Origin of the sequence: Bartonella sp. CL25QHWL, assembly GCF_042195335.1 — a bacterium.
Taxonomy (GTDB): Bacteria; Pseudomonadota; Alphaproteobacteria; order Rhizobiales; family Rhizobiaceae; genus Bartonella.
This window is the reverse complement of sequence record NZ_JBHIOE010000003.1, coordinates 1-57,671: the sequence shown is the minus strand read 5'-3', so window position 1 is coordinate 57,671 and position 57,671 is coordinate 1. Positions and strand designations below refer to the sequence as shown.

General features: G+C 36.4%; 49 protein-coding genes, 5 tRNA genes and 3 pseudogenes (1 of these 57 running past the window's edge). 35 read left to right on the top strand and 22 right to left on the bottom strand.

The annotated features are described in order from the left end of the window. Together purB and rpe are read right to left on the bottom strand one after the other, a co-directional pair. Positions 1-1,222, bottom strand: the 5' portion of a protein-coding gene (gene purB / locus ACFILY_RS02690) for an adenylosuccinate lyase (RefSeq protein ID WP_375631281.1). The gene continues 86 nt to the left of window position 1, outside the view; 1,222 of the gene's 1,308 nt are visible here — the first part of the coding sequence; it begins with the start codon at positions 1,220-1,222; its stop codon lies beyond the left edge, outside the window. Then, positions 1,222-1,908 (bottom strand): ribulose-phosphate 3-epimerase, encoded by a 687-nt coding sequence (gene rpe, locus ACFILY_RS02685; protein ID WP_375637471.1) that lies wholly within the window; start codon positions 1,906-1,908, stop codon positions 1,222-1,224. Before rpe ends, purB begins: the two co-directional genes overlap by 1 nt. 145 nt (positions 1,909-2,053) lie before the next feature. Here rpe and ACFILY_RS02680 point away from each other — a divergent pair, with 145 nt between their 5' ends. Further along, positions 2,054-2,593, top strand: a complete 540-nt coding sequence (locus tag ACFILY_RS02680) for a flavin reductase (protein ID WP_273791175.1) — start codon at positions 2,054-2,056, stop codon at positions 2,591-2,593. Between the two features lie 317 nt (positions 2,594-2,910). Beyond that, a complete protein-coding gene (gene dksA / locus ACFILY_RS02675; RefSeq protein ID WP_015856486.1) occupies positions 2,911-3,327 on the top strand; it encodes an RNA polymerase-binding protein DksA in 417 nt (138 codons plus the stop codon). 51 nt (positions 3,328-3,378) lie between these two features. Here the strand turns inward: dksA and ACFILY_RS02670 are convergent, their stop codons facing one another. Beyond that, entirely contained in the window at positions 3,379-3,855 is a 477-nt protein-coding gene (locus ACFILY_RS02670; protein WP_375637472.1) for a hypothetical protein, read from the bottom strand. Positions 3,856-4,067: 212 nt separating this feature from the next. Between ACFILY_RS02670 and ACFILY_RS02665 the strand changes: the two genes are divergently transcribed. Then, positions 4,068-6,602 carry a response regulator gene (locus ACFILY_RS02665; protein WP_375637473.1) on the top strand — a complete coding sequence of 845 codons (2,535 nt, stop codon included), beginning with the start codon at positions 4,068-4,070 and terminating at the stop codon, positions 6,600-6,602. A gap of 281 nt (positions 6,603-6,883) precedes the next feature. Here ACFILY_RS02665 and purN read toward each other — a convergent pair whose 3' ends face one another. Both purN and purM read right to left on the bottom strand, forming a co-directional pair. After that, positions 6,884-7,495, bottom strand: a complete 612-nt coding sequence (gene purN / locus ACFILY_RS02660) for a phosphoribosylglycinamide formyltransferase (RefSeq protein ID WP_375613082.1) — start codon at positions 7,493-7,495, stop codon at positions 6,884-6,886. Further along, positions 7,492-8,601, bottom strand: coding sequence for a phosphoribosylformylglycinamidine cyclo-ligase (gene purM / locus ACFILY_RS02655; RefSeq protein ID WP_273791171.1), 1,110 nt, complete (start codon positions 8,599-8,601; stop codon positions 7,492-7,494). Before purM ends, purN begins: the two co-directional genes overlap by 4 nt. Positions 8,602-8,759: 158 nt before the next feature. Here purM and ACFILY_RS02650 point away from each other — a divergent pair, with 158 nt between their 5' ends. The 5 genes from ACFILY_RS02650 to ACFILY_RS02630 all read left to right on the top strand — a co-directional run bounded on the left by ACFILY_RS02650 (position 8,760) and on the right by ACFILY_RS02630 (position 11,955). Next, positions 8,760-9,971: an AI-2E family transporter gene (locus ACFILY_RS02650; protein ID WP_273791170.1), complete on the top strand. Its 1,212-nt coding sequence runs from the start codon at positions 8,760-8,762 to the stop codon at positions 9,969-9,971. Further along, entirely contained in the window at positions 9,968-10,657 is a 690-nt protein-coding gene (hdaA, locus tag ACFILY_RS02645) for a DnaA regulatory inactivator HdaA (protein ID WP_375631259.1), read from the top strand. The genes ACFILY_RS02650 and hdaA overlap by 4 nt, the downstream gene beginning before the upstream one ends. Positions 10,658-11,367: 710 nt before the next feature. Continuing rightward, positions 11,368-11,444 (top strand) — tRNA-Pro (locus tag ACFILY_RS02640). Between the two features lie 89 nt (positions 11,445-11,533). Next, the gene (locus ACFILY_RS02635; protein WP_273791168.1) at positions 11,534-11,839 is read left to right on the top strand and encodes an ETC complex I subunit; all 306 of its coding nucleotides are present in this window, start codon (positions 11,534-11,536) and stop codon (positions 11,837-11,839) included. 39 nt (positions 11,840-11,878) lie between these two features. Beyond that, positions 11,879-11,955: transfer RNA gene (locus ACFILY_RS02630), tRNA-Arg, on the top strand. Positions 11,956-13,813: 1,858 nt separating this feature from the next. Here ACFILY_RS02630 and ACFILY_RS02625 read toward each other — a convergent pair. The 3 genes from ACFILY_RS02625 to ACFILY_RS02615 all read right to left on the bottom strand — a co-directional run bounded on the left by ACFILY_RS02625 (position 13,814) and on the right by ACFILY_RS02615 (position 16,106). Further along, positions 13,814-13,888 (bottom strand) — tRNA-Val (locus ACFILY_RS02625). 96 nt (positions 13,889-13,984) lie between these two features. After that, positions 13,985-14,347, bottom strand: coding sequence for a cell cycle two-component system response regulator CpdR (cpdR, locus tag ACFILY_RS02620; protein ID WP_005773448.1), 363 nt, complete (start codon positions 14,345-14,347; stop codon positions 13,985-13,987). 841 nt (positions 14,348-15,188) lie between these two features. Beyond that, positions 15,189-16,106 (bottom strand): alpha/beta hydrolase, encoded by a 918-nt coding sequence (locus tag ACFILY_RS02615; RefSeq protein WP_375629406.1) that lies wholly within the window; start codon positions 16,104-16,106, stop codon positions 15,189-15,191. Positions 16,107-16,364: 258 nt separating this feature from the next. On the opposite strand from ACFILY_RS02615, the gene ACFILY_RS02610 reads away from it, so the two are divergent. Continuing rightward, positions 16,365-16,832, top strand: coding sequence for an Hsp20 family protein (locus ACFILY_RS02610; protein ID WP_273791398.1), 468 nt, complete (start codon positions 16,365-16,367; stop codon positions 16,830-16,832). 252 nt (positions 16,833-17,084) lie between these two features. On the opposite strand, the gene ACFILY_RS02605 is transcribed toward ACFILY_RS02610, so the two are convergent. Continuing rightward, positions 17,085-17,161, bottom strand: a tRNA-Pro gene (locus ACFILY_RS02605). A gap of 603 nt (positions 17,162-17,764) precedes the next feature. Between ACFILY_RS02605 and ACFILY_RS02600 the strand changes: the two genes are divergently transcribed. Beyond that, positions 17,765-18,130, top strand: a complete 366-nt coding sequence (locus tag ACFILY_RS02600; RefSeq protein WP_273791397.1) for an iron-sulfur cluster assembly accessory protein — start codon at positions 17,765-17,767, stop codon at positions 18,128-18,130. Positions 18,131-18,200: 70 nt separating this feature from the next. Here the strand turns inward: ACFILY_RS02600 and mazG are convergent, their stop codons facing one another. The 8 genes from mazG to ACFILY_RS02560 form a co-directional block, all read right to left on the bottom strand. After that, the gene (gene mazG / locus ACFILY_RS02595; RefSeq protein ID WP_375637474.1) at positions 18,201-19,016 is read right to left on the bottom strand and encodes a nucleoside triphosphate pyrophosphohydrolase; all 816 of its coding nucleotides are present in this window, start codon (positions 19,014-19,016) and stop codon (positions 18,201-18,203) included. 33 nt (positions 19,017-19,049) lie between these two features. Further along, positions 19,050-19,979, bottom strand: coding sequence for a lipid A biosynthesis lauroyl acyltransferase (locus tag ACFILY_RS02590; RefSeq protein ID WP_273791402.1), 930 nt, complete (start codon positions 19,977-19,979; stop codon positions 19,050-19,052). A gap of 6 nt (positions 19,980-19,985) precedes the next feature. Next, complete coding sequence (locus ACFILY_RS02585) at positions 19,986-21,014, bottom strand: zinc-binding dehydrogenase (protein ID WP_375637475.1); 1,029 nt, start codon at positions 21,012-21,014, stop codon at positions 19,986-19,988. A gap of 58 nt (positions 21,015-21,072) precedes the next feature. After that, the gene (locus ACFILY_RS02580; RefSeq protein ID WP_375637476.1) at positions 21,073-22,347 is read right to left on the bottom strand and encodes a beta-ketoacyl-ACP synthase; all 1,275 of its coding nucleotides are present in this window, start codon (positions 22,345-22,347) and stop codon (positions 21,073-21,075) included. Between the two features lie 15 nt (positions 22,348-22,362). Next, entirely contained in the window at positions 22,363-23,538 is a 1,176-nt protein-coding gene (locus tag ACFILY_RS02575; RefSeq protein ID WP_375637477.1) for a beta-ketoacyl-ACP synthase, read from the bottom strand. A gap of 10 nt (positions 23,539-23,548) precedes the next feature. After that, positions 23,549-23,833: an acyl carrier protein gene (locus ACFILY_RS02570; RefSeq protein WP_375620202.1), complete on the bottom strand. Its 285-nt coding sequence runs from the start codon at positions 23,831-23,833 to the stop codon at positions 23,549-23,551. A 189-nt stretch (positions 23,834-24,022) separates the two neighbouring features. Further along, positions 24,023-26,341 (bottom strand): NADP-dependent malic enzyme, encoded by a 2,319-nt coding sequence (locus ACFILY_RS02565; RefSeq protein ID WP_375637478.1) that lies wholly within the window; start codon positions 26,339-26,341, stop codon positions 24,023-24,025. A gap of 1,119 nt (positions 26,342-27,460) precedes the next feature. Further along, a complete protein-coding gene (locus tag ACFILY_RS02560) occupies positions 27,461-32,020 on the bottom strand; it encodes a hypothetical protein (RefSeq protein ID WP_273791391.1) in 4,560 nt (1,519 codons plus the stop codon). Positions 32,021-32,674: 654 nt separating this feature from the next. On the opposite strand from ACFILY_RS02560, the gene hfq reads away from it, so the two are divergent. From hfq to ACFILY_RS02540, 4 genes are all read left to right on the top strand, one after another. Further along, positions 32,675-32,914 carry an RNA chaperone Hfq gene (gene hfq, locus ACFILY_RS02555; protein WP_005773461.1) on the top strand — a complete coding sequence of 80 codons (240 nt, stop codon included), beginning with the start codon at positions 32,675-32,677 and terminating at the stop codon, positions 32,912-32,914. Positions 32,915-32,968: 54 nt separating this feature from the next. Beyond that, positions 32,969-34,306, top strand: a complete 1,338-nt coding sequence (gene hflX, locus ACFILY_RS02550) for a GTPase HflX (protein WP_375637479.1) — start codon at positions 32,969-32,971, stop codon at positions 34,304-34,306. Positions 34,307-34,455: 149 nt separating this feature from the next. Next, the gene (locus ACFILY_RS02545; protein WP_375637480.1) at positions 34,456-36,282 is read left to right on the top strand and encodes a hypothetical protein; all 1,827 of its coding nucleotides are present in this window, start codon (positions 34,456-34,458) and stop codon (positions 36,280-36,282) included. A gap of 147 nt (positions 36,283-36,429) precedes the next feature. Next, on the top strand, positions 36,430-37,506 hold the full coding sequence (locus tag ACFILY_RS02540) for a COX15/CtaA family protein (RefSeq protein ID WP_375637481.1): 1,077 nt from the start codon (positions 36,430-36,432) through the stop codon (positions 37,504-37,506). A gap of 20 nt (positions 37,507-37,526) precedes the next feature. On the opposite strand, the gene argC is transcribed toward ACFILY_RS02540, so the two are convergent. Further along, positions 37,527-38,459: an N-acetyl-gamma-glutamyl-phosphate reductase gene (gene argC / locus ACFILY_RS02535; protein ID WP_273791387.1), complete on the bottom strand. Its 933-nt coding sequence runs from the start codon at positions 38,457-38,459 to the stop codon at positions 37,527-37,529. A 324-nt stretch (positions 38,460-38,783) separates the two neighbouring features. Here argC and glyA point away from each other — a divergent pair, with 324 nt between their 5' ends. From glyA to nusB, 6 genes are all read left to right on the top strand, one after another. Further along, the gene (gene glyA, locus ACFILY_RS02530) at positions 38,784-40,097 is read left to right on the top strand and encodes a serine hydroxymethyltransferase (RefSeq protein WP_375631269.1); all 1,314 of its coding nucleotides are present in this window, start codon (positions 38,784-38,786) and stop codon (positions 40,095-40,097) included. 11 nt (positions 40,098-40,108) lie between these two features. Next, positions 40,109-40,591 carry a transcriptional regulator NrdR gene (gene nrdR / locus ACFILY_RS02525; RefSeq protein WP_273791385.1) on the top strand — a complete coding sequence of 161 codons (483 nt, stop codon included), beginning with the start codon at positions 40,109-40,111 and terminating at the stop codon, positions 40,589-40,591. Further along, entirely contained in the window at positions 40,584-41,711 is a 1,128-nt protein-coding gene (ribD, locus tag ACFILY_RS02520; RefSeq protein WP_375637482.1) for a bifunctional diaminohydroxyphosphoribosylaminopyrimidine deaminase/5-amino-6-(5-phosphoribosylamino)uracil reductase RibD, read from the top strand. The genes nrdR and ribD overlap by 8 nt, the downstream gene beginning before the upstream one ends. Beyond that, positions 41,693-42,310, top strand: coding sequence for a riboflavin synthase (locus ACFILY_RS02515; RefSeq protein WP_375637483.1), 618 nt, complete (start codon positions 41,693-41,695; stop codon positions 42,308-42,310). The genes ribD and ACFILY_RS02515 overlap by 19 nt, the downstream gene beginning before the upstream one ends. An 81-nt stretch (positions 42,311-42,391) precedes the next feature. After that, positions 42,392-42,847, top strand: a complete 456-nt coding sequence (locus tag ACFILY_RS02510; protein WP_375637484.1) for a 6,7-dimethyl-8-ribityllumazine synthase — start codon at positions 42,392-42,394, stop codon at positions 42,845-42,847. 2 nt (positions 42,848-42,849) lie between these two features. After that, the gene (nusB, locus tag ACFILY_RS02505; protein WP_273791381.1) at positions 42,850-43,320 is read left to right on the top strand and encodes a transcription antitermination factor NusB; all 471 of its coding nucleotides are present in this window, start codon (positions 42,850-42,852) and stop codon (positions 43,318-43,320) included. A gap of 76 nt (positions 43,321-43,396) precedes the next feature. On the opposite strand, the gene ACFILY_RS02500 is transcribed toward nusB, so the two are convergent. Further along, positions 43,397-43,876, bottom strand: coding sequence for an outer membrane protein assembly factor BamE (locus ACFILY_RS02500; RefSeq protein ID WP_273791401.1), 480 nt, complete (start codon positions 43,874-43,876; stop codon positions 43,397-43,399). A 221-nt stretch (positions 43,877-44,097) separates the two neighbouring features. On the opposite strand from ACFILY_RS02500, the gene ACFILY_RS02495 reads away from it, so the two are divergent. The 5 genes from ACFILY_RS02495 to ACFILY_RS02475 all read left to right on the top strand — a co-directional run bounded on the left by ACFILY_RS02495 (position 44,098) and on the right by ACFILY_RS02475 (position 47,987). Continuing rightward, on the top strand, positions 44,098-44,655 hold the full coding sequence (locus ACFILY_RS02495) for a DUF177 domain-containing protein (protein WP_273791380.1): 558 nt from the start codon (positions 44,098-44,100) through the stop codon (positions 44,653-44,655). A 145-nt stretch (positions 44,656-44,800) separates the two neighbouring features. Next, positions 44,801-45,871, top strand: coding sequence for a phosphate acyltransferase PlsX (gene plsX, locus ACFILY_RS02490; RefSeq protein ID WP_375631272.1), 1,071 nt, complete (start codon positions 44,801-44,803; stop codon positions 45,869-45,871). A 49-nt stretch (positions 45,872-45,920) separates the two neighbouring features. Further along, positions 45,921-46,895: a beta-ketoacyl-ACP synthase III gene (locus ACFILY_RS02485; protein ID WP_273791378.1), complete on the top strand. Its 975-nt coding sequence runs from the start codon at positions 45,921-45,923 to the stop codon at positions 46,893-46,895. Positions 46,896-46,972: 77 nt separating this feature from the next. Then, on the top strand, positions 46,973-47,287 hold the full coding sequence (locus ACFILY_RS02480; protein ID WP_375637485.1) for an integration host factor subunit alpha: 315 nt from the start codon (positions 46,973-46,975) through the stop codon (positions 47,285-47,287). A 196-nt stretch (positions 47,288-47,483) separates the two neighbouring features. Further along, positions 47,484-47,987 carry a MerR family transcriptional regulator gene (locus tag ACFILY_RS02475; protein WP_375637486.1) on the top strand — a complete coding sequence of 168 codons (504 nt, stop codon included), beginning with the start codon at positions 47,484-47,486 and terminating at the stop codon, positions 47,985-47,987. Between the two features lie 1,050 nt (positions 47,988-49,037). On the opposite strand, the gene thrS is transcribed toward ACFILY_RS02475, so the two are convergent. From thrS to ACFILY_RS02460, 3 genes are all read right to left on the bottom strand, one after another. Then, on the bottom strand, positions 49,038-51,014 hold the full coding sequence (gene thrS, locus ACFILY_RS02470) for a threonine--tRNA ligase (protein ID WP_375637487.1): 1,977 nt from the start codon (positions 51,012-51,014) through the stop codon (positions 49,038-49,040). Between the two features lie 111 nt (positions 51,015-51,125). Continuing rightward, positions 51,126-51,476 carry a membrane protein insertion efficiency factor YidD gene (gene yidD, locus ACFILY_RS02465; protein WP_273791374.1) on the bottom strand — a complete coding sequence of 117 codons (351 nt, stop codon included), beginning with the start codon at positions 51,474-51,476 and terminating at the stop codon, positions 51,126-51,128. Next, positions 51,477-51,905, bottom strand: coding sequence for an iron-sulfur cluster assembly scaffold protein (locus ACFILY_RS02460; RefSeq protein WP_273791373.1), 429 nt, complete (start codon positions 51,903-51,905; stop codon positions 51,477-51,479). It abuts the gene before it with no gap. Between the two features lie 125 nt (positions 51,906-52,030). Between ACFILY_RS02460 and folE the strand changes: the two genes are divergently transcribed. The 10 genes and pseudogenes from folE to ACFILY_RS02410 form a co-directional block, all read left to right on the top strand. Then, a complete protein-coding gene (gene folE, locus ACFILY_RS02455; RefSeq protein WP_273791372.1) occupies positions 52,031-52,642 on the top strand; it encodes a GTP cyclohydrolase I FolE in 612 nt (203 codons plus the stop codon). A gap of 137 nt (positions 52,643-52,779) precedes the next feature. Then, positions 52,780-52,864, top strand: a tRNA-Leu gene (locus ACFILY_RS02450). Between the two features lie 193 nt (positions 52,865-53,057). After that, positions 53,058-54,230 carry an alpha/beta hydrolase gene (locus tag ACFILY_RS02445; RefSeq protein ID WP_375637488.1) on the top strand — a complete coding sequence of 391 codons (1,173 nt, stop codon included), beginning with the start codon at positions 53,058-53,060 and terminating at the stop codon, positions 54,228-54,230. Positions 54,231-54,367: 137 nt separating this feature from the next. Further along, a complete protein-coding gene (locus tag ACFILY_RS02440) occupies positions 54,368-54,874 on the top strand; it encodes a hypothetical protein (RefSeq protein WP_273791370.1) in 507 nt (168 codons plus the stop codon). A 658-nt stretch (positions 54,875-55,532) separates the two neighbouring features. Then, positions 55,533-55,719 (top strand): annotated as a pseudogene (locus ACFILY_RS02435) (Arm DNA-binding domain-containing protein); the annotation flags it as partial. Next, positions 55,719-56,250, top strand: a pseudogene (locus tag ACFILY_RS02430) (hypothetical protein); the annotation flags it as partial. The pseudogenes ACFILY_RS02435 and ACFILY_RS02430, both read left to right, overlap by 1 nt. A gap of 32 nt (positions 56,251-56,282) precedes the next feature. Next, positions 56,283-56,708: a hypothetical protein gene (locus ACFILY_RS02425; protein WP_375673258.1), complete on the top strand. Its 426-nt coding sequence runs from the start codon at positions 56,283-56,285 to the stop codon at positions 56,706-56,708. Between the two features lie 13 nt (positions 56,709-56,721). After that, the gene (locus ACFILY_RS02420) at positions 56,722-57,183 is read left to right on the top strand and encodes a phage tail protein (protein ID WP_375664737.1); all 462 of its coding nucleotides are present in this window, start codon (positions 56,722-56,724) and stop codon (positions 57,181-57,183) included. Further along, complete coding sequence (locus ACFILY_RS02415) at positions 57,180-57,434, top strand: tail protein X (RefSeq protein WP_375637870.1); 255 nt, start codon at positions 57,180-57,182, stop codon at positions 57,432-57,434. Before ACFILY_RS02420 ends, ACFILY_RS02415 begins: the two co-directional genes overlap by 4 nt. After that, a pseudogene (locus ACFILY_RS02410) lies at positions 57,425-57,671 on the top strand (late control protein); the annotation flags it as partial. The gene ACFILY_RS02415 and the pseudogene ACFILY_RS02410, both read left to right, overlap by 10 nt.

Below are 57,671 nucleotides of genomic sequence, written 5' to 3'. Positions count from 1 at the left end.
CACTTAAAGCTTTGGTAACATCTTTGTCATTGAGGAGTTCTTCTAAAAAATCTTTTCCTTGTTCCCAAACTTTCATCGCATTTCGTTGTACAATTCGATAAGAATCTTCACGACTAATCCCTGCTTGTGTGAGGGCTAAAAGAACCCGTTGTGAGTGAACAAGACCGCGGAATTTATTGAGATTTTTTTGCATATTTTCTGGATAGACAATAAGATTTTCAATGACAGATGTGAGGCGAGAAAGAGCAAAATCAAGTGTAATAGTCGCATCTGGAGCAATATAACGCTCAACAGATGAATGGGAAATATCACGTTCATGCCAAAGAGCTACATTTTCCATGGCTGGGAGTGCAAATGCACGTACCATACGGGCTAATCCAGTTAAATTTTCTGTTAAAACTGGATTACGTTTATGAGGCATTGCCGATGAACCTTTTTGCCCAGGTGAGAAATGTTCCTCTGCTTCAAGAACTTCTGTTCGTTGTAAATGGCGTATTTCTATCGCTAGCCTTTCAATAGAGGAAGCAATAACACCAAGTGTTGCAAAAAACATAGCATGACGATCTCTTGGTATTACTTGGGTGGAAACTGGTTCAGCACGCATCCTCAAGGCTTTTGCTACATGTTCTTCAACGCGTGGATCGATATTTGCAAAAGTTCCTACGGCTCCTGAAATCGCGCAAGTAGAAATTTCTTCTCGTGCTGCAAGAAGACGTTTGCGACAACGGGAAAATTCAGCGTATGCAAGAGCAAACTTGATTCCAAATGTTGTCGGTTCAGCATGAATGCCATGACTCCGCCCAATAGTGATTGTCTCTTTATGCTCAAAAGCACGTCTTTTTAATGCTTCAAGAAGTTGATCTATATCCTTTAGCAAAATATCACTCGCACGCATCAATTGAATGTTCAGCGTTGTATCGAGAACATCAGATGATGTCATGCCTTGGTGGATAAAACGTGCCTCTGGTCCAATGAATTCAGCTAGGTGGGTTAGAAATGCGATAACATCATGTTTGGTAATTGCTTCAATTTCATCAATGCGATTGACATCAAATTTAGCTGCTGCCCCTTTTTCCCAAATGACTTTGGCGGCTTCTTTCGGAATAATCCCTAAGTGAGCAAGGGCATCACAGGCATGGGCTTCAATTTCAAACCAAATACGATATTTTGTTTCGGGAGACCAAATTGTTACCATTGCAGGGCGGGAATAACGTGCGATCATCATTTTTTTCCTTGTTGTGAGAGGATTGCGGCTTGGCGCAATGCATTAATACGTGTTCTGTAAAGCTCTTTATTTCCATCTTTATAAATTGCAGAGCCTGCGACAAATACATTTGCACCAGCTTTTGCTGCTATCCCAATTGTATCAACGGTGATACCACCATCAACTTCAAGATCAATAGGGCGGTTTGCAATCATGCTTTTAACGCGCTTAATTTTATCTTTTATTTCTGGAATAAAACTTTGTCCACCAAAACCGGGATTGACTGTCATGATGAGAATGAGATCTAATTGATCAAGCAAATATTCAAGTACATGTTCAGGGGTGCTTGGATTGAGTGCGATTCCTGCTTTTTTTCCCATTTTTTTGATTGTTTGTAATGAACGATGAAGATGTGGACTTGCTTCAGCATGAATGGTTATAATATCTGAACCCGCTTTTGCAAAAGCTTCCAAATAAGGGTCTACTGGTGCAATCATCAGGTGGACATCAAATATTGCTTTTGTTAATGGGCGTAGAGCTTTGATGATTTCAGGACCAAAGGTGATGTTAGGAACAAAGTGCCCATCCATAATATCAAGATGAAGCCAATCTGCACCAGCATCAACAACATCTAACATTTCTTGTCCAAGTTTAGAAAAATCAGAAGCCAAGAGAGAAGGCGAAATGAGATGAGAATGGGGCATTAAAATCTCCTTGATTGGCAGTTTTTATCATATCGCTGTGTATACACAAATATCTTTTGTGTTATGACGGAAAAGAAAAAATATGTATTATAGATCTTTTTATGGAAAGATCGCTTGAAATTTTAAAGCTTTATAAGTGAAAGATATGTCGAATCATAAAACATATTTGATGCCTGAACTTCAACATAAACATACTATCGCGGTTTCTTCCCAAGAATATCGAGATGCCATGAGTCTTTTTGCAGGAGCTGTGCATATTGTGACAACAAATGGTATTAAGGGAAGACGCGGGGTGACTGTTTCGGCGTGTTGTTCTTTATCTGATGATCCTCCAACCCTTCTTGTTTGTCTCATGCGCCATAATTTAAAGAATCAGGTGTTTATGGAGAATGGAAATTTTTGTGTTAATAGCTTGGCAGGAAAGCATCGTTCATTAGCGGATGTTTTTTCGAGGCGTTGCAATTCTACACAAAATGAGCGTTTTGATGTTGCTCAATGGGGAGCTTTGCAAACGGGGGCGCCTAGTCTTTCAGACGCTCTAGCATCGTTTGATTGTCGTTTGATTTGTTGGCATGAGCACGCAACCCATTGTGTTTTGATTGGTGAGGTTGTTGCAATTAACTGTAATCAAGAAAAAGATGCTTTGATGTATTTGAAACGTGAATATCACACTTTGCCTTTATAAAGATTTTATTTTTTTGCATTGATGAAATGATTTATTGTTGCTTCATTTAGACTTTAAACAATGAATGAGAGAGTAGGGGAGGGATGGCTCTGATATCTGATATTAGATTTCCTTCTTTTTAAAGTTTTTCAATAAGCGAGAAAAATGATTCTGGATGAGATTTGATCAAGAATCCAATCTACATAAAAAGCGATTAAACCTAAACAGTGCATTTAGACATATTCGTCAATTGTTATGAAAAGACATTTTACTCTTGTGTTGATGGGTATTGCACAATATATAGACCGCACATAGCATATGTGGAGGTTTTTTATTGCATGAGCGAAGAGATTGATGGTCAATATCGCCCTAGTGAAGATGAGCCTTTTATGAATGAGCGGCAAAAGGCGTATTTTCGTGCTAAACTGGTTTCTTGGAAGAATGATATATTAAAAGAAGCTCGTGAGACTTTGGAAAATTTGCAGGAAGAGAATGTTGGTCAACCCGATTTGACTGATCGGGCTTCTTGTGAAACTGATCGTACAATCGAATTACGTGCTCGTGATCGTCAGAGGAAACTTATTTCAAAAATAGATGCTGCTTTAGAGCGCATTGATAATGGGACATACGGTTTTTGTGAAGAAACCGGCGAGCCCATTAGTATAAAGCGTCTTGAGGCTCGGCCGATAGCCGTTTTGTCATTGGAAGCGCAAGAACGTCACGAACGACGTGAAAGAGTTTATCGCGATGATTAAAGTCATTGAAATGATAAAAAACGAAATTCGTGGTGATAAAATTGTGTATTTTTATTTTTGAGGAGTAGGAATGAATAAAGATGGTTCTTGCCGCCCCTCAATTTCGGCGGTGATTGCTGAATCTTTTACCGCTTGATTCGTAAAAGGAGAGGGATTTTTATCCGATATGTTGTTTCTTTCTGTAGGGGCGGAATTTAGATGTGTGTGTGTTTCTCTCTTTTGTATTTTAGATGTACCTGTAATATCGGATTCTACAACCACATCTGTTAATCCGCCAATAAGGAGCAAATGTTCTTTATTATCGCAACGGACTAAAACAAGGCGGCGTACTCGATCTATAGAAATTACTTCACATAATGCTAATCGTGATAGACTTTTTTTTCTATTAATGCTGAATCTTCTCGTACTTAAACGACGTAAAAACAAGATAATTATGGTAATAGCTGTGATTGTTATTATAAAAAACAAAGAGCTTATCGTTATTTTCGCAGCAGATACACCTATTTGCTCTGATAACCAGATATACATAGATTTTCTCCCATTTTTGTGTGAAAATATCGTTTTTTATCGAGATAAATTTATAAATACACCCTTAAAAGGCTCACTTAAATACAAGAAATAAAATTTTTAACATTAAGTGAGCTTTCTTAGAAAGATAATATCATAGTATATACTTTATAACAATGAATATAAAGGAAGTTTTGTGATATAAGAAACAGCTAAATCTAAGGCAATGAGAGATGGATAAAGGTTTTGATAATAATAAAAGATCAGTGTCTTCTGTTCATCGAAGAGTTGTGATTTTTGGTGTTGTTTTTATATTAGTTTTTCTTTTCATTGTGGGTATTTTAGGTTTTTTTTATCCACAAAGCTATTTGCAAAAGGCGATATCAATATCTTTTTTGATTCTAGCAATTATCGGTGTTGCAACACTCGTTTTGTGTGGAATGGGCATTTTAAGATATCATGTGTGGTCGCATGAAGATTTTGATTTTAGCATCTTTAATAGGAGCGATGATGCAATTGTAATCTCTGATCTTTCTGGTTTTGTTTATTATTCTAATCAAAACTATCAAAAAATTCTGACCTATAAGCCTGAAGTGTCTTGTTATATGGTTATTGCTGATCTTCCAGGAGCAGATGCACTCTCGTATCGCTTAAAGGTTGCTGCCTGTAATAATCTTGCAGCGCAAGAGGAATTGAGAGTAGAACAACCAATTTTTACCGATTCTACACCAAAAAAATCTGTTTGGTATAATATTTCCGTGCAGCCTATCACAAAACAGAAAAAAAAGCTTTTATTTTGGCGTATTACTGATATTTCGCATTTACAACAAACGCGAGAAGTTTTTTTCTCGAACCTTCAAGAGGCTATCAATCACTTGGATCAAGCCCCTATTGGTTTTGTATCCGTTAATAGACAAGGAACTATTCTTTATGCCAATGCGATTTTTGCCGAATGGTTTTCAATTGATTTAGCGAATTTCTCAATTGGTCAATATAATTTTGATTCGTTATTTGATAGCGTTGGCGCTAAGAGCTCATGGAGTGATATCTGTTTGCAAACCAACAGATATCAAAGTTCAGGTTACTCTTTACCTTATAGGTTTTCGTTATGTTTAAATTCACACACGACTTGTGAGAAAATATTCCATTGTCTTATATCTGTTTCTTCTCTCTTAGAAGAGGAGGCCATTTATCGTATTGTGATCATTCCACAACAAATACAAAAAGAAGAGGACGATCAATTAAAATTACCCAGTATATTAGGAGAATATTTTGATGCGAGTCCTTTTGCAATAGCCGTGGTGGATCATGCAGGGCAATTGATTCATATGAATAAAGCTTTTTCATCACTCACGGGATGTATGGACAAAGCTGTCAATTTTTATGATGTTATTTCTCGTCGTGATTGTGTGCAGTTAGAGCGTTCTTTTCAGAGAATTGCGACAAATAAAAATTATTTTGTTTCTCTAGAAACTGTTTTAGAAAAAAATGAAGAATGCCATTTACGACTCCATATTATGTCTGTACCGCCTTATCATGGTGATGCATTGCAAGATTTGCTTATTATCTCTGTCATTGAAACAACCGAACAAAAAACACTTGAAGACAAAATGATGCAAAGTCAGAAGATGCAAGCTGTAGGACAATTGGCTGGCGGCATTGCTCATGATTTTAATAATGTTTTAACAGCAATTTTAATGTCGTGTGATCTTCTTTTAAATACGCATCGTAGTTCTGATCCTGCTCATGCTGATCTGATCAATATTAAAAATAATGCTAATCGAGCAGCTGCTCTTGTACAGCAATTATTAGCTTTTTCTAGAAAGCAAACACTTCGACCTGAAGAAGTTGATTTTACTGAATTTTTATCAGATATCCGCAATCTTATTTTACCACTTTTGGGGAATAATATTCAGTTAAAAATTATCCATGGAAGAGATTTGTGGAGCGTTGAAGTTGATCAAGCATCTTTTCAGCGTGTTATTATGAATTTGGTTATTAATGCGCGTGATGCCATGTTAGATGGAGGTATTGTTACGATTGCGACAAACAATATTACAAAGCAACAAAGTGCTGAATTTAATCATCTTGGTTTAGCAATTGGCGAGTATGTGCAATTGACTATTTCAGATACAGGGGCTGGTATATCCGCTGCTATACAAGAAAAAATGTTTGAGCCATTTTTTACAACAAAAGAAGTTGGAAAAGGAACAGGACTTGGTTTATCAATGGTTTATGGAATTATCAAGCAGAGCGGTGGGTACATTTATTGTGAAAGTAAAGAAGGTGAAGGAGCAACATTTCATATTTTTCTTCCCCGTTATATCCCCAATATAAAAGGAGAAATTTCTCAAAAGATTGAAAAAGATGAAGAGAAAGATAAAAATATAGACTTAACAGGATCTGCGACTGTTTTATTGGTTGAAGATGAAGATGCGGTCAGAATGGGGGGGGTAAGAGCTCTTCAAATGAGAGGATATACGGTTTTAGAGGCAGCAAGTGGGGTGGAAGCACTCTCTATTCTTGAGGAACAAAAAGGAGATGTTGATATTATTGTTTCCGATGTGGTGATGCCAGAAATGGATGGGCCCACTTTATTGAAGGAAGTCCGTAAAAACTATCCTGATATCAAATTTCTTTTCGTTTCTGGATATGCAAAAGATGCCTTTGCTAAAAATCTTCCACAAGATGCTGTTTTTGGTTTTTTATCTAAGCCTTTTACACTCAAACAGTTAGCTGTAACAGTTAAAGAAACACTTTCGTCATAAACAAAAATTTATGCAATAGAAAATTGCGTATTTTAAGATTTTTTAGGCGAAATACGAGAGTATTTTGATAAATAGAGCTTATGATAATGTCATAGAATTGAATAAAGAAGAAAAATTTTAAAAATGAACTAAAATTCAAAAAATTACATATTTTGTGCAAAAATTTATGAAGAGATGGACTCTATTATGTCAATATTTCATAGAGATTTTCAATTGTAGATACTGAGCAAAAACTATGTGTAAAGCATTGAAATATGCTGATTAATAGATTGTTGATACACTCAAAAAGATAAAAGCTGTTGTTGCGTATCGACCATTTTGCTCTTCCCTTCAATAAATGCTTTTAAGGCTTCGGGATAGAGTTTATGCTCTGCTTTAAGAACTCTTTGTGCTAAGCACTCAGCAGTATCATGGGGATAGACTGGAACGGCTGCTTGGGCAAGGATTTTTCCTGCATCCATGTCTTCTGTAACAAGGTGAACAGTGCAACCCGTGATTTTTACACCTGCTTGTAAAGCTTTTTCATGTGTGTTTAAGCCTTTAAATGAAGGCAAAAGAGAAGGATGAATGTTTAAAATTCGTCCTTCATAAAGTTTTACAAAACGTGGTGAGATAAGGCGCATATACCCTGCAAAGCAGAGAAAATCTGGTTTATATTGATTTAAAATTGTAAAAATATTTTCTTCATGCTCTTCTTTTGTTTTGTAAATTTTACGATCAACAATATGAATAGGTAAGTTATGGTTTTGCGCTTTTTCAATACCGTTGGCACGCGGATTATCGCAAATAACCGCAACGATTTCAGCAGGATATGCCGTTTGTTGACTAGCTTGAGCAAGGGCGACCATATTGGATCCATTACCAGAAATGAAAACGACGATTTGTTTTTTCATAAATGCAGTACCCCTTTATAAAGTATTCCTTTATTTTGATCTTGGCATTTTGTTAAAATGCCAAGGGGAGTTACAGTCTCTCCTTTTCTTTCAAGAGCTTGTGTAATTGTTTCAGCTGCATGCTGTGCTACGATAATGATCATGCCAATACCACAATTAAATGTTCTTAACATTTCTGTTTCTTCTATTTTACCTTGTTTGGCAATCCATGAAAATACTGCTGGAACATTGATGTTAGAAAGATTAACTTCAGCGCAGAGAGAGGATGGAAGGACACGTGGAATATTTTCAGGAAAACCTCCACCCGTAATATGAGCAAGAGCTTTAATCCCTTCATATTTTCTCATGATGGGAAGAAGCGATTTTACATAAATGCGTGTTGGTGTAAGAAGTGCTATACCAAGGCTGCTTTCGGGGGAAAAAGGGGCAGGGTCATTCCATTTGAGATAATTTTGCTGGATGATTCGTCGAACAAGCGAAAAGCCATTGGAATGAATTCCAGAGGCGCTTAGACCTAATATAATATCACCTTCTGTCAAATCTTTTGAAGGGAGTAACTTGCTACGTTCGCATGCTCCAACAGCAAAACCAGCTAGATCATAATCTCCCTCTGCATACATTCCTGGCATTTCTGCAGTTTCTCCTCCAATAAGAGCAGCACCGGCTTGTTTACATCCTTCTGCAATACCGGAAACAATCGCAGCTCCTTGTTCAGGGTCAAGCTTTCCAGTTGCAAAATAATCCAGAAAAAAGAGAGGTTCAGCCCCTTGTACGAGTAAATCATTGACACACATAGCTACAAGATCAATACCTACAGTGTTATGGTGACCTACTTCAATGGCAATTTTTAATTTTGTTCCCACACCATCATTGGCTGCTACTAGGATAGGATCCGTAAAGCCTGCTGCTTTTAAATCAAAAAGTCCACCAAAACCGCCAATTTCTGCATCTGTTCCGGCTCGTTTTGTTGCGCGTATAAAGGGTTTAATTTTTTCTACCATGGCATTACCCATATCGATGTTTACACCGGCTTTTGCGTAGGTAAGACCAGCTTTGGATTTATCCCCAGCCTTGGATTTATTATTTGTAAGATCTTGATTGCTCATTGGAGCCTTCCTTTAATGGAAAATCAGGTTTTGATATTATGCAATGCCATGATAGAGTTCTCTCTGCAAGAGATATTGATAAGAAAATAAGCAACTTTTCTTGTACCTTATTTTGAAGTTGTTTATAATTTTTTGTGAAGAATTTTTTAGGATATTTTATGAGCAAGATATCAGATAATCACGGACAGTCCTCTTGGCAGCTTATGAGAAAGAAAGTGAGTGAGAATACATCTCGTGATCGTTATAAGACTTATGTGCCAGCGTATACTCAATTACCTTTGCCGAATAATATGAAAAGGCAAATCTTTTTTTGGCTTGGTACGCTGATTTTTTTCATTTTTTTTATGTTTGTTTTTGGATCAATTTTGCTTCCTTTTGTGGCAGGGATTGTGTTGGCTTATTTTCTCAATCCCATTGTTCAATTACTTGAAAAATTTGGTATTCGTCGTGTGTTTGGGACTGTCCTTATCACCCTATTTATTGTTATTACCTTTGTTGCTGCTTTAATTATTTTGATTCCTGTTATTAGTTGGCAAATACAGCAATTTATGAGTGATGGTTTACCTGTTTACATTAATCGTATTCAAACCTTTTTTGTTGAGCATGATTTTGATTGGTTAAGGCGCTATTTTGGAAGTGATCCAAATGAATTACGGAATAATATTAAAGGATTTTTGGGAGAAGGTTCGGATTTTATTACGTCTCTTTTGAATTCACTTTTAAAGTCAGGAAAATCAATCGTTAATATCGTTAGCCTATTTGTTGTGGCACCTGTGGTGGCATTTTATATGTTATTAGATTGGCCACGTATGGTAACAGCAATCGATTCGTTAATACCGCGTGATCATCTTGAAACTGTTCGTAGTATTTTTCATGAAATGGATAGAGCTATTGCAGGCTTTGTTCGTGGACAAGGAACAGTTTGTCTCATATTGGGAGGCTATTATGCTATTGGTTTAACGATTGCAGGACTCAATTTTAGTCTTTTGATTGGTATGTTTATTGGTCTTATTAGCTTTGTTCCTTATATCGGCACAATGAGTGGTTTGGTCCTTTCTGTTGGTATTGCATGGGTCCAGTTTTATCCCAATAATTGGGGGGGAATCATCGTTGTGATGGCACTTTTTTTAATTGGTCAGTTTATTGAAGGTTATATCCTTCAACCCAAGCTTGTAGGTTCATCAGTGGGATTACATCCCGTATGGTTGATGTTTTCACTTTTTGCTTTTTCTTCACTCTTTGGTTTTACTGGTATGCTTGTTGCTATTCCTGCGGCCGCGGCTGTTGGCGTTTTAGTTCGTTTTGCTCTTCATACTTATCTGAGTTCTCAGATGTATTCGAGAAGCGGAAATTCGGAGCCGCTAAAATGAATGGGCGTGAAACGCAATTATCTTTAAATTTTCCCTATGATCCGATTTTTCAATTTGAGGATTTAGTGGTAACGGAAAGCAATCGTATGGCTTTTCAGCTTATTGATCACTGGCCCAATTGGAGCTTACCTATTGCAGTTTTGGTTGGTAAAGAAGGCTCTGGAAAAACGCACTTTTCTAATATATGGCTCCAAAAAGCAGATGCTTTCAGGATTCAGCACAATGAAATTGATCAGGCTATTACTATGGCTTCTTTAGGCAGATCATTTTTAATAGAGGATATTGATGTAGGTGAAATCAATGAGACAGAACTTTTTCATTTAATTAACAGTATTAAGCAAGCAAATCTTGATGCACGACAAGCTACTTTATTGATGACGGCACGAACACTTCCTTCCGCTTGGAATTTAATGTTAAATGATCTAAAAAGTCGTCTTAATTCGGTAATGTTCGTTGAAATTAATCAGCCTGATGATGCATTGTTAACAGCTGTTGCATTTAAGCTTTTTTCAGATAGGCAACTTATTGTACATCCAGATACGGTTTATTATCTTGTAAGTCGTTGTGAACGTTCTTTATTTTCATTGAAGCGTGTTATTGATTCTGTTGATCAGTTGGCATTACAAAGAAAAAGAAAAATAACACGTTCTGTTATTGCTGAAGTTTTGAATAGAAGAAATCCGTAAATACTCCTTATCATGGCTTACTTATTCTGTCCTTCTACTATCGTTTCAATACGTGGAAAGACAAGTCATTTAAATTTTCTCCTTTTTGGATATCTATATAAAAGTAAAAAATAATATTTTTTACTTTTATCATGTGTTTATTTTAAATAGCTTTGAGATTTTATTGTATGATGTTGAATTCTTTCCATCTTCGCATTTGAAAATTTTTCTAAAAAGAGCGCTTTATTTTATTTATAATAAAATCTTTGTGCTTTGAAAAAATGTTTGTTGTTTATGGATTTGGATTGTAGAAGATTCTAGAATTTTTAATAAAAGCGTCTTTGGGAAGATAGAAAAAGAGAGGAAAAAGCTTAATACAGCTTAATTTTTTGGCTTATGTGCTCTTTGGGAAAGTTTTTCTATGATATTTAAGTCGTTTTTTTCTAAAATTGTATCTGTGGAATGCGTTTTGATACAGTGAGAGCTTGCTTAAAACAGGACAAGAATTATGAAGTCCTTATAGAGAAATTCATTCTTTTTTAATATAGATTGGATTTTCTACGGAGGTTATTTTCTACTACTTGTTAATAAATCTGTTATTGAATAGGGAAAAAGATTTAAAAATGTGCTTTTTTGTAAAGAAATGCAACAAAATTAAAAAAAAGTGTGTTTTTCTCTTGCACTTCTGTTGTGAAAATTTTAGGAAATGTGCATCAAGTAAATGTAAATGGCGGAGCGTAGCGCAGCCTGGTAGCGCACCTGATTTGGGATCAGGGGGTCGTAGGTTCGAATCCTATCGCTCCGACCATATTTGATTGAGTGTGTGAGAATGACCCAATTGGGTACGTGTGGTGAGAAACTATCATTCAAGCGTTGTGTAATCTGAAGGAAAAAGGCATGATCGCACGTATTTATAGTCCTGCTAAGACAGCTATGCAGTCAGGTAAGGGGAATACAGGTTTTTGGATTCTAGAGTATGAGCCGGTGAAAGCGAAAATGCTTGAACCTCTTATGGGGTACACGGCAACGTCTGATATGAATAATCAGGTAAGAATCCGATTTAATAGGAAGGAAGAAGCGATTGCTTTTGCGCGTAAGAATGCTATCTCTTACCGTGTAGAAAAGAAACATACGTCGATTCGACGTGCTATTTCTTATTCTGATAATTTTCGCAGTGATCGGCAGCATTCTTGGACACATTGAATTAAAGATGCTATTTTGAATTGAGAAAATAATCAGTTGGGTCCCGTAGCTCAGCTGGATAGAGCAACGGCCTTCTAAGCCGTGGGTCACAGGTTCGAATCCTGTCGGGATCACCATGTTTAAATGATATTAATAGGCTATAAAAAGTTAGAGAGTTTTCCTTTTATTCTATTAGCTTATTTTTCTGTAAACTCCCGAACCTTTTTGATGTTTTTTGGTTGATTTTGTTGATAAACGTTTTCTGTTGACTGTTTTAGTATAAAATGATGCTGTTTTCTCTTTTTTCAGTAAAAATTGCTTTTGATTGCTGAAACTTTAGCATTGCATATTCTTGCCGCGTGTTGCTACTATATCACATGCTTTAGGAAACAGATTGCAAAAACTCTTTTTTACGAGCTTCTTTTCATCTTTCTGAAAATGAATATTTTATTTCTTAGATTAGATTTAAGCATTGCGGCTAATGCTGGTGAAATTGCCAAAAAACATCTATTGTGATTTTTTTTATTTTTTATGAATAATATTATTACGTTTTTCAGCATGATCTTTGGTAAGATCGATTTTGATTAGATACAAGGCATGATGGATTCGATTTAGAACTGTTTATGATGAGAATTTACAGACGGCACAAGAGGTAGGGAATATCTTCTTGTCTTGGAAGCTGTGATTCATAACGAATTACTTCTTTATGGTTTTTTCGTATAAAAAGTTGTTATATGTGCCGTCCAGATAAGATATTGTTTTTTTCAATGAGAGACACTTGCGGACAATTTGATTTAACATGATTGTCACTGTTTCTCAGGTAGGGTTATAGGTTGCATCAATGTTTAGGTTTTCTTAGTCTTATAGGTTTAAGAATGTATACTGTGTATTTATATGAATGAAGATAGATTGTATCTTAGAGTTAAATTTTTAGATTTCATATTTACATTTTCAAATGTTTTTTCTTATTTCTTTATAGTTTGTACATCATGTTAGAAGTATTTTAATATTGGATAACAATCACATTAAAATGTTATACAGATGAGATCTGAAGATCTAAACTCACACGGTTCAAGGTGATCATTATTTCAATAAGAATATAGTGTGAGGAGAATGCCATTTTACAGGCTTTGTTTTAAGAGATATCTCTTAAAGCTCACTTTACGCTGGCGCTCGTGAATGGTACAATGATAAATCCATTGAGCTCCATCATCTTTACACTTATGAAGAAATAAGCTGACGCTATCATATACTTTTCCTATTTGTCAGCCTCCGATGTTGCAATAGATTTTAGCACTTGAGGCATTTATCGGCATTTTTGTGCTTTTTTATACAATTTTTACTTAATACTAATTCCTCTTATGACGTGTAAGAGAGACGGTTTTGTTTGATTCAATATAAATAGGTTTGAAATGAGAAAACATTACGATATTCGGATTTCTCATTGAACATGGCAAACAATAAAACATGATTATAAATCAATGTATTTTTAGAATGAAAAAATTTGCTTTTATCGTGTTTTTTTACTCTTTTTGATATTTTATTATAATTTGTAATTGGTAAACTCAAAATACAGCTCTAAGGTTAAGTGTTTTATATCTATCGAAGTGACTGTGGTTATATCTAACTGTTTGGACAACAAGTGTATACCAATAGACATGAAAGAATTAAGAAAAACAGGGGATAGATCAGGAAATAAACAATATTTTTTAGAACAGAAGCCTATGCTTGTCGCAAAAGTTTTACAATCAAGACTTCTGATCCGTTGAGGCGTGAAGCTGTTGGCATGTTTTTTAGAACTTTAGAGGATTTTTCACAAGAGGATTTAGAAGCATTCAAAACATTATTAGAGATGATTAGCGAAGCGCAAAGAAAAGAAAATGCTACTGTTGTAGAAAAATGTTAGAAAATCCTATTCCCTTAACTTTATTAAGGTATCCCTCATAGCAAAAAACACTTGGAAAACCAATAAGTTATTGTTGATATAAAATGCAATGGTGGGCGTGACAGGGATTGAACCTGTGACCCCTACGATGTCAACGTAGTGCTCTCCCGCTGAGCTACACGCCCATTCATTGATGTTGCATACACCATATAGAATGCCAAACGTCAATGCCTAATTTCATTTTCTCTTTCAACAGATGCAAATAACTTTAAAAATACTTTTTAAGCAGCGATAAGGATCTTTTCAACTTCATTGACGAGTTCACGTAAGTGAAATGGCTTAGAGAGAACCTTTGCATCAGGAGGGGCATCACTATTTGAATTGAGTGCTACTGCTGCAAAACCTGTAATGAACATTACTCGTAAATCAGGGTCAATCTCAGTAGCACGTCGTGCAAGTTCGATTCCGTCCATCTCTGGCATCACAATATCAGTCAGGAGAAGGGAAAATGGCTCTTCTTGTAAACGTTCATATGCGCTAATACCATTATCGAAATCGGCGACTTCGTAGCCTGCACGTTCTAAGGCTTTTACGAGAAAGCGACGCATATCGTTATCATCTTCTGCGAGCAGGATTCGTTTCATGATTATGTTCCAATGGCTCCATTTGTCAGAGTTTTGCCGCATCAATTATACAATATAGAGTATTTAGAAAAAAGATGGTAAAATGCTCATAATTGAAATGAATGGCAAAATGGTTAATTCTTACATTCTTATTCAGAATACAGCATATTCGTTGTGAGTTGGTTAAATTCGAAATATATGTGATTTTGAAAAAAGAAGGGGGGCTCTAAAACTTCTAAGATGATTCATTGCTATCTTTTCTTTTAAATTTGCTGATTATTATCAGAATTCCATTAAAAAACTTATGAAAACCATTATTGTAGGGACTTCCTATATCGAGAAATTAAAAGAATATTATGTTAATTTATTGTTTTTAAAAAGTTCTCCTAAGAAATAGAAATTTTATAGTTATTTGTTTTTATAGAGATTTGTAATAAATATTATAAATGCGCTTTATTTCCAGTTTTTTTCCTTAAATAGATGAAAAATATTATTTTTCTAGATATAATATTAAATGAGTATTTTATAACAAATCAAAAATAGTATTTTGATGCTTTATTTATAAATATGTATCATGTTATATTAAGATAGATTTATTATTTTTATTTATATAAGTAGTTTTTTATTAAGTTATTTTTTATGATAAAAATAATATTGTTTAATGTAATGATATACTTTGTATATTAGTTTTTTTATTAGAATGCGTGGTGAATATTTAGGTCATGGCTTGTCTGTAGAGGCTAGAAAACGAATCATATGAGTGGTTGGAAAGTAAAATCCATTATATTAAAAAGTGTTTGTAGATCCAATGCTCGTAGAAAATTTCTTTTTTGATAGGGCGGAGCAGAATTAAGGTTTAGTGTTATTTTACAGATACATTATCGGGAATAAATGCATCAAATGCAGCCCAAAATTGCTTTTTATAATCTTCGTTAACCATAATTGTATCCAGTTCAGCGCCTGTAATAGTAATACTTTCTGTCAGACGTGTGTGTTGGCATAATTGCTGCACTTCAATGTTGTTTGCAATATTATTTTGATTGGCAAGAATAAAGAGTGTTGGGATTCGTAAATCTCCATGAAGTACATTTCTCTTCACAGAATCAATCGCATTAAATACTGATGCTATCCATTGGGATGTTGGGGGCTTAATGGAAGAGAGCGGCACTTTATGTATGTGTCCCAATTGTATATTTTTTTGTTTTGTTTTGTTTAATTTTTTACCATCTTTCGCTGGTATAAAGCCAAGACCTATATCAGAAAGAAATTGTGTTAATTTATGTTGAAAACCATTTGTTTTATTGCCGAATGGAGCAAAAAGGGGAGAAACACAGAGCAATCTATTAAACTGATGATTAATGAGATCTAATCCGCTAAGTGCTATCAATCCACCTATGCCGTAGGCAAGCATAGAGTAAGGTGGCGGACAATTAGGATAAACAATATTTTTAAGAAATTTATATAAGTCATTAATATCGTTATTTATATCAAAATAATGATGTCTGTTTTGTTTTCTTATCTTGAGGGATGTTTTTTCTTGATCAAACCAGTCAAATATTGCTGTATGAAAACCGCGTTTAGAAATTTCATTTATTAATAAAAAATATTTTTCTAAAGCATTTGCGTAGCTTTTGAGAATAACAATTGTTCCCTTAGATTTTTCCACCTCAGGATATGTTATAGCAAAACGAATTTCATGATCTATTGCTATTTTAAGAGTACCATGATGGACATTAAGAGGAGTGGCCCCCCAGTCTATGGGATAAAGAGGTGTTTCCAATTGAAATCCTTTACAGTGTATTTGCTGCTTAGTGCTTTGACATTTATGTAATGAAGAAAAAGGATTTAAAAAGGGGTATATTGCTTTTTAGATAGTTTTTATCAATTTAGGTCCCAAAGAGTTGAAATAAAGAAAAACGATTACTAGATAATATAGTGCGGTTGCCATGACGGGGCCGCAGGTTCACAAGTAAGTTTGCCATGTGGGAACTTTGTGAATTAGTTATAAATTATAGTCGCTCTAGAGGAGGGCAATATTATGCGTCAAGTAGATTTTTCACCATTTTATCGTTCCACAGTAGGTTTTGATCATCTTTTTAACTGGTTTGATTCTAGAACACAACCAGACGAAGTTTCTTCTTATCCCCCTTATAATATCGAGCGTTTAACTGAAGATTCTTATAGAATTTCTATGGCTGTTGCTGGTTTTTCTCAAGATGAAATTGATATTGAAACGCATTGTAACCAGCTGATCGTTAAGGGAGACAGAAAGTCTAAAAATGATGATGAAGAGCGAGAATTCCTTTATCGAGGTATTGCTTCGCGTGCTTTTGAACGGCGTTTTCATTTAGCTGATCATGTTAAGGTTATTGGGGCAGAACTTGGAGATGGACTTCTTCATATTCAGCTTAAAAGGGAAATGCCAGCTGAATTAAAACCTAAAAAGATAACCGTACAGATGTCACCATCCATTACAAAAAATGATAACAGCGACATTATCGTGTAAAGAAAATTTAGAAAATATGAGATCGAATAATTATAAATTTTTCTGAAGAATAAAAAACGCGAGACAAAAGGTCTCGCGTTTCGTATGTGTTTTCCTAAGAACGAAGCGCATTTAAATAAAACAGCTTATCTCGAATTTATGATAAAATATCATTGCACATTATTCTATGTTGAAGAAAAATTTCATGTGTGTGCAATTGAAATGCATAATAATTCACTTTTTAAGTAAGCTTATTTTATAGCATTTTAAAAATGGTCGGAGCGGCGGGATTTGAACCCACGACCCCTTGACCCCCAGTCAAGTGCGCTACCAAGCTGCGCTACGCTCCGAGTTTGTGTAAAACGATTAAATGACTGTTTCTTTAAAGGCAAGAGAAAAAATAAACAGAATAATCTAAAATGCTCTTGCACTTAGAGCTTTTGAAAGTAAAAATTTTGGACATCAATATTTTGTTGTTAATTCAAGATAAATAACGAATTTGTAAAATTCTTTGTGATCATTAAATTTTTAGCACTATAGTTAATAGATGTATGCATTTAATTACTTTTGAGATTGTGAGGGGGTAAGATTGGTGACTTTAGGGGTATGAATTGGAGCAAATGAGTGCGGAAGGTATATTTTTTTCTTACCTAATCGTTACTTTTCTAAAAAGATAAAGATTTTCAAAAGAAGAGGAGTGAATGTATGGTTTTGAAAAGTTTTCGTTTTTTTAGAGTTTTTATAGATGAGGTATTTTGCATTTTATGTGGACAAAAAATTGTAAGTTCTGGATTATATAATCACAAATCTCATTTTACGGGTATGTATTTTTATCCAAATAAACAAGGTCAGAATGCTTTAATTTATGTTTTGTTTTTTTTCTGAAATATCAGATAAAATATTATAGAGGAAAAACTTTCAAAGTGTCTATTGAACTAAGAAAAGAGTAAACTATGAGCCGTTTTTCGGTAATAAATTTGACGCAAGCAGCAGTGGATCGTGTTAAAGCAATTATGGATGCAAAAGATGCACAGGGTATTCTTGTTGGTATCAAAAAAGGTGGTTGTGCAGGGATGGAGTATACAATTACTCTTGTCAAAGAAAAGGGGATAGATGCGGATGTTGTTGAAGTGAATGGTGCCCGTGTTTTTGTAGCACATGATGCGGTATTATTTTTATTAGGGACGCAGATGGATTATGAAGTGACAACGCTGCGGTCTGGTTTTATCTTTAAAAATCCTAATCAAGTTTCAGCATGCGGGTGTGGAGAATCGGTGGAACTTCGTCCTGCTACGCAGGATCAATATAAAACAAATTGAGCTGAGCTAAATTATAATTTAGTAATTTTAGAGGGTATTGTTCTTTTAGGTAGAAGAAATCTACTATTTTTTATTGTTCATTTTTAGCTTGCTTCCAAAGTGCTTCCATTTCATTCAAGGATGCGTCAGTGAGTGTTTTAGATTGAGTGGATAGCTTTTCTTCAATATAGGCGAAACGATTTCGAAATTTTATATTCGTTTTTTTTAATGCTTTTTGTGAATCAATCGCTAAGTGGCGCGCGAGGTTAAGGAGTATAAAGTAGAGATCTCCAAACTCTGCTTCTATCTCTGAGTTTTGTTTATTTTTGATGGCTTCTTTGAGCTCTTCGAGTTCTTCTTCTATTTTTTCAAAAACTTTATCACTTTTTTGCCAATCAAAACCTACTTTAGCTGCTGCTTCTTGTAAAGCAAGTGCCTCTTGGTTTGCTGGCTGGATTTGTTTTACTTTTGCGAGTATGCTTGTGGAGGAATTGTTGTTTTTTTCTTCGCACATTCTTTTTTGTTCAACCTGTTCTCTTTTTTTTATATATTCCCACTCCTCTTTTATAAATCCTCGTTTTTTTTGCTCGGCATTTCCAAAAACATGAGGATGGCGTCGAATCATTTTTTCCGTGATTGCATAAACAACATCTTCAAAAGTAAAGCTGCCTTCTTCTTGTGCTATGGTAGCATGATAGACAACTTGTAAAAGAAGATCCCCAAGTTCTTCACAGAGATCCTTTCGATTCTTTCGTTCAATGGCATCGATGACTTCGTAAACTTCTTCGAGCATATAGGGTATGAGGGATTCAAAAGTTTGTTTTTTATGCCAGATACAACCATTATCAGAGTTTCGTAATGCAGTGATAATTGCTGTGAGATCTTTGATATCTTTTGAGGCTAACATTTTGCACTTCCTTTGTAAGCAATAGAGCTTATGTTAGATGTCCCAACGCCTATGTAACCACATCCATTGTCCAGGATATTCACGGACCCAAGATTCAACAATATCATTTAATTTTTGCGTAGAAGCAGCTATATCGATATCATTTTTTTCATCACGTGGAAGTTCTACATGTTCATATAACTCTAAACGATGACGTCCACTAGGCAAACGAATACAACGTGCTGGATAAATATCACAGTCATATTGTCGAGCAAGTTTTATAATTAAGGGGTTTGTTTTAAGAGGTCTGTTAAAAAATGTTCCCATGATACCGCGGCGAAATTTTTGATCAACGAGCATACCAACATTTTCACCTTCTTCTAATTTGGCTGCTAATGCCCATGCTGCTCCGGCCTTGGAGGGAACAAGGTGTCCCATAGAAGTTTGTCGTGCTTTAAGGATTCGTTTGGCAACATAGGGATTATTGGGTGGTCTAAATAATACCGTAACATTAAGATCAAAACTTTGTGCACAAATAGGCAGAAGTTCAAAATTTCCAGTATGTGCGGTGAAAAAAATATGTGGTTTTTTTTCATTTTTTAATCGCTCAAATATTTCAATACCTTTAACCTCAATGAAACCTGGCTCGTCTGCATGAGGATCAAAATCAAAAATTTTATCAAGAAAAATATATTCGGCTAGGAAACGTCCTATATTTTCCCACATTTCTATTGCAATCGCACGGAGTTCTTGCTCTGTTTTTTCTGGATATGCACTCCTAAGGTTTGCAAGTGTGATTTGATGACGATGTACAAGGGGACCAATTTTTTTTGCTAACCAAGCAAAAAAAGAAATTCCCATTTTGGCTGGAAAACATTTTAGAATAAATAAAGAACCAAAGAGCAGATATGCCCATAACAAGTAGGATATTTTTTTAGCTATAATTTTAATACGATATATGAGATTTTTAAGAGAAAGCTTCATCATGATTTAATCGATTTTAAGGATAATTTTACCAAAAACATCACGGCTCTCCATTCGTTTTAAAGCTGTATCAATTTCATCCAGCCCAACAATTGTATCAATGACAGGGTGTACGGCTTTTTGTGCCATTTTTTGCATGGCATTTTTCATATTTTCCATACGGCAGCCAAATGAACCGAATATCTTAAGCTGTTGCTGGAATAATTGCATGAGATTTATTGGTGCTGAAACACCAGAGGTAGAACCGCAAGTCACTAAACGTGCTCCTTTTTTCATACATAACAGAGAACCGTTCCATGTATCTACACCAACATGCTCAAAAACAACGTCAACACCTTTTTTTTGGGTTAATTTACGCACTACACCTTCAAAACGATCTTTACGATAATTAATCACATGATCTGCCCCAAGAGAGTGTGCTTTTGCAATTTTTTCATCTGAACCTACAGTTGTGATAACTGTACAGCCCATGTGTTTTGCAAGTTGAATGGCTGCAGAACCAATACCTGAGCCACCAGCCTGTATCAGGATTGTTTCTCCTGCTTGTAGTTTTGCGTTATCGAAAAGCATATGTTCTACGGTACCAAAAGTAATTGGAGCAACTGCTGCTTGCAATTCATCACATTGGGGTGGTGATGGAACTAATAAACGTGCTGGCAAATTGACAAGCTCACACGCAAATCCATCAAGGTGAAAACCGTAGACTCCCTTTACCTGACTGCAAAGATTATCCCGTCCTTCATGACAAGCTTGGCATACTCCGCAGGTTTGTGCACCATAAATTGAGACAATCTGTCCAAGTTGGAGATGTTCAACGCCATCTCCTATTTGTATAACCTCACCAGAGGCTTCTGCACCAATGATGAGTGGCATTTTTCTTTTCGCAAAAGCCATGCCACGCCATCCCCATACATCAATATGATTAAGAGCAACGGCTTTTATCCGCACAGTTACTTCACCTATACTAGGTGAAGATGGCGGGGAAATATTGGTGATTTCAAGCCGACGATCATCGAAGAGTTGCAGTGCACGCATTATCATCCCCCTTAAATATATTATTAGGTTAGCGTTATAAAATTTTATTATTAAAGGATTATCCTTTATATGCAGTGATAACAAGACTCATATTTTGACCACCAAATCCAAATGAGTTTGACAAAACCGCATTGACACAGGCCTTACGGCTATGATGAGGAACAACATCTAAAGGGATCGCAGGGTCAGGATTATCATAATTTATTGTCGGTGGAAGTATCCCCGATTGAATGGTTAAAAGCGAAAAAACCGCTTCTATTGCACCAGCAGCAGTTAATGTATGCCCAATCATTGATTTATTAGAAGAGACTGGAATATGCTTTAAAAGATCACCGAATACTGTTGATAATGCAAGATATTCCATTTTCTCATTTTCAGGTGTTGAAGTTCCGTGGGCATTAATATAGTCAATTTCATTGATGGTTATTTTTGCATCGTCTAAAGCTTTGCGAACGGATTCAATTGCTGGTGATGCATCGGGTTTTGAACGTGTACGGTGAAAGTCATCGGCGGTTTCTCCACAGCCAGCTAAAATTCCTAAAACTGTAGCATTACGGTTTAATGCGCTTTGAAGAGATTCAAGAACAAGAGCGCCTGAGCCTTCTGCCATAACAAAACCATCTCGATCACGGCTAAAGGGTTTTGCTGCTTTTTCTGGAGGCTCATTCTGAGTTGAAAGAGCAGATAGTAACGAAAAACGGATGAGAGATTCTGCTGAAACTGATCCATCTGTCGCAATTATGAGAGCTCGATTTGTTTCTCCCCGTCTAATAGACTCAACACCTAATTGAATTGCTGTTGCACCAGATGCACAGGCAGTGGAAAGTGTAACAGGAAGTCCTTTTGTGCCAAATGTTTTTTGAAGTTTTTCTGCAATTGCACCAAATTGTGTGGCTTCAAAAAGCGTCTCATGGAGTTTATCCTTACAGACTTTAAGAAGATGTGCATAAGAAGGCTCATTATTGAATTCTTCCTCTTGATCAAGACTAAAACGTGCTTTCCATTCAAGTTCAACAGGAGGAGCAGCTAGAAAGAGTGGTCCATTAAATTTTTTTTTATCAATAGCAGCTTCTTCTAAAGCTTCTTCAGCAGAAAGATGTGCAAGCTTCTCAGAGAGAGCTGAAGCACCAAGTGTACTTTCTTTAAGAAAATCAATTGTTCCAGCAATATATGTATTTAATCCCTCAACGGGAAAACGTGTTATTTTGTGGATACCACTTACACCACTTGTTAATTTTTGCCAATTTTCATGTTTCCCTTGTCCCAGTGATGTGACAATGCCTGCACCAGTTATTGCTACAAGTGGACGCCCAAAATGATCATGATATTTCACTATAGAAATTCCCCTTCAAACAGCTGTAAGACGCACAATACCTTCAGCTCTTTTTATACCAATAGTTGTAACAAATATTTCACGTACTTCTTTAGAAAAAGGTTTTTCATGAGGACTTAACGCTGGAAAACAATGTTTTTTTTCAATTGAAAGTGCTGCAAGAGCTAGAGCTAGAGGAAATTGTGCTTCCCTCATATAACCAAATAATGTTGTAATGCCACGATAAGATAGATCAGCATTATCAAGAGCATTTTGTTCTGCTTTTGTTGCTTCGTGAGCTCCTGAGGCTGCTGAAATGGCTAAGGCAGATTTAGCGCCAGCAGTTTTTAACATTGTTGCAATTGACTCTCTAAGTGGAATTTTGGTTCTATCTGTTTGGTCTGTAATAATTTGGTTAATTTCAGCATAAGCATGTGCGTTGCGTTTTTTGGCATGTTCTCCACTTTCAATAACTAGGAAGATACCACCAGAACCGGCTATGATACCGCCGCCGGGGTGGATTTCACGATCCCACACTGGGCTCCATCCATTATGGGTTAAAAGACCACCAAGCTCATGCGCCAACAACATATCATAACTTTGTGCATTATAGGAACTTCCTACAAGAGCATGGGTGCTTTGACCTGATTTAATACGAGCTACAGCAATTTGAAGTGCAGAAAGACCACTGCCTTCTTCTCCCATAAATGTACGAGATGATCCAGTGACTTTATGAACAATTGAAATGTTTCCTGCCAAAAGGTTTGAAAGTTGTGCCAAAAATAATGTTGGGCGAAGTTCAGTTGAAAGAGCAACATTTAACATAGAGGCATGATCGGCAACTGCGCGCGCTTTAGAAAGAATCTGTGTATCAACAGTAATATCACGTTCTCCCCCACTTGCAGCTACGATCATATCCATTGTTGAAGTGAGTTGTTCATTATTTTTCATGCCGGCATCATCAAGAGCAAGACCAGCCGCATAGGTACCAAGACGCTGCCATGTTCCCATTTGCCGTTGATCACTTTTTTTAGGAATTTGTAAACTCCAATCAATTTCGGGCAATTTATGAACCGTGTAGGGTGAAAAAGTTGTATAATCTAGGTTTGGTGTACGGATTGGATCATTTAAGAGATTCCAATGTTGATCAGTTCCTTCCCCCAGAGAGCTTATGAGACCTATACCAGTGATGAATACAGATTGATCATGCATGGCGAAAAAACTACTCCGCCTGTTTTAAGGCAACGAGATTATCAATTTTTGCACAAAGGTTTTTAAGAACAAAGTATTCTTCTGTTGCAACGGTACCTTCGTTGACTTCTTGTGTCCATTGTTCTAGAGGAACTTTTATTCCGAAAGCTTTATCAATAGCGAAAACAATATCAAGAAAATCAAGACTGTCGATTCCTAGATCGTCAATTGTATGACTTTCAGGTGTAATTGTATTGCGATCAATTTCACTGATTTCTGCAATGATATCAGCAACTTTATCAAACGTGGAAGGCAATGTACGGATTCCTTATTATAGAGTTAGTAAATTCAAAATACATTTAATATTGTTCTTCTAGCCTTTTTTCTCTTTTAAAAAAAGACTTAATCCAGAATATAGCTGTCTTTATCTATAGAGAAAAGAGGTTTACAGTACATGAAATACTATATCTCAATATTTAAAAAACTTTGAAATTTTATTACGCATTTATTTTACGAGACTATTTTTTCTATTGGCAGCAAGGACAGCAAGGGCTGTTATATTAACAACTCCCCGGGAAGTTACTGAAGGTGTTAAGATATGGGCGGGACGTGCTGCCCCGATTAGAATAGGACCAACATGGAGTGCATTTGTGAGGCTTTTAACAGTGTTGAGCGTGATATTGGCTGAATCAAGTGTTGGAAAGACAAGCAAATTAGCTTCACTTTTAAGACGAGAATTAGGAAAAACACGATCACGAAAAACTTTGGAAAGGGCAGCATCAGCATGCATTTCACCATCTGCTTCTAAATCAGGGTGTAATTTGGCAAGAATTTCTGTTGCACGTCGCATTTTACGCGCACTTTCTGTGTTTTTAGAACCAAAGTTTGAGTGTGATAATAAGGCTGCTTTTGGTGTTATTCCAAATGCTTCAACTTCTTGAGCTGCCAACACAGTCATTTCAGCGATTTCTTCTGCAGAAGGATTTTCATTGACGTAAGTATCTGTAAGGAAAAGAGTACGTTGTTGAGAGATAAGCAAACTCATAGCAGAAAAACGGTGAACATTAGGATCAAGACCGATAATTTGTTCAATCAATTCAAGTTGGCGTTCAAAGCGTCCTTCTAAGCCGCAAATCATTGCATCTGCTTCTTCACGCATAACGGCAAGGGCAGCAATAGCCGTTGTTGATGTTCTCACTACTGTTTTTGCCATTTCAGGCGTAACACCACGCCTTCCTGTATAATGAAAAAACAAATTAACATAATCACGAAAACGTGGATCATCTTCAGGGTTTGTTAATTCAAAATCTATACCGGGACGAATTCTTAAACCAAAGCGTTTTAATCTTGCTTCTACGACATGTGGACGGCCGATAAGGAGGGGCGTTGCTGTTTGTTCTTCAATGACAACTTGTGCTGCACGAAGGACGCGTTCATCTTCACCATTGGCATAGATGACGCGTTTACGTTTTGCTGTTTTTGCTGCAGCAAAAACAGGTTTCATTGTTAAACCAGAAAGAAAGACAAATCGATTGAGGATATCATAGTAGGCCTCCATATCTTCAATGGGACGAATGGCGACACCAGTTGTCATTGCTGCTTTAGCAACAGCGGGGGCAATACGCAGTATTAAACGCGGATCAAAAGGAGAGGGGATCAGATAGTCTGGTCCAAAATTGGGTGGTTCTTTTGAGTATGCACGTGCTACAACATCTGAAGTTTCTTCACGTGCAAGGGCAGCAATCGCATGAACAGCGGCCATTTTCATTTCTTCATTAATTGCACTAGCACCTACGTCTAATGCACCACGGAAGATATAGGGAAAACAAAGGACATTATTAACTTGATTGGGATAATCAGAGCGTCCTGTGCAGATCATTGCATCTGGTCGTATAGAGCGTGCTTCTTCAGGCATAATTTCTGGTACTGGATTAGCCAGCGCTAAAATGAGTGGATTTTGAGCCATTCTTTTAAGATATTCAGGCTTTAAAACACCACCCGCAGATAGGCCTAGAAAAATATCCGCATCATCAATAATATCAGATAAAGTTCGTGCGTCCGTTTTTTGTGCGTAATTGATTTTCCAACGATCCATAAGGGTCTTGCGACCTTCATAAACAACCCCCTCTAAGTCACTAAGCCAAATATTTTCAACTTTCGCCCCAAGACGAACCAAAAGATTAAGGCAAGCGAGGGCAGCAGCACCTGCACCTGAGGTAACTATTTTGGCATTTTCAATTTTTTTTCCTGAAAGATTTAAGGCATTTAATACAGCAGCAGAAACAATAATGGCAGTTCCATGTTGGTCATCATGAAAAACTGGAATTTTCATTTTAGCACGAAGCTTTTCTTCGATGTCAAAACATTCAGGAGCCTTAATGTCTTCAAGATTAATACCACCAAATGTAGGTTCTAAGGTCGATATTGTTTGTACCATTTGTTCTATATCGGATGCATCAATTTCAATATCAAAAACATCAATATTCGCAAATTTTTTAAATAAAACGGCCTTGCCTTCCATAACTGGCTTGGAAGCGAGTGGACCAATGTTTCCTAAACCAAGAACAGCAGTTCCATTGGATATAACAGCGACTAAATTAGCACGGGAGGTATATTGAGCAGCAAGATTGGGATCTTCATGAATCGCAAGACATGGTGCTGCAACGCCTGGAGAATAAGCAAGAGCTAAATCACGTTGATTATCAAGAGGTTTTGTTGCTTGTATTTCCAATTTTCCAGGTTTTGGGTGTTGGTGATAAAAAAGTGCGGCACTGTCAAGTTCAGCTTTTGGTGAACTGAAATCACTATTTCGTTCTCTAGACATTTTTATGATATCCAAGTTAGCGTATGTGTATATGAGATGTTCCATCTACGATAAGGTTTTGTCCACTAATAGATCCTCATTTCTCTGAATATCAAAATGCATGAGTATGAGAAAACTCTTCTGGATCGTAAAACCAGTTTGATGATTCTTTTTGTTTGTGCACAATGAATAATTTCATTGATAGCAGCACGATTAGCTTTTTCTTTCCTTAATAAAACGCGTAAAAATTGATTAGTCTACAAACAAATAAAATATTACTAATGATTACATTACCAAGCCATTATTTTTTTTGCAATGCTTACAAATTAAGGAAAAAAAAGAAGAGTGTTTTCTATTAACTTCATCTTCTTTATTTAAATTTCTATAGGGAGATAGAAGAAATTTTAAATAACAATTTGCAATTTATAAATTGTTTTTGCAGCTATTTAAAAGGAAACTGGAACTTTAAAAATGGAAGTCATTTTGTTTATTATTCAATTGAACTCTTAATAATGCGAGCTGTATATTTTTAATATACTTACAAATCTGTGTTTTAATAAACGAAAAGTATATCCGAAACAGCTGTAATTGCATGTTTTATACCTAAAGTTCATATATTCCGTATAATGCGTTACTTTATAATTTATAATGAATCATCTCGTATGTTGAATAGGAAATTTGAATACAATAAGCTTCTTTTATTTCAAATTCACCTAATATAATAAAAAAACATTTACTTACATAATTCAAACGAGAGTAATATGTGGATAAAAATATTAAAAAAATAAATAGAAGTGTTTCTATAAGCTATTTTAATACAAAAGCATGAATTTTTTTCACAATTAATAAAAATAATTATTACCGATTTTGTACCTTTATGAAACTATGAAAAATAAAGAAGTTAAGAAAAGATAAGGAAATAGAAAACATGCTTTATCATTCTTAGAATGATATGTTGTTTGATAAGCCATTACGCTTCTTTAGGGTTATTGCTTAGGATATCAAAGAAAACCCGCATGCCAATTATCCCAACCTTTGAAGTACAAAGCTACAGTTGAAAGAAAAGTACTCTATGATAAGTCATTAAAACAACTGGAGAGAGAGAAAGTGGAAAAATATTTTTTCCACTTTTCTTATTTGTTATTGGATTCGACCACTTGCATGAGCAAGCATAGTGTAAACTTTTCCGGTATCTGATATCAAGTACTTGCGAACTGAGTTGGAAGAGCCAGAACTGCGCGATATATCACGTAAGAGCTTTTCGAAATCTGTAACATATTGATTCACTGAACGTTTAAACCCAAAATCGCTCATATATTTTTTCTTAATCATTTCAAATATTTTTTGTCCATTTAAGGTGTAAAGGCGTTCTGTTACGATGTTTTTTTGTCCACGTTGATAATGATCCCATAGCTCAACAATGGCATTGTGATTAATAGCTTGCACTATACCAGAAGCTAATGAATTAAGAGAGCAGTTTGCAGGAGATGGTTTTGTTTGCACTGATGTTAAAACATCATCACTAGGGGGAGCATCATAAAATGTTTCTTCACGTGAAGCTCTTTCTAAGAGATTTGATACCCATTTATTTGGTCTTTTTTTGCTTTGATCTTGTTGCAAGATAGGCTTAGGTGGCACAATCTTTTTAACAGACTCAGTGGAACTGTCACTTTTTTGATTAAATATTGATGATGTAGGAAATGCTGATATTAGCTGTTTTTGTACGCTCTTTTGATCATTTTGTATAACACTGACTAAATCTTGTAACGCTGTAATCTGTTCATTCAAAGCTGTGCGAATTGTTTGCGTTGTTTCTTTTGTTTTTTCTGGAAGTTTTTTTACATTTTCATTGATATCATTATTAATCTTTGAAAGCTCTAAACGAACTTCATCAGCGGAGCGACGTATATCTTCTGCTGCTTCTGAAAAACGCGTTGATGCTTCACTAACAAGCTTATTAAGTGATTGTTGGAATGAATTTGTGGAGTTACGCGCATTCTTATCAGAGCGTTCAAGTGCTAAGTTGAAGATTTTTTCATAATGCCCAATCATTTGATTAATTTCATGAGACTTTGAAACAAGAGCATCGCTTAATACAGAAAGCGTATTATGTTTTTCTTCAAGTGTTGCACTAAGTGAATTTTCAGACTGTTCAAGAACATGAATAGTTTGGGAAAGTGTCTTTGCATGTTCACCAAAACTGCTCGTTATATGATTAATTTGTTCAAAGGTACTCTTTGAAAGTCCTTGCAGAATTTCAACATTAGTATTGAGCGCTTGATTTGAGGCTGACAAACGCTCTGCTACTTGGTCCGTGTTGCGGAAAAAATTATTCGTACTCTCATTAAACTGCCCATCAATATTTTGAACAGCCGATAATAAAACATTACTATTTTCGTGAAAATTGTGAATTGATTGATTCAACTGTGTTAAGATGGATGAGACATTATTAACAAGCTCTTCCTTCATAATCGTTATTGTTTGAAGTGTTTCAGAGTTGGCTTTGGTTAAGCTATTCACTAAAGATTCATTATGTGCATAAATTCTTTGTTCAGCATCTTGTGTGGAAAGAGAGAGTTGTTCACCGATATGCTGTGTTAAAGAATCAATTGATTCTGTCGTATTTTGCGCTGCTTGATTTAAGTGATTTGTAAGCTCTGTTATTTTTCCAACATGTTGTGAAATTTGTGTTGTTGTTTGATTTCCAGCATCTTCCAGACGGCTCGTGACATCAGAGAGCTGATATCCTAAATTATTTTTAAGATTTTGCATAGAGTGATGAAGAACATCACAGCGTTCATTAAGGACTTGCTCTATTGCTGTTGTTGATGTGTGAATAGTTTCATTCAATAATGCTTGTGCATTATGACTGGCTGTTGCGAAAGCTTCGACAGTATGCGCTGTTTGTTCAGACAGAACGGACAGAACTTTTTCACTGGTATCATAAACAGTTTTTTTGACATTTGATACAATGCGATTGCCTGATTCTGAGAGAATATTTTCTGCTTGTGCAGTAACATTTGTAACAGATGAAAGAATTTGTTCACTCGTAGAAGAAAGAATATCAGAAGCTTTTATAATCTTATTATGCAGGTTATCTGTAACTGTATTAACAGAGTCTTCTAAGGTTACACGCATATTGTCAACACTACTTTCCAGCGCTTGTTGAATTATCTGACTTTGCTCATTATTAAGAATGAGAGACGTTTTTAACGTGTCAGAACGTTCCTCAATAACAGATGTTTGCATATCAATGGCTTCACAGATTTGGCTGAATTTTTCAGATAATGTTTCCTCTAGCGTTGTTGTTCGTTCAAAAATTTTGTGTGCACGATCTTCTAGATCTGTATCAAATGATTCCATACGTGTTTCAAGGGTTTCAAAGAAAACACCACTCGATTGAGAAAGAGTATTCTTTAAAATTTCGGCATGGTTTTCAAGGTTTCTGATATGATCTTGAACCGTTTCAGTAATGTTTTTATTATTGGCGACAATTGCACTCTCAACTAAATCTATTTGTTGTTTCAATGCAACATCGACACGTATATCACTTTTTGCAATGAGGTTATGGATTGTTTCCATGCGTTGCTCAAGTGTGCGTGCTTGATCGGCAAGAACTTCATTGAGAGAAAAACTATTAATCGCTAAAGAGTCGCGCAGAGCATCGGCACGGATATCAATATTTCTCGCCTGTGCTTCTAAAGCATCTTGGGTTGTATTGCAGCTTTGTACAATGACATCTTGTAGCTTTTCAGTGCATTGAATGATGTTTGTAATATGATTTTCAGCTTGTTTATCAACGACTTGAACATTATCAGCCAAAACTTTTTCAATATGAGAAGTATTTTGGGACAAAACATCAATTTGATTTCTTAATGTATCCGCAATTTTATTTTTCTCGTTATCGAGCATGTCTGCCATAAGAGCTCGTTGATCAGAAAGTTGTACTTTAAAATCTTGTGAACGTTCTTGTATGATATCAACAATGGCATTGTCGACATATTGAATTTCTTCTCTCAGACTTTCTTTACTTTTATCAATTGCAGAAAGAATAGCTTCACGTCCATTTGTAAATGCATGGGTAATGTCTGCTGTTTTTTCTTGGAGGTTCTCATTTATTTTCAAGACATGAGCTTCCAAGAAGTTACCAAGTTTTTCAGCATTATCCTCTAAAGCCTGACTGCGTTCTATAAAGGAATCAATGATGGAATCACTATGTTCTTTAAGAGAAAGATCAACAGTTGCTAAACGTTGTTCAAAGGCTCCAATTGCTTGCGAGGTTACGTTATCAAATTTAGAAGAGAGTTTATGTGCTTGGTCGTCGAGCTTTAAGATCTTCTCATCAAAATTCTGTAGAGATTGATTATTACGATCAATAAGAGCTTTATCCAAGGCTTTAAACTTTTCATCGACAGCGTGCAAAGTTTGATCTGTTACTGCTTGTATATGTGTTGCAATTTTAGCAACATGTACTTCCGCTTTTTCTGCTGTTTCATTAAAGGTTTTTTCTATTTGTTTTTCATTATGATCAAATCGTTTTGCAAAACCATCAAAGTTTTTTCCTAATTCATGAAAAAATTCCGTGTTTTTCTGCTGAATTTGTGTTGTTGTTTTGTTAAATTTTTCAACAAGTTGATTTGTTACGCCATCACCGGCATAGGAAAGTTTTTCAACAAGGTCTTCACCTTGTTTTTGTAAAGTTTGAGAAAGGGTTTGTGCAAGCTTTTCAACATTGGTCACAATGTTAGAGGTAACCAAACCAAATTCATCACTCAGTTGTTCTTGGGTTCCTTTAATTGTTGATTGTACGCGATCTGCGTGATTCAAAATGGCTATGCGTTCATTACTCAATTCTTTGATTAATGTGTGAATGCGTGATTCATTCTCAGCATAGGCTTGTTCTAGATTGTGAACTTCACCTTGTATGATTGCTTCAAGTTCAACAGCACGTCCGAGGGTACGTTCAATACCTTCGTTCATTGCCGCTACTTCTTCACGAATGGTTTGCCCTATAGCAATAGCTTGTTTTTCAGATAGATGTTGTGGTTCACTAAGGCGCTGTGCAGCATTGGTCATAAGAAGCGCAATATTATGCAAGTCGTTTGAACGTTTTGTTAATTGAGCAACGCCCCAAGATATAAGGATAGGAATTGCTGTTCCGGCTGCTACAGCAAGTCCTGTTGGGGATGTAACAAAAGTGCTGATATTGGATAAAGAGCTGAGTCCGGTAGGTGCGAGCTTATGCGCAATAAAAGCTCCTCCCGTTGCCCATAAAGCACTAAGCGCTGTTGTATACCAGTAGACTCGAGAGGAAGAACGCTGCTTGAATGGTCCAAAATTTACAGGGGTTGTTATATCATCATTTGCAGGAAGAAGTTTTGTAGGCAATAATGTATTATGAACAGTTCCACCTGAAATATCAGGTGAAGGTTTTGGAGCAAAAAGCTGTTCAACAACGGATTTATCAATAACAGCTTCATCATGAATATTAGAAACAAAAGTTGACGTACCGTTTTCAGCAAAAAATTCTTCTTCTGCCATTGCAATTTTTTGAATCAGATCATCAACATTAACAACATTTTCAGAATTATTGGATGATATCGTTTCAAATCCTGTGTCATCGAAATCAAAGTTCATAGCTTTTGTGAGGGCTTCTTCAACTTCAACTTCAAATGTTTGCAATTTGGTTCTGCGTGCCATACTCGCCTCGTACTCTTACAGCCGGAAAAGGGATACGTCCTCTTCCACATAATTTCTATATACTAGCTGTTAATTATTTAGAAAGGAATATGCTTAGGGAAAAATTTTAAAAACTTATCAAGATAAAGTTAACGCAGTTTCTTATACCCTGTTTAAAAATGTTATAAAATATAGTAAAAACAATTTATTATTTAAATCTAACAAAAACAAAAATACTGTTTACAACTTGTGTTTATAAAAAGCTTTATAAGCCGGCAGTCTTTGAAATAAGGACAATTTAATAGCAGTTATATATACAGTAAGGTGCGAACGCCTCTCTTTAATACCGATAATCGTTAATAAATGTTGTTGTCCGCTTACTTTTATTGATTCTAAACGAAGCAGTTTCATCATCACATATAGTCTGTAATAGCTTAGGACGTATAAAAGTATGCCTTTGAATTGTAAGCTCATAAAAAAGTAAACGTGGAAAAATTTTTAATTTAGTATAGCTTTTCGTAAGCTGTACTTTATTATTGCCTTAAAGAGCCGTTTTTTCTCTAATTTCAGTTGTTTGTTGCTGAATTTTGAAGCTTCTACGTTGACAATTGGATATTTTTCAGTCGATATGCATGCACGAATATTTTATGCAATCTAGATAAAGGTGTAAGAATAATGGCAGAGCGATCACAACACCTACAAGATGTGTTTTTAAATACGGTGCGTAAGCAAAAAATTTCCCTTACAATTTTTCTTGTCAATGGCGTTAAACTCACGGGTATTGTAACTTCATTTGATAATTTTTGTGTTCTTTTACGCCGAGATGGACACGCGCAATTGGTTTATAAGCATGCTATTTCTACGATTATGCCTGGGCAGCCTGTACAGATGTTTGAGGGTGAAAGTCCTGAGTAAACATATCATTTTAAGATAGACCTCTTATCCCATTTTAAAAGTACTTAGATTGCTATGATAAATGAAAATGAGAGATTAGGAGGGGTATTTGCGCAGAACACAGGACAGGTGCGCGCACTTGTTTTGATACCGTTTTTTCAAGAAAATAGAAGTGAAAGCTCTTTGAGAGAGTGTTCTGTATCTTCTCGTGTTAAAGAGTCATTAGGGTTAGCGCGTGCTATAGGGTTAGAAGTTGTTAATTATGAAACGATTAATATTGCAACGCCTCGCTCTGCGACTCTCTTTGGAAAAGGTAAAGTAGATGCGTTAACCTGTTATATAGATGAATATTCTATTGAGCTTGCGATTGTAGATCACTTTTTAACGCCAGTACAGCAGCGTAATTTAGAAAAATTATGGAATTGTAAAGTTATCGATAGAACGGCTTTGATTCTTGAAATTTTTGGGGATCGTGCACGAACAAAAGAAGGAGTTTTGCAAGTAGAGTTAGCGCGTTTGTCCTATCAAAAAGGGAGGCTTGTGCGTAGTTGGACACACTTGGAAAGGCAACGGGGGGGGCGTGGCTTCCTAGGTGGACCTGGTGAGACGCAAATTGAAGCAGATAGGCGTCTTTTACAAGAGAAAATTATTCGTATTCGCCGCGAATTAGAAACGGTTATTAAAACACGTGCACTTCATAGAGCAAAAAGGAAAAAAACATCTTATCCTGTTGTGGCACTGGTAGGATATACGAATACAGGAAAGTCAACTCTCTTTAACTGTTTAAGCGGTGCAGATGTTTTAGCAAAGAATATGTTATTTGCAACGCTTGATCCGACTTTGCGCAAAGTTGTTCTTCCCCATGGAAAAACTATTCTTTTGTCTGATACTGTAGGGTTTATTTCTAATTTGCCAACAAATTTGATTGCAGCTTTTAGAGCAACCCTTGAAGAAGTGGTTGAAGCGGATCTCATTCTTCATGTAAGAGATATGTCAGATCTTGATCATCGAGCACATGCTCAAGATGTTTTAGAAGTGCTTTCAAGTCTTGATATCGATATTGATGATATGGAGCATATCATAGAAGTTTGGAACAAGATTGATATGTTGGATGGGCAAGCATTGAGTGTTTTACAAACAAGCGCAAAAACACGATTAAATCCTGCTCTCATGGTATCAGCACTTAAAGGGGATGGACTTGATCAATTATTAAGAGCTATTGAAATGCGAATTTTTGGAGAGGTGCAAAGCATTGAATATCTTTTACAGCCTCATGAAATGTCGCTTATCGATTGGTTTTATGAAAACTCTGCGGAAATAGTGCAAGAAGGACATGATGATGGGTCTATTACCATTAGAGCCGTTATTACTTCTGAAGCAAAAAAGCAATTAGAGAATATCAAAAAAATATGAATTAAGTTCTTTAAAGCTATTGTCGAACATTTATGCTTAAATTTTATGTTTTTCTTATCTCAAAATAATATGACAGCAAATTAAGAGGATAGTTACTACTTTCTCTTAATAAAACAATATGAAGAAGTATTTTGCTGGTTAAAATAAAGATGAGTCTTAAGTGTAATAAAAGACTATTCGTACGTACCGTATGGCGAAGCATTTTGATTGTTTTGCTATTACAAATGCTATGTGTATCTTTGATTTGGTTGTATTATTTTGTCCAGCCCCGTGGTTACCAAGCAACTTTAGTATTTTCATTATCTGATTCTGTAGGAAAACCATTACCAATTAAAAAGCAAGACGATGTTATCGCTTTTTTGTTTTCACAGCCTATGTTCTTCAATGATTCGAATTTTTCTTTAAGTGCTTCTTATAAGAAAAAAAATCATGAAAATATCCATTTATCGCGTCATGGTGATTTTATCGATCTTACTTTTGAAGCCGAGACACTTGAAGCAGCTCAACGTGGGTTGGAAATTTGGTTTTCCGCATTTTCACAAGCAATCATAAAACAGAAACAATTTTTGTTAAATGATAAATTAGAAGACAAACAATATGATAATACTGCAATCGTTAATATCGTGCAGGAATTTCGTAAATCTGTTGATTCTTTTATTCAGCATGGTGTAAAACAAACAGAGCTTCATGATCTTTCGATGCAATTAACGCAAGCAACTTTAAAGCGTATTCATTTAACAAGTTTGAATTCAACAATTAATATGATGCGTGAAAATGGGCAGTCTTTACTGTCTTTATCGTTTATTGCAGGCAATTCAGCAATTGTTTCTCTGGAATCTAAACGTGACCTCTTGGAAACACAAAGAGCACATATGGCTGCGCAACTGGGGTGGACACATCCTCAAATTAAAGCGATGACTGCAGAATTAGAGACAGTTTCTCATCAATTAAAAAATAAAATTTTACAAATCGTTTATCAAGTTCATTCAGATGAGGTTATTGCAACGGAATTAGAAAAACAGCTCAAAAAAAGAATAAACTTTTTTGTAAAAGATCAATCCCAATCTTTGAATGAAATATTTAACGAGTTTGAAAATAAAATAAAAGCAGCAGTCGATGCACAAAATGAAGCGATGAGCAAGTCTGCTCAACGAAGAGAAAAAATTATTGATTCATATCGGAGATTGAGTGATGATCCTCTTCTCTTACAAAATACAAATATCCACGTGGTTATGCCAACAACGTTAGCACCAATTTCTTTTATGGCTCTTTATGGAAAAAATATTCTTGTGAGTGCATTGGCCAGCTTCCTTACTCTTTTGCTAGGAATATTGTTATTTTATCCGTGCTTTAAAAGCAAAAAAGACCAACTTTCAGAAGAGGATTTGATATCAAAAGAAAATGCTCTTAAGAAGAATGAGAGTATTTTAGTCTCTCAAGAAATGAAAAATTTTGAAGCTTTTATTACGATAGAGGGATTATCTGATGTTTTGAAATGGCGTGCTTCAACCATTGTTTCAATCATTGGACCAGAGGCTGCACGGACAGCGGCAAAGCTTTCACTTCATCTCACAAAAGAGAATAAAACAATTTTGTTGGTCGATATTTCTGGTCAACAAATAGAGAAAGTCATTGGCCCACATCGCGGACTGAGTGATATTTTAACAGGCAATGCCAAGTTGCATGATGTTATTTACCGTGATTATGATACGGGGGTTGATATTCTTCCTCAGGGGTTAACAAGTGCTATTTCTGCACAAGATTTTTCAAATGATATTTCTCATATATTACAAGAATTTAAAAAAGAATATGATTTTATCATCCTAGAGATGGCAAGTGAACCAAAATATGGATTTGAGCAATTTGCAGAGCTAACAGACTATTATATTTGTAATACTGTTCTTAATGAACAAGAATGGATGATGCGGATGGTAGACAGCTTTCCAAAGACTGTTTATCGCATTGTTGCATCATAAGCTTCGTAAAAAAAGAAATATGTATCGCATGTTATAGTGGTATGCTTGTTTTTTGCTAAAGTTGTAGTACATACTAAAATAGACAAAGAGTTAATGTTTAAATTTTAAAATGCATTTTAGTTGGAGAGAAGCGTGGGGCAATCAGAGATGGCAGTAAAGAGATTAAACAATAGCATTTTAACACCTGTGCAAAAGAAAAATAGAAAACAAATACAGGTGTGGCTTTACTCTATTTTATTGCTTTGTTTGGCAATTGTCTTAGTGGGTGGCGCTACTCGTTTGACGGGATCAGGATTATCTATAACGGAATGGAAGCCAATACATGGCGTTATTCCACCGATTGGTGCGGATCAATGGCAAGAGGAATTTTTAAAATATCAACAGATAGCACAGTATAAGCTGCTTAATCCTGATATGACTTTAAGTGCTTTTAAGGTCATTTTTTGGTGGGAATGGGCGCATCGTTTTCTTGGGCGTCTTGTTGGTCTTGTTGCTTTATTGGGGCTCATTTGGTTTTGGGCGACTAAGCGTGTTGAAAAAAATATCTTACTTCCGCTTATTGTCGTGCCTATTCTTATCGCCTTTCAAGGCTTTATTGGTTGGTGGATGGTTGCTTCAGGGATTGGGCAAAGTAATTTAACAAGTGTGAGCCAATATCGTTTGGCATTTCATCTTATAACGGCATGTTTTGTTATTGTTTTTGTTACTTATTTATCTCGAGGACTTGCAGAATACTCAGAAAAGCCAGCAAATCAAAAGGTGCAATATTTTGCGGCTTGGCTTGTTATTCTCGTCTTGATAGAGATTTATTTCGGAGCTTTGGTTGCAGGGCTTCATGCTGGAAAAGTCTATAATACATGGCCGCTTATGGATGGGCAGATTATTCCTGATGGATTGTTGCAGCATCATCCTGTTTGGCTCAATTTATTCGAAAATTCCTTAATGGTTCAATTTATTCATCGGTTTTTTTCTTATTTTTTATTTATTGTCTCAGTTGTTCATGCTTTCTATGTACAAAAAAATGTTCCACATTCAACCCATTCTCGTCGTGCATTTCTTATCTGTGTTATGATTATTATCCAAGCACTCTTGGGTATCTTAACACTGTTACATGAGGTTCCGATAAGTTTAGGGCTCATTCATCAAAGTATGGCACTAGCAGTGTTATGTTTTGCGGTTGCGCACTGGCGAGCAACAAAAGGGGCATATCGCGTTGTTGAATAAAAGTTTGTGTTTAAGGAGGTTTAGTCGCTTGAAAGCATTAAATCGAGGTTTTGTATAGCCGCAGCTGATGCGCCTTTTCCTAAATTATCGAATATGGCGCTGAGATTAAAAATACCTTCACGATCATTTCCAAATACGAACAGTTTCATATCATCTTTATTGGCTAAACACTCTGGATTAAGTCTTTGAAGTGAAGCAGTTTCTTCTTGTGATGCAACTAAAATGGTATTTTGTCCATCGTAATGGTTTGCGAGAATTTCGCGCAAATCAGAACAGTTTGCTGATTTTGTGAATAAATGGCGGTGCAGAGGAAGATTCACAATCATTCCCTGAGAAAAACGACCCACACTTGGTATAAAAAGTGGGGTTTGATTGATTTGTCCATAGATTTTGATTTCTGGCACATGTTTGTGTTCAAGATTAAGACCATAGATAAAATAATTGTCCTGAATATTTTGTTGAGATTGATTTTCCATTTGTAAAATCAACTGTTTCCCACCACCGGTATAGCCGGAGATTGCATTAATCGAGATGGGATAATAGGCGTCTAGTAGTCCTGCTTCACGGAGGGGGCGAATCAAACTAATGGCCCCGGTAGGGTAGCATCCGGGATTGGTTACATAATGTGCAGCTTGGATGCGCTTTCTTTGTCCTGCTGTCATTTCAGGAAAACCGTAAACCCAGTCTGGTGCAACACGGTGGGCTGTCGAGCTATCAATAATCCTAATGTTTTTATTTTTTTTAAGCCAATGAACTGTTTCGCGTGCAGCATCATCTGGAAGACACAAAATAGCAATATCGGCTTGATTAAGATAGTCTTGTCGCAGATGAACATTATGGCGATCTTTATGAGCTAGAGAGAGTAGTTTTAAATCTGTACGCCTTTCTAAGCGTTTTTGTATTTGTAATCCGGTTGTGCCATGTTCACCATCAATAAAAACTTTGGTTAGCATTCTTATTTGCCTTCGTATTAACTTTGCCTATTATATTCTGCTTTTCACATTATAAATTATTTCTAATCATTAAATTATTGAATTTCTTTAGATTATAGATATTTTTTATAAAAGGTGTAAACAAATTAAGAGTGTAAAAAAAAGAAATGTAATCTCATTTTGTACCATTCTTGAGAGGGAAGTTTTTCGCTGTTTTTATAACAAAGAATAAGATAAATATTTGCTTCATTATTTTTGAGTGTAAGTGGTTTAAAATGTTTGGTTTGCATGGTTTGCTGTGTTATCGTTTCTTGACTTTATTTTTTTATGTTAGGAATGTGTTTTATGACTCAGCAAGAAAATGACGCACAAAAGCGCTTTTTTAATGATAGTTTACAAACTGTTGATGGTGCAATTTTTGATGCAATTAGAGGGGAGTTTGAGCGTCAACAACATGAAATTGAACTGATTGCTTCAGAGAACATTGTTTCAAGAGCGGTTCTTGAAGCGCAGGGGTCTGTTTTAACTAATAAGTATGCAGAAGGTTATCCAAGAAACCGCTACTATGGTGGATGTCAATTTGTTGATGTCGTTGAAGATTTAGCCATTGAAAGGGCAAAACAGCTTTTCGGTGCTGCTTTTGCGAATGTACAGCCTAATTCTGGTAGCCAAATGAATCAAGCTGTCTTTTTAGCTTTACTGAAGCCTAATGACACATTTATGGGATTAGATTTAAATGCTGGTGGTCACCTTACGCATGGTTCATCTGTTAATATGTCAGGAAAATGGTTTGATGTTGTTTCCTATGGTGTACGTAGAGAAGATCAGATTATTGATATGGATGAAGTTGAGCAGCTGGCAAAAGAGCGTAAGCCCAAACTTATTATAGCGGGTGGTTCATCTTATCCACGGCTATGGGACTGGAAGCGATTCCGTGAAATTGCAGATGAGATTGGTGCTCATCTACTTGTTGATATGTCTCATATTGCTGGTCTTGTTGCTGGTGGCGTGCATCCTTCACCTGTTCCACATGCGCATATTGTAACAACAACAACACATAAGTCGCTTCGAGGTCCTCGTGGTGGTTTAATATTGACAAATGATGAGGCTTTATCCAAAAAAATTAATTCTGCAATTTTTCCTGGTCTTCAGGGTGGTCCTTTAATGCATGTGATTGCCGCAAAGGCTGTTGCGTTTGAGGAGGCTTTGCGTCCCTCTTTCAAGAGCTACAGTGCCAATGTTGTCGCTAATGCGAAAACTTTAGCAAAAACATTACAGAGTAATGGTTTTAATATTGTTTCTGGTGGTACAGATAATCATTTGTTGTTGGTTGATTTACGTTCCAAAAATCTAACAGGTAAACGTGCTGAATTGGCTTTGGGACGCGCTCATATTACCTGCAATAAAAATGGTATTCCTTTTGATTCTGAAACGCCATCTATAACATCGGGAATTCGTTTGGGATCACCTGCTACCACAACGCGTGGTTTTTTAGAAAAAGAGTTTATTCAAGTTGGTCATCTGATTTCAGAAGTTCTTGATGGTCTTCGGAGCGCAAAAAGTGATGAAGATAATCATGCTGTTGAAATGGCTGTTGAGAAAAAGGTAAAAGATATAACGAATCAATTTCCTCTTTACTCTTATCTTAGCACTCGTTAAGGATACAAAGGATGCGCTGTCCTTACTGCCAATATGAGGATACACAGGTTAAAGACTCACGTCCAGCAGAAGAGGGGGCAGTGATTCGCCGCCGTCGTGTGTGTTCCGTTTGTGGTGGTCGTTTTACAACTTTTGAACGTGTTCAGTTGCGCGAGCTCTTGGTTGCTAAAAAAAGTGGACGATGTGAACCCTTCGATCGTGATAAGTTAATGCGATCAGTTGATGTGGCTGTACGTAAGCGCAATATTGATCCTGATCATATTGAACGAGCAATTTCTGGCATTGTACGTCAGCTTGAAAGTTTGGGAGAACCAGAGATTTCTTCAGAAAAAATTGGACGTCTTGTGATGGAAGCATTGAAGAGAATTGATGATATTGCTTATATTCGTTTTGCTTCTGTGTATCGAGATTTTCGTAATGCAAGCGATTTTCACGATGTTATAGATGAATTGTCAAAGGGTATCGCGGATACAGAATCTCGTTTTGATGAATAAAAAAGTGCAAGATGAACGGTTTATGGCTGCAGCTATTCGTTTAGCAGAACGTCATGTCGGTCTTACAGGTGGGAATCCTTCTGTTGGTACGTTAATTGTGCAAAACGATAATGGTGCGGGAGCTTTTATTGTTGGCTATGGCGTAACAGCTATTCATGGGAGTCCTCATGCGGAAGTGCAAGCTTTACACATGGCAGGTTCTTTGGCTCAAGGAGCGACCGCTTACGTTACTTTAGAACCTTGTGCGCATTATGGAAAAACTTCGCCATGTGTGAATGCACTTATTGATTCAGGTGTTTCTCGAGTTGTTGTTGCGCTGACTGATTGTGACAAGCGTGTTGATGGTCATGGTATTGCTCTTTTACGAGCGGCGGGTATTGAAGTGGTTGAGGGCATTTTAGCTGAAGAGGCTTTTGAATCCTTATGGACGCATTGGTGCATAAGGAAGATACAACGCTGTGCGGTTACTTTTAAAATGGCAATTTCTGCCGATAATGGTGTTGGAAAAAGAGAGAAGGGCAGCGTAAAAATTAGTGGAACACTTTCTCATGCCCATACGCATATTCTACGTGCTCAAAATAATGCTATCCTCGTTGGTATTGGTACTATATTAGCAGATGATCCACAACTCAATTGCCGCTTACCAGGGATGGAGATGCGCTCACCAATTCGTATTATTTTGGATGCAGATTTATCTATCCCCCTTGATGCAAAAGTTGTCCAAACAGCCATAAAAATTCCTACATGGGTTATTTGTGATGTGGATCTTTCAAAGAAAAGCAAAAAAAATGCATTGGAGCAATATGGTGTGTCTGTTTATTTGGTCGAGATGAACAATGGTTGTGTAGAACCCTTTGCTCTTTTACAGATGCTTTATAAACATGGGATTAATAGTGTTTTATTGGAAGGGGGCGTCAAGACAGGGGAAAAATTTTTGAATGCTGGTTGTGTTGATCATTTGATATGTTTTCATACCCCCATTGTTTTAGGCAAAAATCGTATTGAAGCCCCTCATTTTGGAAATTATCTCTCGCAGTTTCATGAGATTGAGACAAGAATGTTTGGAAATGACCGTTTTTATAAATGGAGACGTAAGACATTATGTTCACAGGAATTATAACGGATATTGGTTGTGTTGAAGATGTTCAACCTTTAAAGCAGGGGATGCGTTTAAAGATTTCTACCCGCTATGCTATAGAAAGCTTAGCAATTGGCGCGTCAATTGCTTGTTCAGGAATTTGTCTGACAATTGTAGAACGAGGATTAAAACAAGAAGATTCCAATTGGTTTGTTGTCGAGGCGTGGGAAGAAACATTACGTTTAACGAATCTTGCACAATGGATAAAAGGAACTTTTGTTAATTTGGAACGTTCGCTTCGATTGGGTGATGAAATGGGAGGACATTTGGTTTCTGGTCATATTGATGGTTTGGCTGAAATCATTGATCAAAAAAATGAAGGGGATGCAATTCGTTTTTATTTAAAAGTTTCAGGACAATTTATGCCTTTCATTGTTAATAAGGGATCTATTGCTCTTAATGGGACATCTTTAACTGTTAATTGTGTTGAGGACTGTGTTTTTGATGTTCTTATTATTCGCCATACACTCGAAATGACAACGTGGGGACAAGCTAAAATTGGAGATCGGGTCAATTTGGAAATTGATCAACTTGCTCGTTATGCTGCAAAAATTTTAGCTTTAAAAAGAGAAGATGAATAAGCCAAAACTTTCTTGATCGTTTTCAGAATTTTATGCTTTATAACCCTGATTTTTTTGATTCGTTTTTTGTGGAATTCCATTATGATGAAAGAGATACGTAAAAAGCCTCACGTATTGATTGTTGAAGCACGTTTTTATGAGGGGATTTCTGATGCGCTTTTGAGAGGTGCAGTGAATACTTTGCAAAAAGCTGAAGCAAGTTATGATGTTGTAACGGTTCCTGGAGCATTAGAAATACCAAGTGCAATAGCTTTTGCTGAAAAAAATAAGATATCGTATGATGGTTATGTTGCTCTTGGTTGTGTTATTCGGGGTGAAACATATCACTTTGAAATTGTTGCTAATGATTCTTGTCGTGCATTGATGGATTTAACTGTTCATCAGAACTTGGCTATTGGAAATGGTATTTTGACTGTTGAAAATGAAGAACAAGCATGGGTGCGTGCAAAACTAGATGATAAAAATAAAGGTGGTTTTGCGGCTGAAGCTGCTTTATGTATGATCGCTCTAAAAAAGAGATTTGGAGATAATCGTTAAATATGGCTGATATAAAAAGCAGACATTTTCCGCGTTCAGCCAATAAACGTGGAGCAGCAAGACTCGCTGCAGTTCAAGCACTCTATCAAATGGATATCGTGGGTTCGGGGGTGTTGGAAACGGCAGCTGAGTATGAGGCTTATCGCTTGGGAAAAGATATTGATGGAGAGCAGTATCTTGAAGCTGATTTTCAATGGTTTTTGGCGATTATAACGGGTGTTGTAAAAGATCAAAAGCAGCTTGATCCTCTGCTTCATCAACAGCTTTCAGCAGAGTGGTCTCTTTCACGTCTTGATTCTATATTGCGAGCAATTTTACGAGCAGGTTTATGGGAGTTGATCAACCGTAAAGATGTCCCCGTTGCGGTTGTCATGAATGAATATGTTGACATAGCAAAGGCGTTTTTTGAAGGTGATGAACCGAAACTTGTTAATGCAGTTCTCGACAGTATGGCAAAAAAAGTTCGCCTCTAAGAGCTACAAATTCCCCTATTATTAGGTCTGATAGTATCAGACCTATAATATTGAAACGGTATGTAGACTATATGATTTAGTTATGGCGTGGCAAATTCGCAGGGCCTTTTATAATTTGAATTAAGAAAGGATGTTCTTTTGTTACAGTTGGCGTTGTTTGTGTAATAAAATCAAACACTTGACCGTCTTGTAATCCGTAATTTGCAACTTTTGCAACCTGATTATTTTTATTGAAGTAAATGGCTAAAACTTTGCGATCAATAATCTTTGTTTTCATAAACTGCATCCCACGATAACGTGTCTGTGAGATGTAATAAAAAACTTCATTATCATATTTTGTTTTTAATGAAGGGGTCCCTAAAGTTAAAAGAACTTGCTCTTGACTTGAGCCAATAGAGATAGAACTTAAAGCATTTTTATCAAGAACATAGCCCTCTCTATAAATTTGGCTCGAACCTGAAGAATCAAGAAGACTACACCCAGCAAGCATTCCTATGCTTGCTATTGATAGACCAATTAATAATTTACGTTTGATTAAGGCTATTATGTGAGGCATTTGAAACAATGATATCTCCTTTTTATACTGAGATGTAGGACAAGAAGGCAACCTCAAGTTTTTTCTAATTTTAACTTAATCTACCGTAGCTTACACTGAGTTTCCTTGTTATAAAGCAAATTATGCCATATAGAATTTCTTTAGAAAAGAAAAAAATGCATAAATACTTGAGATAAATAAAAACACAGTGCTTTATGCGTTTTTATGTTTGGGAGTTGTCAATGAATGTTCAAAATGTTCCTCAAATGACATTTGCTTTGGCTTATCCAATATCCGTACGTTCTCTACCTGCTAAAGGTATAAGGGTTCATCTTTGTGCAAATAAAAAAGAATGTACACATTTAGCCCAGAACCATAATTTAATTGAAGTAAAATCTTGTGAGGGAAAATTCCATATTTTCCCGTGGAAAAAACGCGGAGTGCGTATAAAAGGTCTATTGCAAGCGCGTATACTGCAGTTATGTGTTGTTACATTAGAACCATTAGAAAATATCCTTTGTGAAAATATTGAGGTTGTTTTTGTTCCTGAAGATTCAAATTTGATGAAGCCTAAAATATCAGAGGATACAGGAGAATTGTTTTTAGATGTGGAGGGGCTTGATACTCCTGAAGTGTTTTATGATGATAAAATTGATATTGGTGCAATCATGGAAGAGTTTTTTGAGTTGTCTATTAATCATTATCCACGTAAAGAGGGGATACAGATGAATATGGTTGAAAATTTAGAAGAAGCAGAGCAAAAATTCTCTCCATTTTCTGTTTTGAAAAATTGGAAGTGATTGTAAAAACATACAAAAAATATCTATTTGTATGCTAAACGGCATTTCTGCGGAGCGATATTTTCGCAAGATGTGCTGTGTGAGTGTTCAGGAGCCAAAAATCATAATATGTATTTAAAAATGAAAAGATGTGGGATATGCAAGCGTGATTAGAATTTCTGTGGATGTCATGGGCGGTGATTACGGTCCAGAAGCAGCTATTGCAGGAGCAGCAATTGTACAAAAATATTTATCAAATATTTATTTTCTGTTTTATGGAGTAGAGGAGGCTGTTCGTCCGGTTTTAAAAAAATATCCCTGTTTGGATTCTGTATCGCGCTTTTGCCCTACAGAAAGTTATACACGCATGGATGAAAAGCCAAGCCAAGCACTTCGTAATGGACGTGGTAAATCATCAATGTGGTACGCCATTGAAGCGGTAAAAAATGGTGAAGCTGATGCTTGCATTTCTGCTGGTAATACGGGTGCACTTATGGCCATGTCGTATTTTTGTTTGAAAATGCTTGCAGAGGCTGAGCGTCCTGGTATTGCGGGTATCTGGCCAACACTGCGCAGTGAGAGTATCGTTTTAGATATTGGAGCAACAATAGGTGCCTCGGCTAGTCAGTTGGTTGATTTGGCGGTTATGGGAGCGGGTATGTTTCGCGCTTTATATCACACTGAAAGACCAAGTGTTGGGCTTTTAAATGTGGGGGTGGAAGAGGTTAAAGGACTTTATGAAATAAAAAAAGCAGGAATGATATTGCGTGAAGTGCAATTAGAAGGATTGGAATATAAAGGATTTGTTGAGGGCAATGACATTGGAAAAGGAACGGTCGATGTTGTTGTGACAGAGGGGTTTTCTGGTAATATTGCTTTAAAAACCGCAGAAGGAACTGCGCGACAGATAGGGGAGATTTTAAACTCTGCACTGCGCAGTTCTTTTTTAACATCTCTTGGTTATTTTTTATCGCGAGGTGCTTTTCGTATACTGAAACATAAAATGGATCCCGATAGGGTGAATGGAGGAGTGCTTTTAGGTTTGAATGGTGTTGTTATAAAAAGTCATGGCAGTGCCAATGCTAATGGTTTTGCTTCTGCTATCCGCGTTGGTTATGAAATGGTTAATAATGGACTTTTAAAAAAAATAACGGCTGATTTACGGCGGTTTCATGAGAATAAAGAAACACTTCTTGACCAAGAAGATGAAGTGGTGATGAATGGAGAGTCCTTATGATAAGCTCTTATAATAGAAATGAAAAATTTGAAGAAAAGGTAAGAGCTGAATGATTCGCTCAATTATACGTGGTGTAGGAAGTGCTTTGCCAAAAAGAAGTTTATCAAATGATGAGATTGCAAAGTTTGTTGAAACGTCAGATTCATGGATTGTTCAGCGTACAGGAATACGCCAACGTTATATTGCCAGTGAAAATGAAACAACTGTTTCTTTAGGAGTTGAGGCTGCGCAAGCCGCCCTTATAAATGCTGGTCTTACAATAAAAGACATTGATTGTATTATTTTAGCAACGTCCACCCCGAATCGTACTTTTCCTGCTTCTGCTGTTGAAATTCAGCATGCTTTGGGAATGAGCCATGGATTTGCTTTTGATATTCAAGCTGTTTGTTCTGGTTTTATTTTTGCTTTAACAACAGGAGATTCTTATTTACGATGTGGAGCGGCTAAAAGAATTTTAGTTATTGGATCCGATACATTTTCTCGAATTTTAGATTGGGAAGATCGTACGACATGTGTTTTGTTTGGTGATGGTGCGGGTGCCGCTATTTTGGAAGCTCAAGAAATTGAGGGGACTATTGCTTTTGAGCGTGGTATATTGTCTGCAAAACTGCGCTCTAATGGTGCTTATATAGATAAGCTATATGTTGATGGTGGACCTTCAACAACACAAACGACAGGCTATTTGCGTATGGAAGGACGAGAAGTTTTTAAATATGCTGTTGGTATGATAACGGATGTGGTTGATGATTGTTTTGCAGCTGCAGGTATGGATTCTTCACAACTAGATTGGTTTGTACCTCATCAGGCTAATAAGCGCATTATTGAAGCATCTGCTAAAAAGTTGGGAATTTCACTAGATAAAGTTGTGATTACCGTTGATCAACATGGTAATACGTCTGCCGCATCAGTTCCGTTGGCTTTAACAACAGCTGTTTGCGATGGAAAAATAAAAGAAGGAGATCTTATCATGTTAGAAGCCATGGGAGGTGGATTTACATGGGGAGCAATTCTTATTCGTTGGTAAATTATGGCTACTTGACCATATTTCAAGAAAACGTATAAGTCATTTTGTAATTTTAAATATTTTAATAGGTGGTTATAATGACAAGTAAGACAGTAACGCGTGCAGATTTAGCGAGCGTAGTTTGTAAAAGAGTGGGCTTGTCACATACTGAATCAGCAGCTTTAGTCGAATTGGTTTTGGATGAGATTTGCAACTCACTTGTAAGAGGTGAAGCGGTTAAATTATCTTCTTTTGCAACTTTTCAGGTTCGCAGTAAAAATGAACGTGTTGGACGCAATCCAAAAACAGGTGTTGAAGCACCTATTCCGCCGCGACGTGTTGTGACGTTTAAGGCTGCCAATGTCCTTAAACAGAGAATTTTAGATTCGCATCGTGTAAAACAGAAAAAATGATATCTCATAAATAAATGCCATGGTATGTTTGGTATTTGTTAAAAAAATGTATAAAATAAGGGTCTTTGTTTTTTAGAAAAAGACTATTGAGTAAGTTGTCAATGATGGTCTTATTTTTGACTAATCTTGTTGAGAAATTGAGACAGAATGAGTCATTGTGAAGTAATTTATTTTGTTTTAAATAAGGTGTTGCAAAATGGATAAAAGCTCTGATGCTTTTCGCACAATTAGCGAAGTAGCGGAGTTATTGGAGCTTCCGCAGCATGTCTTAAGATTCTGGGAAACACGTTTTAGGCAGATTAAACCAATGAAACGTGGGGGAGGAAGGCGCTATTATCGCCCTGTCGATGTTGATTTGCTCAATGGTATTAAGCAGTTACTATATGATCAGGGTTATACGATAAAAGGTGTGCAACGCCTTTTGAAAGAAAATGGTGTTGCTTTTGTGACTGCATTTGGTAATGGTGATCTTGATGCTATGAATGTGGTCATAGAAAAGAAACATGCAGGACAAACTTCTGAAAATGCTAGCAATAAGCCTAAGAAATCTTCTTTTGGGCTTTTAAGTTTCATGAGGAATGAAGGAGAAACATCTGTCGGTTCTGTGAATCTTTACAAAGATAAAACTGATAAAGCATTGTTGCAAGAAATCCTGTTTGAACTCATTGAATGTAAGCGTATTCTTGATAGAGCACGATAATAATAATATTTTTTTATTTTATATGTGTTTCGTAGATATTTAGACGTTTTATGGATATGCTCAGAGTTTAATACGTTCAACGAGTGGTCATGTATCGTATATGTATATTTAACGAGTTTTTTATAAGAGTTTTTAATTTGGTAAAATATGAAGAGGAGAAAGAATAAACGCTGAGTTTTGCCATTTTTCTTTGATTTAGCTTTATAAAAATTAAGGCAATATCTCATCAGTGTAGATTGCGGGATGTATAATGCCATTGGCTTACCAATTCATGTGCTTGTTTTAAAGAGATGTTTCTTAAGGCTTCTTAATCTTATTTTACTATAATGCCTTGTGAATGATTAATGGTAAACTCGTTGAGTACTGCTATTTTTACATTTATAAAGAAGCAAGTCAGCATCATCATTATAGTTATAGTCGGTCCTCAATGATTGCAACAATCCTTAGCACTTTAGGCGGTTCATTGTGGGCATTTTAAAAGTTCTTTCTCAATAACTTTTATCCACACACTCATTCTGCTTGTTTCGTGCAAGCAAATGATTTTGATAGATTCAACATAAACATATTTAAAACGAGAGAAGCTTATGATATTCGAAACCTTATTTAATATGAATAACGATATATTACCATTATAAATCAATATCTTGTCTTTTTATAAGAGCTTATCTTACGAATAAGACATATCATTGTTCAGCTAATTTTACATATTTTTTATTAATAAATATAATCTTGTTTTCAGCCTTCTTGCTTGATGTTGCTATAATTATCGTAATGATCTATCCATGATAGTAGCAGCATCTTTTCATTATAAAAGTAAAAGATTAATGTTATTATTAATATTCAATTGTCTATGTTGTTTGCATTTAAACAGCTCATAGCTTACATTCAACTTTTTCACCAAACCACCTTGTAGAGAGAGCACGTGATTCTTTCTGGTGATAGGTAGTTGTGCATGAAACAAAAACACACTACAATATCAAATCATTTCATTTTGTACAAAAATTGAAGATTTATAGTAAAAAAATTAACGTATTACCATCTTCTGTGATATTATGCATTTATTACACGTTGCAAATCTGGAGGTGTTGCCTCATTTGAGAGTTGTTTAATTGCATCTTCTACAGATAAAAGGGTTTGATTTGTACTTCCTAAGCGGCGCATATTTACGCTGTTTGTTTCAGCTTCACGTTTGCCACATACCAAAATTACGGGAACTTTTTGTAAAGAATGTTCTCGTATTTTATAGTTAATTTTTTCATTGCGGAGATCTATTGTTGCGGAAAGCCCAATAGCTTTAAGTTTTGCTGTTATTTTTTTGGCATATTCATTTGCTTCGGATGTAATTGTTGCAACAACAATTTGTTCAGGAGAAAGCCAAAGTGGCATATGTCCAGCAAAATTTTCGATTAATATACCAAGAAAACGCTCCATTGATCCAAAAATAGCACGGTGGATCATAACAGGTTGACGTTTTTCTGAATCTTTATCAATATAGAATGCACCAAAACGTTCAGGAAGATTAAAGTCTATTTGTGTTGTTCCACATTGCCATTCACGACCGATAGCATCCTTTAATGTATATTCAAATTTTGGACCATAAAATGCTCCTTCACCCGGAAGGATGCTTGTTTTGATTTGTCCTGCAAATTTTGTTTCAATCGTTTTAAGGACAGATTCCATGATACTTTCTGCATGATCCCATAATGCATCAGATCCAACTCGTTTTTCTGGACGTGTTGAAAGCTTAAGACTAATTTCTTTAAAACCAAAATCAGCATAAGTTGATAAAATAAGATCATTAATACTGAGACATTCATCGGCTAATTGTTCATCAGTACAAAAAATATGCGCATCATCTTGTGTAAAACCACGCACACGCATAAGACCATGTAAAGAGCCTGAAGGCTCATAACGATGAACAAGTCCAAATTCAGCAAGTCTAATAGGCAAATCACGATAAGATTTTAAACCATGTTTAAAAATTTGAACATGACCAGGGCAATTCATTGGTTTAAGGGCATAAACATTCCCATGATCTGAATCTTCTGCTGCTGGAATTACTTTGAACATATTCTCCTTATACCAGCCCCAATGACCAGATATTTCCCAGAGTGACCTATCGAGAACTTGTGGTGCATTAACTTCAGCATATTGATGATCATCAAGGCGTCTACGCATATAGCTGATTAAATTTTGGAACATTTTCCAACCTTTTTTGTGCCAAAAAATCATTCCTGGCCCTTCTTCTTGAAAGTGAAATAAGTCCATCTCACGTCCCAAGCGGCGATGATCACGTTTTTCAGCTTCTTCTAGCATATGGAGGTAGGCTTTTAAGTCATTTTCATTTGCAAATGCTGTTCCATAAATTCTCGTGAGCATTGGATTATTGGCATCGCCACGCCAATAAGCTCCTGCAACTTTCATTAATTTGAAAGCATTCCCAATTTGCCCTGTAGATTGCATGTGCGGTCCGCGACAAAGATCAAACCACTCCCCTTGATAATAAACTTTTAAATCTTGATTTTCAGGAATGCTATCAATAAGTTCAACTTTATAAAATTCCTTTTTCTCAGAAAAAATTTTTCTCGCTTTTTCACGAGACCAAATTTCTTTTCTAATAGGTTTATTGCGTTGGATAATTTCACGCATTTTCTTTTCAATAATAGTGAGATCATCTAATGTAAAAGGTTGTTGGCGTGCAAAATCATAATAGAATCCATTCTCAATAACAGGACCTATTGTTACTTGCGTTTCAGGAAAGAGTTCTTGTACTGCTTCAGCAAGGACATGGGCGCAATCATGCCTTATGAGCTCAAGAGCGCGTGAATCTTCTCGGGTAATAATCTCTACTTGACCAGATTGTCCCAATGGATCCGATAAGTCTCGCGTGATACCATCAAGACTATAGGCGACTGCTTTTTTTGCAAGTGATTTAGAAATAGATTCTGCTAATTCCAAGCCTGTCATTTCGGCGGGGTAATTACGTTTTGAACCATCGGGAAAAAAAAGAGAAATAGAGCAAGACATAAAAACACCCTTTTAATCCAATTCCGCTAACGATTGCGGATGGTTTCGTGAAAATTGAGTAAAAAGCTTATAGACTGATTTTTTATCAATACATATGAAAAAAGAAAAGGATTATTTGTTGTGTTTGTCAGAAATTTTCCAGTAACGCCAAGGTTTATAAAAACAGCAAGAATTTCCAAGCGAAATAGGTACTGGATCAAAGCCATCTGTTCCAAAGGGCCCACAACGCATGATACGAAAGAGTCCCATCCATGCACCAGCCCAAAGCCCATGGCGTGCAATCGCTTCATATATATATTCTGAACAAGTCGGGGCATGGCGACACTGATTGCCTATAAGGCTCGAAAGTGTTATTTGATAGAAACGTATTAAGAAAATTCCCAATAATCGTCCGGGTGTTTTTTGCCAAGTGCCTGTGTAATTTCGAGTCAATTTTTTTTGTTGAGATTGTGATTTGAACATTTATTTTTCTTCAATTTGTTGAATGCAATCTATCGTTGCATCAAAGGGTAGTAGTGTTGCTGTATGGCGCACTTTATAGTCTTTAATGGGCTGTAAGCAAGAAAAATCCTCAAATGGAGCTTGAGGAGAAGGACCATTTTGCGTTAGCATTTTGTAGATAACTTCACGCAATATTTTAAGATCTTGTGTTGTTTGTCCGATGATATGAGATGCTAAAAGTGAAGCCGAAGCTTGCCCTAGCACACATGCATGTATTTCGTGAGCAAAATCCGTAATAATACCATTTTCCACTTTTAAATCTACAGTGATTGTCGAGCCACAAAGATGTGCATGTTTTCTTGATGTTGCATCAGGATTATTAAGACGCCCAATTTTGCCTATATGTGCAGCATATTTAAGTATTTTATCATTATAGATATTATCAATCATGCACTATTGCCTGAAATTTTAAGAGTCGTGATTGTTTAAACTTTTAATTCGCTTATATAGAGATTATACAAAATGAAATAGGTATGGAGCAAATGCTTTGTATAGAGTAAGCTTGGAGTTTTTGAATGCGTAATGTTGTTAAAGAAGACGCAAATTTATCTGAAGAAAAGCGTCCGAGTATTGAAGAGGTGGAAGAAGCGATTCGTACATTACTCTTATGGATAGGGGAAAATCCAAATAGAGAAGGGCTTTTAGATACTCCAAAACGTATAGCCAAGGCATATCGCGAGCTTTTTAATGGTTATAGTCAATCTGTTAAAGAAACCTTAGGTACAGTTTTTGAAGAGGTTTCAGGATATAATGAATCCGTAATCGTAAAGAATATACCTTTTTATTCACACTGTGAGCATCATATGATTCCAATTATTGGGAAAGCACATATAGCATATCTTCCTAATGAGAAAATTGTTGGTCTTTCAAAAATTGTACGTGTTGTAGATATTTTTTCTCGTCGTTTACAAACTCAAGAAGCTATGACAGCGCAAGTGGCTCACGCGTTAAAAACGTATCTGAAGCCTCATGGTTTAGCAGTATTGATTGAGGCTGAGCACATGTGTATGGCTATGAGAGGAATCCAAAAACAGGGCTCTACAACAATTACAAAAAACTTTCATGGTTATTATGAAAAAGATCAAGCGGCACAAACACATTTTATGATGATGGTTCAAAGGTCATAGTAGAGCCCATATTTCTCGTAATCTCTATTAAGTTATAAGTCGTCTGAATAAAATAAATTATGAGAAAAAGAAAATTGGCTTGTACCTTTCTTTATGATTTGTTAAAGGCTAAAAACCAAGGTTTTTTCTTTCCACGTGCGGTCGTGGCGGAATTGGTAGACGCGCAGCGTTGAGGTCGCTGTGGGGCAACCCGTGGAAGTTCGAGTCTTCTCGACCGCACCAGTTAGCAGTGAGTCTCTCTATAATGAGATGAAGTTATGTTAGAGAGAGGGGATTTATACGTATTATAGAAAAATCTTTTTTGTATGTTATTTGTTGGTGTGTTTCTAAGAATGTTTCGTTTTTTATTACTTTATCTATGCATTTGAAATGTTATATTTTTATAAGGTGGGGTGAAATTGCAGTGAGAAGTATAATGATTCTGAGATATTTAACACTTCTTATTTGTGTTTCTTTATTGCCAGCATGTAGTGATTCACGTGCTGTACTTTGGCATGGGGTGCATGCAACACCTTCTATGACTGCCGTAGAAAGGGAAGTTGGAGGGAAACCAGTTTCTCCAAAAGCCATCGTTCCAGTGTATGTTGCAACAAGTCGTATGATGCAAAATAATTACGCTCAACCTTATGGTGCAGAGCGATCAAATAAAGTTCATTATAATCGCGTTGACGTAGGAATTCCTCAGCAACATGTAAAGGGAGTTGTTGAAATAAATGCGTATAAACCTACACATGATAAGTATTTTGCAGCAGTAGCATTGCAAAAATACGATAATAAAGAACAGTTTAAACAGCAATTAAATGCTGCTTTAGCAAAAAAGCCAAAAGGAAAAAGAGAAATTTTTCTTTTTATCCATGGGTATAATAATAATTTTGCAGATGGTACATTTCGTACAGCACAGTTTACACACGATTATTCTTTAAATGTTGTCGCTGTGCATTATTCTTGGCCTTCTGCCGGATCTGTTCCTCTTTATATTTATGATCGTGATAGTGCTAATTTTGCCCGTGACGGATTGATAGAGCTTTTAACGCTTATTAGTGAAACCAATGCTGATCAAATTTCGGTTATTGCACATTCTATGGGCAATTTTGTTATAATGGAAGCATTTAGAACATTAGCTTTACAGGGAAAATATAGGCCTATTCGTCGTATTACAAGTTTATTAATGGCTGCACCCGATATTGATGTTGATGTATTTGAGCGCCAACTTAATGATATAAAAAAACTCCCGCAGCCAACAGCTATTTTAGTATCCAGAACGGATAAAGCTCTCGCGGTTTCAGGACGTCTTACGGGTGGACATCATCGTGTGGGCGATGGCTCAGATATTGAAATGTTGCGTAAAAATGGAATAGCTGTTCTTGATTTCTCTCATGTGGATGGGGGAGCACACAATGTCTTTGCATCTTCACCAACGTTGATGGCTCTTTCTCGAGAAGGTTCTTTGGCTTCCACAATTATGCAAGGTACAGAATTGTCACCTAGTCAAGCCCTTCTTGCTGATGGTAGTAGTGTGTTGGAGAAAACAACACATCTTATCCTTTATACACCTGTACGTTTTCTCTCTCCACGGATTCCACGTTGATAGTGAAAAGAGAGAAGGAGCTCCATCAAATAATGTATTGGAGGTAATGTTTTTTAGCACTTTCTTTAGAATGGTTTTGTAAAATGAAAAATAAATAGCGGGATGAATGTAAAAAACAGTCATTAGGTGAGTTTGTGATGATCACACGGAAACGCTATGTTAATACGCCTACAGTTGTTGATTATTTATCTCATTCCGCAATTAAGTTGTTAGACATTCATGCTATGCTTGTGAAGGTGAGAAAAGGTGATATGGGGGAAAAACCAAATTTATTGCGTCAAATTGATTCTACAAAAAAACAGTTAGATGAGATAAGCCATGCTCTTATTTTAGAATATCGTAAACGCCAAGAAAATGAGCGTTTTTTAAAACAAATTCTGCTATCCATTTCTGATCAACTTTTTGCACTTAATAATGGTTTTAAGGAAACAGGGCGTCTTTTTTTTCAAGAAGTTAGAATACTTCAATCTCAGATGCAATGTTTATATGAGGGAAAGGAGAGGCTGCATTTGTTGAATAGCCAAGAATCTTTTTGTTCTCCGTCAAAGATTGATGAGGTCATTAAACAGTTACAAAAAGCACGAGAAAAGCTTATTCTTGAAAGCCCACATCTCTTTGAAAAAAGCACAAAAGCTAAACAATAAAAGTTCTTTAGTTGAGCAGATAGATAATTTGAATTTTACAGCAAACAACGCTGTTAGATAGAAGGCTATAACCTTTTTAAAGAAAAGAATTTGCTTTAAAAAATGAAACACATGTATTTTATAATCACACTCTTTATCGCATTAAAGCTTTAGAAGACTTTGGTTATATCTTTGCTAAAGTTAAGGCTGATGAATCAGGTGGCTTTATTGAAGAAAATGTTTGTGAAAAGAATTTACAAAAAACTTTCTGATTCTTTTAATAATAGCTCGCCGGATAATTTTGCCAATGTTATGAAGTTGTTAGTATATTCATTAGAAACTTAAACTTTAATATTTTCCTTGGTATAAATTAGCTGAATTTAAAGCATTAAAAAAGAAGTTTGATAAAAATAACATGTTTTGTAAATTCACGTTCATCTCTACCTTCTCTTGGATTTAAAAACACTCGGAAAATGAATAAGCTACACGTAATTAAAAAATATATGGTACCCCCAGAGGGTGGAGCGGGCTTTTGCAACAAGATTCAAGTTATGTAAATATGTGCAAGAGCTATTGATGCAGATAATTTTTTATGTTCCAATAAAAAATTAAGTATTAAAGAAAAAATCTCAAATCAGAAATTAAAGGTGATCTAAGAGGTGGACGAGAGGGGCGTTAAGTGAGGGCTATTCATTGGTTATCAGCATCATTCGTCAAGTCATCTTCACAGGGTAAATTATTGAGATGGGGCAGGGCTATGGTTGAATGTTCTAAAAGACAATACACGCTCTTGGTTTTTTCGCTATACGCACCACAATAAGCGCCGTGAAATGGGACTTGGTCCTGTTACGAAACTCTATTTAAAAAATTAGATGCCATACCAGCCGATCAAGAAGCGGCTGCTTTAATACGCTTACAGATTGAAAATTGTTGTGCGCCTGACATTGCAGTGTTGCGTTTTGCTTGTGTGGATGATTTAAAAAATCAATCGGATTATCAACGAAGTCAAGCTGCTTTTAATTGGTGTGAGGGGCGCTTAAAACCTCTTCATATTGGGCTTGACCGACGGCGCCAACATGTTTTTGGTGTTGATCTTGCCAGATCGGGCGATGCGACGTCGATTGTGGTGATGGAAGTGGGACAAGATTTGGTGCGCCGTGTTCGGTTTATGGTGGAATTGCGCAATACGCCGTTTGACCAACAAAGAGAAATTTTATTTTATGTGGTGAATAGTTTGCCGCGTTTGTTGGGGGGCGCTTTGGATGCACGGGGCAATGGGGCTTATTTAGCCGAAAAGATGGCGCAGCATTATGGGGGGGCTTGTGAAGGAAGTACAATTGTCGCAAAGTTGGTATGGCAAAGAAATGCCGGCTTATTTAGAAGCTTTTGGGGATGGGCTAAACAAAGCTTTTCCAACTTTTGGCAATGGTTGAAGAGTTTTTTTACACAGGAAAAGCTCTCGGATGCTGCCAAGGCTGGTATGGAACAAGCGGGCGAAGATCTGGCTAATTCGATTGTCGATGGCTTTATGTCGTCTATCTCACAATTGATGGATTATTGTAAATCTTTGCCTAGCCGCATTAAGGGGTGGATTGGTTCCATTGATGTAAGAGAGTTTTTGCCAAGTTTTTTGGGGGGTAAAACAGCCATCCAACCCATCGTGCAATTTGCGGGGGCTTCTCCTGTAAATTCATCTGCGAGAGAGCAAAGAGACAAAGACCGTTCCCCCATCACACACAATCAAAATGTCACAGTGCATGTTAATGGGGCGCGTGAACCCATGGCCACTGGTCGTGCGGTTGCCCATGCTTTGCAACGGGCACGCGCTAATGCGCTGCATGGCGGGACAGAATGAGGGGAGGGAGCCTATGAGAGATCCTTTGATGATGTTAGGACCGCATCAATTTTATGTGGATTGGCTGAATTTCCAATCTTTTGAAGAAGAGTTTTCTGCCTCATGGGTTTGTATGGAGCGTTTTGGCAAGGCACCCAGTTTGCAATTTACCGGCTATGGCAATGATGCAAAGACCATTCATGGAGTTTGGTTTCCAGAAGAATTTGGTGACCGTGTAGCCATTGATGCCATCACTACAACTATCCGAAGAGCAAAGCCGGTCCAGATGCTTCATTGGATCAATGATACCACCTATAGTGTCCTTCTCCATGGACCCGTAGTAATCACCACGATCAATAAAGACCATGACTATATCAGTCGCTCTGGTCAATCCCAGCGCATCCGCTATTCCATTACGCTCTTGCCCTTTTTTAATGGCGGAAAACCACAAGGACAATACCAAGAGGGACAAATCCAAGTGGGACAAACTCTATGAAGATACCAGAAAAGCATGTTATTGTAGAGCTAGAGGATATGAGCCTCGATCTCCTTTGCTTTCACCATGTCATGGCAGTGTTCAGAGACCGGAGGCAAGTTGGGGCACTAAACGGTTATTTAGAAGCCACACTGGAAGCTAATCCAGAGATTGCCAAATATGGTGTGTTTTTACCGTGGGGCTTAACGGTTATTTTGCCTGAATTTGTGTTGTCTAATCCCCAAAGCATGGTGAAGCGGTTATGGGATTAATGCGTACACACCCTTTTATTGTGGTCAAGGTGGGAGACAAACCTGTTCATGAGGTTTTTTACCAGCGTCTTTTAACCGCAACGATTACGGACCATGCCGGGAATGAAGCCGATACATTTGAAGCAGAGTTTGACGATAGTGGCAATGATTTAGAGGTTTCCTCAAGCAACAGCACTCTGCAAGTGATTTTTGGCTATGAGAACAGCATCAGTGCCTTTATGGGGCGTTTTGTTGTCG

Bases quoted from the DNA above. Each gene is read 5' to 3' on its own strand.
- rpe (WP_375637471.1), bottom strand. From the start codon at position 1,908: ATGCCCCATTCTCATCTCATTTCGCCTTCTCTCTTGGCTTCTGATTTT.
- ACFILY_RS02680 (WP_273791175.1), top strand. From the start codon at position 2,054: ATGTCGAATCATAAAACATATTTGATGCCTGAACTTCAACATAAACAT.
- dksA (WP_015856486.1), top strand. From the start codon at position 2,911: ATGAGCGAAGAGATTGATGGTCAATATCGCCCTAGTGAAGATGAGCCT.
- ACFILY_RS02670 (WP_375637472.1), bottom strand. From the start codon at position 3,855: ATGTATATCTGGTTATCAGAGCAAATAGGTGTATCTGCTGCGAAAATA.
- ACFILY_RS02665 (WP_375637473.1), top strand. From the start codon at position 4,068: ATGGATAAAGGTTTTGATAATAATAAAAGATCAGTGTCTTCTGTTCAT.
- purN (WP_375613082.1), bottom strand. From the start codon at position 7,495: ATGAAAAAACAAATCGTCGTTTTCATTTCTGGTAATGGATCCAATATG.
- purM (WP_273791171.1), bottom strand. From the start codon at position 8,601: ATGAGCAATCAAGATCTTACAAATAATAAATCCAAGGCTGGGGATAAA.
- ACFILY_RS02650 (WP_273791170.1), top strand. From the start codon at position 8,760: ATGAGCAAGATATCAGATAATCACGGACAGTCCTCTTGGCAGCTTATG.
- hdaA (WP_375631259.1), top strand. From the start codon at position 9,968: ATGAATGGGCGTGAAACGCAATTATCTTTAAATTTTCCCTATGATCCG.
- ACFILY_RS02635 (WP_273791168.1), top strand. From the start codon at position 11,534: ATGATCGCACGTATTTATAGTCCTGCTAAGACAGCTATGCAGTCAGGT.
- cpdR (WP_005773448.1), bottom strand. From the start codon at position 14,347: ATGAAACGAATCCTGCTCGCAGAAGATGATAACGATATGCGTCGCTTT.
- ACFILY_RS02610 (WP_273791398.1), top strand. From the start codon at position 16,365: ATGCGTCAAGTAGATTTTTCACCATTTTATCGTTCCACAGTAGGTTTT.
- ACFILY_RS02600 (WP_273791397.1), top strand. From the start codon at position 17,765: ATGAGCCGTTTTTCGGTAATAAATTTGACGCAAGCAGCAGTGGATCGT.
- mazG (WP_375637474.1), bottom strand. From the start codon at position 19,016: ATGTTAGCCTCAAAAGATATCAAAGATCTCACAGCAATTATCACTGCA.
- ACFILY_RS02590 (WP_273791402.1), bottom strand. From the start codon at position 19,979: ATGAAGCTTTCTCTTAAAAATCTCATATATCGTATTAAAATTATAGCT.
- ACFILY_RS02585 (WP_375637475.1), bottom strand. From the start codon at position 21,014: ATGCGTGCACTGCAACTCTTCGATGATCGTCGGCTTGAAATCACCAAT.
- ACFILY_RS02575 (WP_375637477.1), bottom strand. From the start codon at position 23,538: ATGCATGATCAATCTGTATTCATCACTGGTATAGGTCTCATAAGCTCT.
- ACFILY_RS02565 (WP_375637478.1), bottom strand. From the start codon at position 26,341: ATGTCTAGAGAACGAAATAGTGATTTCAGTTCACCAAAAGCTGAACTT.
- ACFILY_RS02560 (WP_273791391.1), bottom strand. From the start codon at position 32,020: ATGGCACGCAGAACCAAATTGCAAACATTTGAAGTTGAAGTTGAAGAA.
- hfq (WP_005773461.1), top strand. From the start codon at position 32,675: ATGGCAGAGCGATCACAACACCTACAAGATGTGTTTTTAAATACGGTG.
- hflX (WP_375637479.1), top strand. From the start codon at position 32,969: ATGATAAATGAAAATGAGAGATTAGGAGGGGTATTTGCGCAGAACACA.
- ACFILY_RS02545 (WP_375637480.1), top strand. From the start codon at position 34,456: ATGAGTCTTAAGTGTAATAAAAGACTATTCGTACGTACCGTATGGCGA.
- ACFILY_RS02540 (WP_375637481.1), top strand. From the start codon at position 36,430: ATGGCAGTAAAGAGATTAAACAATAGCATTTTAACACCTGTGCAAAAG.
- argC (WP_273791387.1), bottom strand. From the start codon at position 38,459: ATGCTAACCAAAGTTTTTATTGATGGTGAACATGGCACAACCGGATTA.
- glyA (WP_375631269.1), top strand. From the start codon at position 38,784: ATGACTCAGCAAGAAAATGACGCACAAAAGCGCTTTTTTAATGATAGT.
- nrdR (WP_273791385.1), top strand. From the start codon at position 40,109: ATGCGCTGTCCTTACTGCCAATATGAGGATACACAGGTTAAAGACTCA.
- ribD (WP_375637482.1), top strand. From the start codon at position 40,584: ATGAATAAAAAAGTGCAAGATGAACGGTTTATGGCTGCAGCTATTCGT.
- ACFILY_RS02515 (WP_375637483.1), top strand. From the start codon at position 41,693: ATGTTCACAGGAATTATAACGGATATTGGTTGTGTTGAAGATGTTCAA.
- ACFILY_RS02510 (WP_375637484.1), top strand. From the start codon at position 42,392: ATGATGAAAGAGATACGTAAAAAGCCTCACGTATTGATTGTTGAAGCA.
- nusB (WP_273791381.1), top strand. From the start codon at position 42,850: ATGGCTGATATAAAAAGCAGACATTTTCCGCGTTCAGCCAATAAACGT.
- ACFILY_RS02500 (WP_273791401.1), bottom strand. From the start codon at position 43,876: ATGCCTCACATAATAGCCTTAATCAAACGTAAATTATTAATTGGTCTA.
- ACFILY_RS02495 (WP_273791380.1), top strand. From the start codon at position 44,098: ATGAATGTTCAAAATGTTCCTCAAATGACATTTGCTTTGGCTTATCCA.
- ACFILY_RS02485 (WP_273791378.1), top strand. From the start codon at position 45,921: ATGATTCGCTCAATTATACGTGGTGTAGGAAGTGCTTTGCCAAAAAGA.
- ACFILY_RS02480 (WP_375637485.1), top strand. From the start codon at position 46,973: ATGACAAGTAAGACAGTAACGCGTGCAGATTTAGCGAGCGTAGTTTGT.
- ACFILY_RS02475 (WP_375637486.1), top strand. From the start codon at position 47,484: ATGGATAAAAGCTCTGATGCTTTTCGCACAATTAGCGAAGTAGCGGAG.
- thrS (WP_375637487.1), bottom strand. From the start codon at position 51,014: ATGTCTTGCTCTATTTCTCTTTTTTTTCCCGATGGTTCAAAACGTAAT.
- yidD (WP_273791374.1), bottom strand. From the start codon at position 51,476: ATGTTCAAATCACAATCTCAACAAAAAAAATTGACTCGAAATTACACA.
- ACFILY_RS02460 (WP_273791373.1), bottom strand. From the start codon at position 51,905: ATGATTGATAATATCTATAATGATAAAATACTTAAATATGCTGCACAT.
- folE (WP_273791372.1), top strand. From the start codon at position 52,031: ATGCGTAATGTTGTTAAAGAAGACGCAAATTTATCTGAAGAAAAGCGT.
- ACFILY_RS02445 (WP_375637488.1), top strand. From the start codon at position 53,058: ATGATTCTGAGATATTTAACACTTCTTATTTGTGTTTCTTTATTGCCA.
- ACFILY_RS02440 (WP_273791370.1), top strand. From the start codon at position 54,368: ATGATCACACGGAAACGCTATGTTAATACGCCTACAGTTGTTGATTAT.
- ACFILY_RS02420 (WP_375664737.1), top strand. From the start codon at position 56,722: ATGAGAGATCCTTTGATGATGTTAGGACCGCATCAATTTTATGTGGAT.
- ACFILY_RS02415 (WP_375637870.1), top strand. From the start codon at position 57,180: ATGAAGATACCAGAAAAGCATGTTATTGTAGAGCTAGAGGATATGAGC.